This window comes from Caulobacter sp. BK020 (genome assembly GCF_004342605.1).
Taxonomy (GTDB): domain Bacteria; phylum Pseudomonadota; class Alphaproteobacteria; order Caulobacterales; family Caulobacteraceae; genus Caulobacter.
The window spans coordinates 1-56528 of sequence record NZ_SLZL01000019.1; the positions used below are offsets into that span (position 1 = coordinate 1).

The 56528-nt window shown below is 68.9% G+C and carries 47 protein-coding genes and 1 tRNA gene (1 of these 48 running past the window's edge); 15 read left to right on the forward strand and 33 right to left on the reverse strand.

Going from position 1 to position 56528, the window contains the following annotated elements; genetic code table 11:
- From EV278_RS19345 to rpsL, 4 genes are all read right to left on the reverse strand, one after another.
- On the reverse strand, positions 1-95 hold a 95-nt coding region (locus EV278_RS19345), incomplete at its 3' end, for a GTP-binding protein (protein WP_132095103.1).
- A 60-nt stretch (positions 96-155) separates the two neighbouring features.
- Positions 156-2234, reverse strand: a complete 2079-nt coding sequence (gene fusA / locus EV278_RS19350) for an elongation factor G (RefSeq protein WP_132095105.1) — start codon at positions 2232-2234, stop codon at positions 156-158.
- A gap of 114 nt (positions 2235-2348) precedes the next feature.
- Positions 2349-2822: a 30S ribosomal protein S7 gene (gene rpsG, locus EV278_RS19355; protein ID WP_047403744.1), complete on the reverse strand. Its 474-nt coding sequence runs from the start codon at positions 2820-2822 to the stop codon at positions 2349-2351.
- Between the two features lie 12 nt (positions 2823-2834).
- Positions 2835-3206 (reverse strand): 30S ribosomal protein S12, encoded by a 372-nt coding sequence (rpsL, locus tag EV278_RS19360; RefSeq protein WP_007661566.1) that lies wholly within the window; start codon positions 3204-3206, stop codon positions 2835-2837.
- Positions 3207-3619: 413 nt separating this feature from the next.
- On the opposite strand from rpsL, the gene EV278_RS19365 reads away from it, so the two are divergent.
- Positions 3620-4402 (forward strand): hypothetical protein, encoded by a 783-nt coding sequence (locus EV278_RS19365; RefSeq protein ID WP_132095107.1) that lies wholly within the window; start codon positions 3620-3622, stop codon positions 4400-4402.
- Here EV278_RS19365 and EV278_RS19370 read toward each other — a convergent pair.
- From EV278_RS19370 to EV278_RS19380, 3 genes are all read right to left on the reverse strand, one after another.
- Entirely contained in the window at positions 4329-6170 is a 1842-nt protein-coding gene (locus EV278_RS19370; RefSeq protein WP_132095109.1) for a methyl-accepting chemotaxis protein, read from the reverse strand. The genes EV278_RS19365 and EV278_RS19370 overlap by 74 nt on opposite strands.
- 126 nt (positions 6171-6296) lie before the next feature.
- On the reverse strand, positions 6297-7226 hold the full coding sequence (locus EV278_RS19375; protein ID WP_132095110.1) for a pyridoxamine 5'-phosphate oxidase family protein: 930 nt from the start codon (positions 7224-7226) through the stop codon (positions 6297-6299).
- Position 7227: 1 nt separating this feature from the next.
- Positions 7228-7842 carry a glutathione S-transferase gene (locus EV278_RS19380; protein WP_132095112.1) on the reverse strand — a complete coding sequence of 205 codons (615 nt, stop codon included), beginning with the start codon at positions 7840-7842 and terminating at the stop codon, positions 7228-7230.
- Between the two features lie 91 nt (positions 7843-7933).
- Between EV278_RS19380 and EV278_RS19385 the strand changes: the two genes are divergently transcribed.
- Positions 7934-8833: a LysR family transcriptional regulator gene (locus EV278_RS19385; protein ID WP_132095114.1), complete on the forward strand. Its 900-nt coding sequence runs from the start codon at positions 7934-7936 to the stop codon at positions 8831-8833.
- Between the two features lie 137 nt (positions 8834-8970).
- Here EV278_RS19385 and rpoC read toward each other — a convergent pair whose 3' ends face one another.
- The 6 genes from rpoC to rplJ form a co-directional block, all read right to left on the reverse strand.
- On the reverse strand, positions 8971-13155 hold the full coding sequence (gene rpoC, locus EV278_RS19390; protein ID WP_132095116.1) for a DNA-directed RNA polymerase subunit beta': 4185 nt from the start codon (positions 13153-13155) through the stop codon (positions 8971-8973).
- A gap of 99 nt (positions 13156-13254) precedes the next feature.
- Positions 13255-17337, reverse strand: coding sequence for a DNA-directed RNA polymerase subunit beta (gene rpoB, locus EV278_RS19395; RefSeq protein WP_132095118.1), 4083 nt, complete (start codon positions 17335-17337; stop codon positions 13255-13257).
- A gap of 360 nt (positions 17338-17697) precedes the next feature.
- Positions 17698-20070 carry a glycoside hydrolase family 31 protein gene (locus EV278_RS19400; RefSeq protein ID WP_207905532.1) on the reverse strand — a complete coding sequence of 791 codons (2373 nt, stop codon included), beginning with the start codon at positions 20068-20070 and terminating at the stop codon, positions 17698-17700.
- Between the two features lie 94 nt (positions 20071-20164).
- On the reverse strand, positions 20165-20323 hold the full coding sequence (locus tag EV278_RS24100) for a hypothetical protein (protein ID WP_165916711.1): 159 nt from the start codon (positions 20321-20323) through the stop codon (positions 20165-20167).
- A 297-nt stretch (positions 20324-20620) separates the two neighbouring features.
- Positions 20621-21004, reverse strand: coding sequence for a 50S ribosomal protein L7/L12 (gene rplL, locus EV278_RS19405; protein ID WP_132095120.1), 384 nt, complete (start codon positions 21002-21004; stop codon positions 20621-20623).
- A gap of 44 nt (positions 21005-21048) precedes the next feature.
- Entirely contained in the window at positions 21049-21567 is a 519-nt protein-coding gene (gene rplJ, locus EV278_RS19410; protein WP_019848607.1) for a 50S ribosomal protein L10, read from the reverse strand.
- A gap of 538 nt (positions 21568-22105) precedes the next feature.
- On the opposite strand from rplJ, the gene EV278_RS19415 reads away from it, so the two are divergent.
- Positions 22106-23473 carry an alpha/beta fold hydrolase gene (locus EV278_RS19415; RefSeq protein ID WP_132095122.1) on the forward strand — a complete coding sequence of 456 codons (1368 nt, stop codon included), beginning with the start codon at positions 22106-22108 and terminating at the stop codon, positions 23471-23473.
- 101 nt (positions 23474-23574) lie between these two features.
- Here the strand turns inward: EV278_RS19415 and EV278_RS19420 are convergent, their stop codons facing one another.
- The 6 genes from EV278_RS19420 to EV278_RS19445 all read right to left on the reverse strand — a co-directional run bounded on the left by EV278_RS19420 (position 23575) and on the right by EV278_RS19445 (position 27976).
- Positions 23575-24819, reverse strand: a complete 1245-nt coding sequence (locus EV278_RS19420) for a TIGR03862 family flavoprotein (protein WP_165916712.1) — start codon at positions 24817-24819, stop codon at positions 23575-23577.
- Positions 24816-25211, reverse strand: coding sequence for a type II toxin-antitoxin system VapC family toxin (locus EV278_RS19425; RefSeq protein WP_132095124.1), 396 nt, complete (start codon positions 25209-25211; stop codon positions 24816-24818). The genes EV278_RS19420 and EV278_RS19425 overlap by 4 nt, the downstream gene beginning before the upstream one ends.
- Positions 25211-25450, reverse strand: coding sequence for a type II toxin-antitoxin system VapB family antitoxin (locus tag EV278_RS19430; RefSeq protein WP_132095126.1), 240 nt, complete (start codon positions 25448-25450; stop codon positions 25211-25213). Before EV278_RS19430 ends, EV278_RS19425 begins: the two co-directional genes overlap by 1 nt.
- 120 nt (positions 25451-25570) lie before the next feature.
- A complete protein-coding gene (rplA, locus tag EV278_RS19435; protein ID WP_132095128.1) occupies positions 25571-26260 on the reverse strand; it encodes a 50S ribosomal protein L1 in 690 nt (229 codons plus the stop codon).
- 4 nt (positions 26261-26264) lie between these two features.
- A complete protein-coding gene (gene rplK / locus EV278_RS19440; protein ID WP_007661528.1) occupies positions 26265-26696 on the reverse strand; it encodes a 50S ribosomal protein L11 in 432 nt (143 codons plus the stop codon).
- Positions 26697-27007: 311 nt separating this feature from the next.
- Positions 27008-27976 (reverse strand): SDR family NAD(P)-dependent oxidoreductase, encoded by a 969-nt coding sequence (locus tag EV278_RS19445; RefSeq protein ID WP_132095130.1) that lies wholly within the window; start codon positions 27974-27976, stop codon positions 27008-27010.
- Between the two features lie 105 nt (positions 27977-28081).
- On the opposite strand from EV278_RS19445, the gene EV278_RS19450 reads away from it, so the two are divergent.
- Positions 28082-28660: a TetR/AcrR family transcriptional regulator gene (locus tag EV278_RS19450; RefSeq protein WP_132095132.1), complete on the forward strand. Its 579-nt coding sequence runs from the start codon at positions 28082-28084 to the stop codon at positions 28658-28660.
- 38 nt (positions 28661-28698) lie between these two features.
- Here EV278_RS19450 and EV278_RS19455 read toward each other — a convergent pair whose 3' ends face one another.
- Positions 28699-29454 carry a MauE/DoxX family redox-associated membrane protein gene (locus EV278_RS19455; protein WP_132095134.1) on the reverse strand — a complete coding sequence of 252 codons (756 nt, stop codon included), beginning with the start codon at positions 29452-29454 and terminating at the stop codon, positions 28699-28701.
- A gap of 84 nt (positions 29455-29538) precedes the next feature.
- Between EV278_RS19455 and EV278_RS19460 the strand changes: the two genes are divergently transcribed.
- Complete coding sequence (locus EV278_RS19460; protein ID WP_132095136.1) at positions 29539-29946, forward strand: MerR family DNA-binding protein; 408 nt, start codon at positions 29539-29541, stop codon at positions 29944-29946.
- Between the two features lie 64 nt (positions 29947-30010).
- Here the strand turns inward: EV278_RS19460 and nusG are convergent, their stop codons facing one another.
- The 4 genes from nusG to EV278_RS24510 all read right to left on the reverse strand — a co-directional run bounded on the left by nusG (position 30011) and on the right by EV278_RS24510 (position 31867).
- Complete coding sequence (gene nusG, locus EV278_RS19465; RefSeq protein ID WP_028038086.1) at positions 30011-30568, reverse strand: transcription termination/antitermination protein NusG; 558 nt, start codon at positions 30566-30568, stop codon at positions 30011-30013.
- A gap of 8 nt (positions 30569-30576) precedes the next feature.
- Positions 30577-30903, reverse strand: a complete 327-nt coding sequence (secE, locus tag EV278_RS19470) for a preprotein translocase subunit SecE (protein WP_057186324.1) — start codon at positions 30901-30903, stop codon at positions 30577-30579.
- A gap of 64 nt (positions 30904-30967) precedes the next feature.
- Positions 30968-31043, reverse strand: a tRNA-Trp gene (locus EV278_RS19475).
- A 587-nt stretch (positions 31044-31630) separates the two neighbouring features.
- Positions 31631-31867, reverse strand: a complete 237-nt coding sequence (locus tag EV278_RS24510) for a hypothetical protein (protein WP_243692273.1) — start codon at positions 31865-31867, stop codon at positions 31631-31633.
- 438 nt (positions 31868-32305) lie between these two features.
- Here EV278_RS24510 and EV278_RS19490 point away from each other — a divergent pair, with 438 nt between their 5' ends.
- From EV278_RS19490 to EV278_RS19505, 4 genes are all read left to right on the forward strand, one after another.
- On the forward strand, positions 32306-33136 hold the full coding sequence (locus EV278_RS19490) for a ferredoxin--NADP reductase (RefSeq protein ID WP_165916713.1): 831 nt from the start codon (positions 32306-32308) through the stop codon (positions 33134-33136).
- Positions 33137-33266: 130 nt separating this feature from the next.
- Complete coding sequence (glp, locus tag EV278_RS19495) at positions 33267-34508, forward strand: gephyrin-like molybdotransferase Glp (protein ID WP_132095142.1); 1242 nt, start codon at positions 33267-33269, stop codon at positions 34506-34508.
- 84 nt (positions 34509-34592) lie between these two features.
- On the forward strand, positions 34593-36545 hold the full coding sequence (locus tag EV278_RS19500; protein WP_243692274.1) for a nucleoside-diphosphate sugar epimerase/dehydratase: 1953 nt from the start codon (positions 34593-34595) through the stop codon (positions 36543-36545).
- Between the two features lie 132 nt (positions 36546-36677).
- Entirely contained in the window at positions 36678-38495 is a 1818-nt protein-coding gene (locus EV278_RS19505) for a response regulator (RefSeq protein ID WP_132095144.1), read from the forward strand.
- A gap of 26 nt (positions 38496-38521) precedes the next feature.
- Here EV278_RS19505 and EV278_RS19510 read toward each other — a convergent pair whose 3' ends face one another.
- Positions 38522-39016 (reverse strand): cupin domain-containing protein, encoded by a 495-nt coding sequence (locus EV278_RS19510; protein WP_132095261.1) that lies wholly within the window; start codon positions 39014-39016, stop codon positions 38522-38524.
- A 190-nt stretch (positions 39017-39206) separates the two neighbouring features.
- Between EV278_RS19510 and EV278_RS19515 the strand changes: the two genes are divergently transcribed.
- The 3 genes from EV278_RS19515 to EV278_RS19525 all read left to right on the forward strand — a co-directional run bounded on the left by EV278_RS19515 (position 39207) and on the right by EV278_RS19525 (position 42649).
- Positions 39207-40121, forward strand: coding sequence for an alpha/beta hydrolase (locus tag EV278_RS19515; RefSeq protein WP_132095146.1), 915 nt, complete (start codon positions 39207-39209; stop codon positions 40119-40121).
- Positions 40122-40144: 23 nt separating this feature from the next.
- A complete protein-coding gene (locus tag EV278_RS19520) occupies positions 40145-41242 on the forward strand; it encodes a Gfo/Idh/MocA family oxidoreductase (protein WP_132095148.1) in 1098 nt (365 codons plus the stop codon).
- A gap of 78 nt (positions 41243-41320) precedes the next feature.
- Positions 41321-42649: a Gfo/Idh/MocA family oxidoreductase gene (locus tag EV278_RS19525; protein ID WP_132095150.1), complete on the forward strand. Its 1329-nt coding sequence runs from the start codon at positions 41321-41323 to the stop codon at positions 42647-42649.
- Between the two features lie 182 nt (positions 42650-42831).
- On the opposite strand, the gene EV278_RS19530 is transcribed toward EV278_RS19525, so the two are convergent.
- The 3 genes from EV278_RS19530 to EV278_RS19540 all read right to left on the reverse strand — a co-directional run bounded on the left by EV278_RS19530 (position 42832) and on the right by EV278_RS19540 (position 48706).
- On the reverse strand, positions 42832-46185 hold the full coding sequence (locus EV278_RS19530) for an error-prone DNA polymerase (protein ID WP_132095152.1): 3354 nt from the start codon (positions 46183-46185) through the stop codon (positions 42832-42834).
- A gap of 129 nt (positions 46186-46314) precedes the next feature.
- On the reverse strand, positions 46315-47766 hold the full coding sequence (locus EV278_RS19535) for a DNA polymerase Y family protein (RefSeq protein ID WP_243692278.1): 1452 nt from the start codon (positions 47764-47766) through the stop codon (positions 46315-46317).
- Between the two features lie 58 nt (positions 47767-47824).
- Positions 47825-48706 (reverse strand): protein imuA, encoded by an 882-nt coding sequence (locus EV278_RS19540; protein ID WP_243692275.1) that lies wholly within the window; start codon positions 48704-48706, stop codon positions 47825-47827.
- 172 nt (positions 48707-48878) lie between these two features.
- Between EV278_RS19540 and EV278_RS19545 the strand changes: the two genes are divergently transcribed.
- On the forward strand, positions 48879-49472 hold the full coding sequence (locus EV278_RS19545; protein WP_132095154.1) for a DNA-3-methyladenine glycosylase: 594 nt from the start codon (positions 48879-48881) through the stop codon (positions 49470-49472).
- A 24-nt stretch (positions 49473-49496) separates the two neighbouring features.
- Here the strand turns inward: EV278_RS19545 and EV278_RS19550 are convergent, their stop codons facing one another.
- The 5 genes from EV278_RS19550 to EV278_RS19570 all read right to left on the reverse strand — a co-directional run bounded on the left by EV278_RS19550 (position 49497) and on the right by EV278_RS19570 (position 54029).
- Positions 49497-49868 (reverse strand): VanZ family protein, encoded by a 372-nt coding sequence (locus EV278_RS19550; protein ID WP_132095156.1) that lies wholly within the window; start codon positions 49866-49868, stop codon positions 49497-49499.
- Positions 49869-50152: 284 nt separating this feature from the next.
- The gene (serA, locus tag EV278_RS19555; protein WP_132095157.1) at positions 50153-51733 is read right to left on the reverse strand and encodes a phosphoglycerate dehydrogenase; all 1581 of its coding nucleotides are present in this window, start codon (positions 51731-51733) and stop codon (positions 50153-50155) included.
- Between the two features lie 156 nt (positions 51734-51889).
- Positions 51890-53062: a phosphoserine transaminase gene (locus tag EV278_RS19560; protein WP_132095159.1), complete on the reverse strand. Its 1173-nt coding sequence runs from the start codon at positions 53060-53062 to the stop codon at positions 51890-51892.
- A 150-nt stretch (positions 53063-53212) separates the two neighbouring features.
- A complete protein-coding gene (locus EV278_RS19565; RefSeq protein ID WP_132095160.1) occupies positions 53213-53632 on the reverse strand; it encodes a hypothetical protein in 420 nt (139 codons plus the stop codon).
- Between the two features lie 58 nt (positions 53633-53690).
- On the reverse strand, positions 53691-54029 hold the full coding sequence (locus tag EV278_RS19570) for a hypothetical protein (protein ID WP_132095162.1): 339 nt from the start codon (positions 54027-54029) through the stop codon (positions 53691-53693).
- Between the two features lie 171 nt (positions 54030-54200).
- Between EV278_RS19570 and EV278_RS19575 the strand changes: the two genes are divergently transcribed.
- Both EV278_RS19575 and EV278_RS19580 read left to right on the forward strand, forming a co-directional pair.
- The gene (locus tag EV278_RS19575) at positions 54201-56084 is read left to right on the forward strand and encodes an ATP-binding protein (RefSeq protein WP_132095164.1); all 1884 of its coding nucleotides are present in this window, start codon (positions 54201-54203) and stop codon (positions 56082-56084) included.
- Positions 56085-56250: 166 nt separating this feature from the next.
- Positions 56251-56528 carry the 5' portion of a hypothetical protein gene (locus tag EV278_RS19580; protein WP_132095166.1) on the forward strand. It continues 106 nt past the right edge of the window, so the window shows 278 of its 384 coding nt (coding positions 1-278); the start codon lies at positions 56251-56253; its stop codon lies beyond the right edge, outside the window.

Sequence of the window (56528 nt, forward strand, 5' to 3'; positions counted from 1 at the left end):
ATCGCCGCCGTCAACGTCGTCTTGCCGTGGTCAACGTGACCGATCGTGCCGATGTTGCAGTGCGGCTTAGTGCGTTCGAACTTTTCCTTGGCCATTTTTCTCTAGCTCCGGGACCCCAGAGGGGCCTCAAATTAATGGGAATTTCTGGGGTTAGCTTAGGCGTACTTCTTGATCACTTCGTCGGCGACGTGTTGCGGCACCGGCTCGTAGTGGTCGTACTGCATGGTGAACTGGGCGCGGCCCTGGGACATGCCGCGCAGGGTGTTCACGTAGCCGAACATGTTGGCCAGCGGCACGAAGGCGTTCACCACCGTGGCGTTGCCGCGCATGTCCTGGCCCTGGATCATGCCACGACGACCGTTTAGGTCGCCGATGACCGAACCCAGATACTCTTCCGGGGTCACGACCTCGACGGCCATGATCGGCTCGAGCAGCTTGGGGGCGCCCTTCTCGCGCAGTTCCTTGAAGGCGGCGCGGGCCGCGATTTCGAACGCCAGCACGCTGGAGTCGACGTCGTGGTACTTGCCGTCGGTCAGGGTCGCCTTGAAGTCGATCAGCGGGAAGCCGGCCAGCAGGCCGTTGTCCTTGACGGACTCCAGGCCCTTCTGGACGCCGGGGATGTATTCCTTCGGCACCGCGCCGCCGACGATGGCGCTTTCGAACACGAAGCCCGAACCCGGCTCACCCGGTTCGAAGGTGATCATGACGCGGGCGAACTGGCCCGTACCGCCGGTCTGCTTCTTGTGGGTGTAGTCGATCTCGGCGCGCTTGCCGAGGGACTCGCGATAGGCCACCTGCGGCGCGCCGATGTTGGCCTCGACCTTATAGGTGCGCTTGAGGATGTCGATCTTGATGTCCAGGTGCAGTTCGCCCATGCCCTTCAGGATCGTCTGGCCGCTTTCGAAGTCGGTCGAGACGGTGAAGGACGGATCCTCGGCGGCCAGCTTGGCCAGGGCCACGCCCAGCTTTTCCTGGTCGGCCTTGGACTTGGGCTCGACGGCGATCTCGATGACCGGGGCCGGGAACTCCATGCGCTCCAGGATCACCGGCGACTTCAGCGGATCGCACAGGGTGTCGCCGGTGCGGGTTTCCTTGAGGCCGGCCAGGGCGACGATGTCGCCGGCATAGGCTTCCTTGATGTCTTCGCGGTTGTTGGAGTGCATCAGCAGCATGCGGCCGACCCGCTCGCGCTTGTCGCGCGTCGAGTTCAGCAGGCTCATGCCGGTTTCCAGCTTGCCCGAATAGATGCGGCAGAAGGTCAGCGAACCGACGAAGGGGTCGTCCATGATCTTGAACGCCAGGACCGACAGGGGCTCGTCGTCCGAGGCCTTGCGCTCGACTTCGGCTTCGGTCTTGAAGTCGATGCCCTTGGTCGGCGGGATGTCGATCGGCGACGGCAGGTAGTCGACGACGGCGTCGAGCAGGGGCTGGACGCCCTTGTTCTTGAAGGCCGAGCCGCAGAGGATCGGATAGAAGGCGCCGGTCAGCACGGCCTTGCGGATGCACTTCTTGATGGTTTCCTCGGTCGGCTCTTCGCCGCCCAGATAGGCTTCCATCGCGTCGTCATCCAGCTCGACGGCGTTCTCGACCAGGTAGGCGCGCGCGGCGACGGCCTTGTCCATCAGGTCGGCGGGGATCTCTTCGTCGCGATAGGACGCGCCCAGGCCGTCGTTGTCCCAGATCACGGCCTTCATGCGGACCAGGTCGACCAGGCCGCTCAGCGAGGATTCCGAGCCGATCGGGAATTGGATCGGAACGGCCTTGGCGCCCAGGCGGTCGCGGATCGACTCGACCGACTTGTCGAAGTCGGCGCCGATCTTGTCCATCTTGTTGACGAACACGATCCGCGGAACCTTGTACTTGTCGGCCTGGCGCCAGACGGTTTCGGTCTGCGGCTCGACACCGGCGTTGCCGTCCAACACCGTCACGGCGCCGTCGAGGACGCGGAGCGAGCGCTCGACCTCGATCGTGAAGTCGACGTGTCCGGGGGTGTCGATGATGTTGAGGCGCTTTTCTTTCCAGAAAGCGGTCGTCGCGGCCGACGTGATGGTGATGCCGCGCTCTTGCTCCTGGTCCATCCAGTCCATGGTGGCGGCGCCGTCGTGGACTTCGCCGATCTTGTGCGACTTACCCGTGTAGTACAGGATCCGCTCGGTCGTCGTCGTCTTTCCGGCGTCGATGTGCGCCATGATGCCGAAGTTACGGTAGTCTTCGATTTTATGCTGGCGGGCCATGGATCTAGCTCTGCGTGACAGCCCGACCCCAAGCTGGGGCAGGGACATTTAAACGTGCGGCGCGGGCGGTTTATCTCAAACCGCCCGCGCCTGAAAGAGTGCTGGTAAGAAAGCTTACCAGCGGTAGTGCGAGAACGCCCGGTTGGCTTCGGCCATCTTGTGGGTGTCTTCGCGCTTCTTCACCGCGGTGCCGCGGTTGTTGGAGGCGTCGAGCAGCTCACCGGCCAGCTTTTCGGTCATGGTGTTTTCGCCACGCTTGCGGGCGGCGGTCACCAGCCAGCGGATGGCCAGGGCGCGACGACGGTCCGGACGGACTTCCACCGGCACCTGATAGGTGGCGCCGCCGACGCGGCGCGACCGGACTTCGATCGCCGGGGCGACGTTGTCCAGGGCGGAGTGGAAGGTCTCAAGCGGACCTTGGTCCTTGCGCTTGGATTCCAGGATGTCGAAAGCACCGTAGATGATGTTTTCGGCGACGGCTTTTTTGCCTTCATACATCACGTAGTTCATGAACTTCGTGACGATCAGATCTCCGAACTTGGGATCCGGCAGGACTTGGCGTTTCTCGGCGCGACGGCGGCGGGACATACTTCTTCTTCCTTACTTCGGACGCTTGGCGCCGTAGAGCGAACGACGCTGCTTACGATCCTTGACACCTTGGGTGTCGAGGACGCCGCGCAGGATGTGATAGCGGACGCCGGGCAAGTCCTTGACGCGGCCGCCGCGGATGAGCACCACCGAGTGCTCCTGCAGGTTGTGGCCTTCGCCCGGGATGTAGCAAACGGCTTCGATGCCGGTGGTCAGACGGACCTTGGCGACCTTACGCAGAGCCGAGTTCGGCTTCTTCGGGGTCGTCGTGTAGACGCGCGTGCAGACGCCGCGACGTTGGGGGCAGCCCTTCAGGGCGGGCACCTTGTTCCGGACCGGCTTAGGCTGGCGCGGTTTGCGGATGAGCTGGTTGACGGTAGGCATTAAGTCTCTGCTCTGATGGAAGCGTGTGCCTTTCGGCCGAGGCGCTTCAGGGTCCTTGTCGTTTTTATTCCGGCTTGTCTCGGCCTCGGATGAGGACCTGATAAACACGAAACTCGCCGGGACGCGGAGAGCGTTCCGGCGGGCTGGTCCGTCGGGTAAGGGACGGGCGCTCATCAGGACGGACAGGGTCCGCCTCGAAAAGAGCGCGGAAACTACTCGCGAACGCCTCCGACGTCAATGCCGAGTCAAATCGCGGGTTTGCGTCGGTTAATGACCTGCTAACGGCCCCGCTTTCTCGCCCCCCGAACCCTACTGGCGCAGGCGGTTGGTCATCCCATCTAACGTTCAGCCGCCATGGTTTCGCCACTCGCGGTGGCAAGCCTCGCCGCTCCCTGTTCCTGTCGAGCTTGTTCTTGCCCTCATCGACGGCGCGCAAAACCCGGTTGAGAAACGGCGCCGTCCTCTGCGGGTCGCTGGTGCTGCACGCCGTGATCCTGGCCGTCCTGGGCTGGCCCGTGGCGGCGCGCTTCCAGGATCGGTCGGACGACGAGGACGCCATCAGCGTCACCCTGGACCGCGAGCGCCTCCCCCGCCGGCCGACGCCGGAGATCGCGGCCAGCCCCGATCGCGCCGCGGCGGCCTCGCCGGTCCAGCCGCGCGCGCCGCGCCGGGTCGCGCCGTCCTGGATCCAGCCGCTGGGCGTCGCCCCCGTTCCTGGTCCGCCCGCGCCGGCCAACCGCGCCACGGGCCTGCATCCCGCGCCCCTGCCCGAAGGCCCGCGCGGCGATCTGCGCACCGCCCTGCGCGGCAGCAGCGCCGGCTGCGCCAACGCCGAGGCCGTCGGCCTCAACCGGCGTGAGCAGGAGCATTGCGACGAGGCGTTCGGGGCCAGGGCCCGCAACGCGCCGGTCTATGACGCGCCGATGGACGCGGCCAAGCGGCGGGGCTTCGACGCCCAGGCGATCCGGCAGCAGGCCGACCGCGCCTATCGCGACGCCCCCATGGGCGTGGGGGTGGATCACCGCAATCGTGACGATCCGGGCAAGGGCAAGGACATCCCCTGGGTGCTGGGCGCCGAGCAGGACGGGCTGGGCCGGTCGCTGTCGGCCGATCAGCGGGCCGTCAAGCGGCTGGACGATGCGCGGAAGGCCGACGAGCGTCGGAAGAAGGCCGAGCGCCAGAACGACCAGCGCTAGCCGCCCCCACCCTGAAATGGCTGATCAGGCCGGCCAGGCCCTCGACTTCGCGCACCAGGGTCAGGCTGTCGGCGGCCGAGCGGTTGACCATGGCGGCGTTCTTCTGGGTGGCCTGGTCCATGTGGCTGACGGCGGTGTTGACCTCCGACAGGCCCGAGGCCTGCTCGGCGGCCGAGGCGGCGATCTGGCCGATGACGCCGTCGATGGCGCCGACCTGGCCGGCGATCTTCTGCAGGGCCTCGCCGGTGCGGCCGACCAGCACGACGCCGGCCTCGACCTGGCGGGCCGAGTCGGCGATGTGGATCTTGATCTCCTTGGCGGCGTCGGCCGAGCGCTGGGCCAGGGCCCGGACTTCCTGGGCGACGACGGCGAAGCCGCGGCCGGCGTCGCCAGCGCGGGCGGCTTCCACGCCGGCGTTCAGGGCCAGCAGATTGGTCTGGAACGCAATCTCGTCGATCACCCCGATGATCTGGGCCACCTGGTGCGAGGAGGCCTCGATGCCGCCGATCGCCTGGATGGTCTCGTCGACGACGGCGCGCGAGCGGCCGGCCTCGGCCTGGGCCTGGCTGACGGCTTCGCGGGCCCCGCGGGCCCCGTCGGCGGCCACGCGGACGGCGTTGGTGATCTCGGTCAGGGCCGCGGCGGCTTCTTCCAGGCTGGCGGCCTGCTGCTCGCTGCGGGCCGACAGGTCGCCGGCCGCCCCGGCGATGCCGTTGGCCCCCGCCGTCAGGCCGCCCACGGCGGAAATCACCGCGCCCATCGCCTGCTCCAGGCGCTCGACGGCCTGGTTGAAGTCGGCGCGGAGGCGCTCGTAGTCGGGGGCGAAGGCCTCGGTCAGGCGGACGGTCAGGTCGCCGGCCGACAGCCGGTCCAGGCCGTGGGCCAGGCGCGACACGACCAGGGCCTGTTGCTCGGCCTGCTGGCTGTCGCGATCGGCCGACAGGCGGCGCTCAGCCTCGGCGGCCTGGCGATGCGCCTCGGCCTGGGCCTCGATGCGGCCCTTCTCGCGGGCCTCGTCGCGGAAGGCGTGGACCGCGTCGGCCATCAGGCCGATGTCGTCGCGCCGACCGGCGAACGGCAGGGCCACCGACAGGTCGCCGCCCATCACCCGCTTCATAGCGTCGCGCAGGTCGCGCAGCGGCGACAGCTGGCGGCGGACCACGATCACGGAAGCGGCGACGCCCAGTCCGGCCAGCACGGCGCCGGCCACGGCCAGCCAGATCAGCTGGCGATAGACGGGCTGGAAGTAGTCGGCCTTGGCCACGCCGACATAGAGGATGCCGATCACCTGGCCGGAGGCGTCCTTGATCGGGTCGTAGGCGGCGAAATAGGGCTTGCCCAGCACCTTGGCCTCGCCGCGATAGGACTCGCCCCGGCCCAGCACCGCGTCATAGACGGGCCCCTTGGCCAGGGTGGTGCCCGGGCCGCGGCTGCCGTCCGGCTTCTGGACGTTGGTGGCGACGCGGGTGTCGCCGAGGAAGATGGTCATGGTGCCGCCGACTAGGTCCTTGACGTGGTCGACCGTGGCGATGTCGCCGTTCAGCACCTTGCCACCCACCGTCAGCTTGTCGCCGTCGCGCGCGAAGACCGCGCCGTGGCCGCCGACCGCGTCCCAAGCCACGCGCATGCTGGCCTCCTGCTGGGCGACCGCCTGCGACTTGGCGAAGTCCAGCGAGTTCTTGCCGACCATGGCCAGCAGGGCCAGCAACAGGGTCATGAAGGCCGCGACAACGGTCAGGGTGACCTTGGTGGAGATGTCCGAACGCATGGGGCGCCAATGTCTGGGAGAAACCTGATGCCTGTTTGCACCGCAACGTCTCAAGCAAGGCTTAACCTTGCGAGCGATTGATCCCCCAGGCGAAACCGCGACCTTGCGCCGCACCCGGTAACCGGCTCAGGCCGCAGCCGCCGACGCGTTCCACGCCGCCGTGGCCAGCGTCACCGGCGAATAGTCGCCGAACGTCCAGCGCAACGGCAGGGCGGCGGGGCGGCGCCAGGCGCGCTCGACCGTGAGCCGCCACTGGCGCTGGACGCCTTCGGGCCAGCCGCCGGCCGGCGCCTCCCAGTCGATCTCGGCCCTGCCCTGCAGGTGCAGCAGGTCGCCGGTGGCGAAATCGACGAACAGCAGGGCCGCGCGCGGGTCGAGCACCAGGTTGCCCAGGGTGTTGAAGAACCGGTTGCCCCGGAAATCCGGCACGGTCAGCACCTCGCCGTCGACCTTCACGAACCCCGGCAGGCCGCCGCGATGCGAGATGTCGACGCCGCCATTGGCGTTGTCGCCCCCAGCATGGCTGGCCACGAACATCGTGTCGGCGCGGGCGATCTGGGCCGCGGCCTGCGGCGTCGGGAAGGCGATCGCCTCAGCCGGCCGGGTCGCGGCCGGCCCGGCCTGCACCGCGCGGGTCTGGATGTATTGCGGACAGTTGCCGAAGCTCTGCAGCACCTGCAGCGTCAGGCCGCCCTCGCCCGCCGCCGTGATCCGGCCGTTGGCGCGGTTGCGGCGGCGGGTGGCGAAGTCCAGGCCCAGGGCGCCGAACGGCCGACCCGCGGCGAACAGCTCGGCGCCGGGTTCCCCCGCCCGCGGCAAGGCCGCGATGGTCAGGGTGGTGGGGTTCGGACTCTGGACGAAGCCCGGCTGGCCGGTCAGCACCGTGGCCACGGGCCAGCCGTCGTCGCCAACGGTGGCGATGAACAGGTAGGGCAGCAGGGCGAAGAAGTCGCGGTGCTGGTCGGGCATGAACGGCCGGATGCCCCCCGCCCAGGGCGTCCCGACGCCCGCCAGGGCCTGGGCGACCAGTTCGCCGGCATGGAAAGGGCCCTCCATCTCAGGCCGCCGCGAAGTCGGGCATGGGCTTGAACCACGGCTGGGCCTCGACCCGCGCCAGCCAGGCGCGCACGGCCGGATAGGGCTCAAGGTCGACGCCGCCGTCCGGGGCGTGGGCGACGTAGGAATAGCAGGCCAGGTCGGCGATCGTGACGTGGTCGGCGGCCAGGAATGCGCGGTCCGCCAGGTGGCCGTCCATGAAGGCCAGGACACGGGCGGCGATGCGGGCGGCGCGGACGGGATCGTCGGGGAAGTCGAACAGGGCGATCATCCGGGCGATGGCCGGCCCGTGCATCACCTCGCCGGCGGCGATCGACAGCCAGCGCTGGACGCGGGCGGCGGCGACGGGCTCCTGCGGCAGCCACCCGCTGTCGGCCGCATAACGGCGGGCCAGATAGACCAGGATGGCGTTGCTGTCGGCCAGGACCAGGTCGCCATCCCGCAGCACCGGGATCTGGCCCAGCGGGTTGAGGGCCAGGAAGGCGGGCGAGGCGCGGACGTCCTTGGGCGCGAGGACGAAGCGGTAGGCCAGGCCCAGGGCGTTCATCATCAGGCCGACCCGGTGGGTGTGGCCCGACAGCGGCGTGCCGTGCAGGACGATGGCGGTGTCGGACATGACGCTCTCCCTTGGTGCGGGACGCATATTCGCCATTGCCTTAGGCGAAATGAATTGGGCAAATTCGCAAGACATAATTGCGAATGACGGAATGGACAGGCTCGACGAACTGGCCCTGCTGGTGGCGGTGATGGACAGCGGGTCGCTGGCCGCCGCCGGGCGCAGGCTACGGCGCTCGCCCGCCGCCATGACCCGGACCCTGGCGGCGCTGGAGGAGCGGATCGGCGCGCGGCTGATCGAGCGCACCACCCGCCGCCTGGCCCCGACCGAGGCCGGGCGCGACCTGGCCGAGCGGGCCCGGCGGCTGCTGGCCGACTACGACGCCGCCCTCCAGTCCCCCGCCGCCGACGCGGTGCGCGGCACGCTGCGGATCACCGGCCCGACCGTGTTCGGCGGCCGCCACCTGACCCCGATCGTGGCCGACTTCCTGGCCGAGCACCCGGGCGTTCAGGCTGATCTGACCCTGCACGACCGTAACCTGGACCTGATCGAGGGCGAGCTGCACGTGGCGTTGCGGATCGGGCCGCTGGCCGATTCCAGCCTGGTGGTCCGCAAGCTGGGCCAGGTGCGGCGCCTGGTGGTGGCCGCGCCCGACTACCTGGCGCGGCGTGGGACGCCGCTGGAGCCCGCCGATCTGGCCGACCACGAGACGATTCTGACCACCGTGGTCTCGGCCTCGCCGGAGTGGCGGTTCGAACACCGGGGCAAGGCGCGGGCCGTGCGGCTGCAGCCCCGGCTGCGGGTCAACAATGTCGAGGCGGCCCTGGCGGCGATGATCGCGGGGCGCGGCGTGGGTCGCGCCCTGTCCTACCAGGTGGCGCAGGATCTGGCGGCCGGGCGGCTGGTGCGCCTGCTCCCCGACTTCGAGCCCCCGCCCCTGCCCGTGCAGCTGGTCACGGTGGGCGGCCGGTTCATGCCGCCGCTGGCGCGGGCGTTCCTGGACTTCGCGGGACCGCGACTGGAGCGGCTGGCGGTGTTGGGAGAGGACTGAGCACGACGGAGGGGACACACACTCGCTGAACGCACCAGAAAGGCCGGCAAAGGCTCCGTCGCGAGTGTGCGTCCCAGGTCAAAACAAAACGGCCCGGGATCGCTCCCGGGCCGTTCCGTTTCGGTCTCGAAGGAAGCTTACGCCTCTTCGGCGATGACCGCGGGCAGCGGCTCCATCGACTCTTCGCGCTGCTGGGCCAGCTGCTCGTCGCGCTTGGCGGCGATGCGTTGCAGGCTGCGCAGGTAGGAACCCGTGCCGGCGGGGATCAGGCGACCCACGATGACGTTTTCCTTCAGGCCTTCCAGGGTGTCGGTCTTGCCGTGCACCGAGGCTTCGGTCAGGACGCGGGTCGTTTCCTGGAACGACGCGGCCGAGATGAAGCTCTTGGTCTGCAGCGAGGCCTTGGTGATGCCGAGCAGCACCGGCTGGGTGGTGGCCGGACGGCCGCCGCGGGCGATGGCCTTGTCCTGTTCGTGGAAGAACTCCGGCTTGTCCAGATGGTCGCCCTTGATCAGGCCCGTGTCGCCCGGCTCGACGATCTCGACCTTCTGCAGCATCTGACGAACGATCGTCTCGATGTGCTTGTCGTTGATCGGCACGCCTTGCAGTCGATAGACTTCCTGGATCTCATCGACCAGGAAGTTGGCCAGGGCCTCGACGCCCAGGATGCGCAGGATGTCGTGCGGATCCGGGTTGCCGTCGATGATGTACTCGCCGCGCGTGATGTAGTCGCCATCATGCACCGCGATGTGCTTGCCCTTCGGGATCAGGAACTCGACCGCTTCGGGCTGGTTGCCGTCGGCGTCGATGTCCGGCGTGATCTTGATCCGGCGCTTGTTCTTGTAATCCTTGCCGAATTCGACACGGCCATCCATTTCCGCGATGACCGCGCAGTCCTTCGGACGGCGGGCTTCGAACAGTTCGGCGACGCGCGGCAGACCCCCGGTGATGTCGCGGGTCTTGGCGCCTTCGGTCGGGATCCGCGCGATGACCTCGCCCGGCTTGACCTCGTCGCCGTCGGCCACCGACAGAATGGCGCCCACCGACAGGAGGTAGCGAGCCTCGCCGCCGTTGGAGAGGCGCTTGTACGAGCCGTCTTCCGACAGCACGCCCATGGCCGGACGCAGGTCCGAGGCGCGGGCCGAGGTCCGCCAGTCGGCGATCACGCGCTGCGCGATGCCGGTGGCTTCGTCGGTCTCCTCGCGGACGGAGAAGCCATCCACCAGGTCCTCGGCGCGGATCTTGCCGCCCACCTCGGTGATGATCGGGGTGGTGTAGGGGTCCCAGTCGGCCAGGCGCTGGCCGCGCTTGACCTTGTCGCCGTCCTTGACCTTCAGGCGCGCCCCGTACGGCGGCTTGTAGTTCTCGCGTTCCTTGCCGTCGACCAGCACGCTCACCGAGGTGTTGCGGCTCATCACGACCAGGGCGCCGTCCGCCGCCTCGACGGTGGCGCCGGTGACCCGGACCACGCCGTCGTTGCTGGCTTCGAAGAACGACTGCTCGGCCACCTGGGCGGTGCCGCCGATGTGGAAGGTCCGCATCGTCAGCTGGGTGCCGGGCTCGCCGATCGACTGGGCGGCGATGACGCCGACCGCTTCACCGATGTTCACCGGCGTGCCGCGGGCCAGATCGCGGCCGTAGCAGGCGCCGCAGACGCCGATCTTGGCCTCGCAGGTCAGGACCGAGCGCACCTTCACCGACTGCACCGCAGCCGCTTCGATGGCGTCGGCCATGTTCTCGGTCAGATAGGTGTCGGCCGGGATGATGATCTCGCCGGTCGCCGGATCCTTGATGTCCTCGGCCGAGAAACGGCCCAGGACGCGCGTGCCCAGCGAGACCAGCACGTCGCCGCCTTCGACCACGGCCCGCAGGGTGATGCCCTTGGTGGTGCCGCAGTCTTCCTCGACGATGATGCAGTCCTGCGCGACGTCGACCAGACGACGGGTCAGGTAGCCGGAGTTGGCGGTCTTCAGCGCGGTGTCCGCCAGGCCCTTGCGGGCGCCGTGGGTCGAGTTGAAGTACTCCTGAACGGTCAGGCCTTCCTTGAAGTTCGAGACGATCGGGGTCTCGATGATCTCGCCGGAGGGCTTGGCCATCAGGCCGCGCATGCCGCCCAGCTGCTTCATCTGAGCCTGCGAACCGCGGGCGCCGGAGTGGGCCATCATGTAGATGGCGTTGATTTCCTTCTCGCGGCCGTTCTCGTCCTTATGCTTCATCTGAAGCTCGGCCATCATCTCGTCGGCGACGCGGTCGGTGGCCTTGGCCCAGGCGTCGACGACCTTGTTGTACTTCTCGCCCTTGGTGATCAGGCCGTCGGCGTACTGTTGCTCGTACTCCTCGGCCAGGGTGCGGGTCTCGGCGACGATCGCCTCCTTCCGCTTCGGGATGATGATGTCGTCCTTGCCGAAGGAGATGCCGGCCTTGGCCGCTTCCTTGAAGCCCAGGCCCATGATCTGGTCGGCGAAGATCACCGTCGCCTTCTGGCCGCAGTGGCGATAGACGACGTCGATCAGGTTGCCGATTTCCTTCTTGGTCAGCGCCTTCTCGATCAGTCGGTGACCGATCGCGGTGTGCTGCGGCAGAAGGGCGGCGATCTTCATCCGGCCCGGGGTGGTGTCGATCACCCGGCGACGGATGACGCCGTCGGCGTCCATTTCCGTGAAGCGCGACTTGATCTTGGCGTGCAGGCTGACGACGCCGGCGTCCATGGCGGCTTCGATCTCGCCCAGGTCGGCGAAGATCTTGCCTTCACCCGGCTCGCCGTCGCGGGCCACCGACAGGTAGTACAGGCCCAGGACGATGTCCTGCGACGGCACGATGATCGGGCGACCGTTGGCGGGCGACAGGATGTTGTTGGTCGACATCATCAGGACGCGCGCTTCCAGCTGGGCCTCGAGGCTCAGCGGGACGTGCACGGCCATCTGGTCGCCGTCGAAGTCGGCGTTGAATGCGGCGCAGACCAGCGGGTGCAGCTGGATGGCCTTGCCCTCGATCAGCTTCGGCTCGAACGCCTGGATGCCCAGACGGTGCAGCGTCGGGGCGCGGTTCAGCATCACCGGGTGCTCGCGGATCACCTCTTCGAGGATGTCCCACACCTGGGGCTGCTCGCGCTCGACCATGCGCTTGGACTGCTTGACGGTGCCCGACAGGCCCTTGGCGTCCAGCCGCGCATAGATGAACGGCTTGAACAGCTCCAGCGCCATCTTCTTGGGCAGGCCGCACTCGTGCAGCTTCAGGTCGGGACCCACGACGATGACCGAACGGCCCGAATAGTCGACGCGCTTGCCCAGCAGGTTCTGGCGGAAGCGGCCTTGCTTGCCCTTCAGCATGTCGGCCAGCGACTTCAGCGGCCGCTTGTTGGCGCCCGTGATCACGCGGCCGCGGCGGCCGTTGTCGAACAGGGCGTCGACCGACTCCTGCAGCATCCGCTTTTCGTTGCGGATGATGATGTCGGGGGCGCGCAGCTCGATCAGGCGCTTCAAGCGATTGTTACGGTTGATGACCCGGCGATACAGGTCGTTCAGGTCCGAGGTCGCGAAGCGGCCGCCGTCCAGCGGCACCAGCGGGCGCAGTTCCGGCGGGATCACCGGCACGACGGTCAGCACCATCCACTCCGGACGGTTGCCCGACTCCTGGAAGGCTTCCAGGATCTTCAGGCGCTTGGAGAACTTCTTCTGCTTCATGTCCGACGGGTTGCCCGCCAGCTCTTCGCGCAGCTTCTCGGCTTCCTTCTCCAGGTCGATCGCCTTGAGCAGGTTCTGGACGGCCTCGGCGCCGATCTCGGCGGTGAAGCTGTCGTCGCCGTATTCGTCCTGGGCGCGCATGAAGTCGTCCTCGCTGAGCAGCTGGTGCTGCTTCAGCGGGGTCAGGCCCGGCTCGGTGACGATGTAGTACTCGAAGTACAGGACCCGCTCGATGTCCTTCAGCGGCATGTCCAGCATCATGGCGATGCGCGAGGGCAGCGACTTCAGGAACCAGATGTGGGCGACCGGCGAGGCCAGTTCGATATGGCCCATGCGCTCGCGACGGACGCGGGCCAGGGTGACTTCGACCCCGCACTTCTCGCAGATGATGCCCTTGTACTTCATGCGCTTGTACTTGCCGCACAGGCATTCGTAGTCCTTGGTCGGGCCAAAGATACGGGCGCAGAACAGGCCGTCACGCTCGGGCTTGAACGTGCGGTAGTTGATGGTCTCGGGCTTCTTGATCTCGCCGAACGACCACGAGCGGATCTTTTCCGGCGAGGCCAGCGAGATGCGGATCTGGTCGAAGGTCGGAGCGGCCTGGACCGGATTGAAGATGTTCAGGACTTCCTGGTTCATCTTGGTTCCTTCTGCGGGGCTTACCCGCGAAAATTCAAAGTGGAGCGTGGCTGAGCGAAGGCCCCTCCCCCGCCGTCAGGCGGGAGAGGGAGATCCGGATCAGCTGTTCTCCAGCTCGACGTTCAGGCCGAGCGAGCGCATTTCCTTGACCAGCACGTTGAAGCTTTCGGGGATGCCGGCTTCGAACGTGTCGTCGCCGCGGACGATCGACTCGTAGACCTTGGTCCGGCCGGCCACGTCGTCGGACTTCACCGTCAGCATTTCCTGCAGGGTGTAGGCCGCGCCGTAGGCTTCCAGAGCCCACACTTCCATTTCCCCGAAGCGCTGACCGCCGAACTGGGCCTTGCCGCCCAGCGGCTGCTGGGTGACCAGCGAGTACGGACCGATCGAACGGGCGTGGATCTTGTCGTCGACCAGGTGGTGCAGCTTCAGCATGTAGATGTAGCCGACCGTGACCGGGCGCTTGAACTGGTCGCCGGTCTGGCCGTCGAACAGGATTGACTGGCCCGACGGGTTCACGCCAGCCATTTCGAGGTGGTCCTCGATATCGCTGATGCGGGCGCCGTCGAACACCGGGGTGGCGATCGGAACGCCCTTGCCGAGGTTGCGGGCCAGTTCGACCAGCTCTTCCTCGGACTCCGGCAGTTCCTCGTCCGGGCCGTAGATCTCGCCCAGGCGCTGGACCAGGGCTTCCTTCTGGCCGCCGTGCTGCCAGTCTTCCAGCAGGTTGGTGATCTGCTTGCCGAGGTTGGCGCAGGCCCAGCCCAGGTGGGTTTCGAAGATCTGGCCGACGTTCATGCGCGAAGGCACGCCCAGCGGGTTCAGAACCACGTCCACGTGCGTCCCGTCGGCGAGGAACGGCATGTCCTCGATCGGCAGGATGCGCGAGATGACGCCCTTGTTGCCGTGACGGCCGGCCATCTTGTCGCCCGGCTGAAGCTTGCGCTTCACGGCCACGAAGACCTTGACCATCTTCATCACGCCCGGGGGCAGTTCGTCGCCGCGCTGCAGCTTGTCGACCTTGTCCTCGAAGCGGCGGTCCAGGCGCTTGCGGTTCTCGTCGAACAGGCGGCGCAGGGCCTCCAGTTCGCCCATCGCCTTCTCGTCCTCAAGGGCGATCTGCCACCACAGACCCGGCTGGACTTCAGCCAGGCCCTCGGCGGTGATCGGACCGCGCGACAGGCCCTTGGGACCCGACAGGGCGACGTTGCCGATCAGCAGCTCGCGCAGGCGGCCCGAGATGTTGCGGTTCAGGATCGCGAACTCGTCGTCGCGGTCCTTGCCCAGGCGGTCGATCTCGGCGCGCTCGATGGCCAGGGCGCGTTCGTCCTTGTCGACGCCGTGACGGTTGAACACGCGCACATCGACGATCGTGCCGGCGACGCCCGGGGGCAGGCGCAGGCTGGTGTCGCGGACGTCCGAGGCCTTTTCGCCGAAGATGGCGCGCAGCAGCTTTTCTTCCGGCGTCATCGGGCTTTCGCCCTTCGGCGTGACCTTGCCGACCAGGATGTCGCCCGGCTGGACCTCGGCGCCGATCGCCACGATGCCCGCTTCGTCGAGGTTGCGCAGGGCTTCCTCGCCGACGTTGGGGATGTCGCGGGTGATCTCTTCCGGACCCAGCTTGGTGTCGCGGGCCATGACTTCGAATTCCTCGATGTGGATCGAGGTGAAGACGTCGTCGCGGACGATGCGCTCGGAGATCAGGATCGAGTCTTCGAAGTTGTAGCCGTTCCAGGGCATGAACGCGACCAGCGCGTTGCGGCCCAGGGCCAGTTCGCCCAGCTCGGTCGACGGGCCGTCGGCGATGATGTCGCCGGCGCTGATCTTGTCGCCCACCTTCACCAGCGGGCGCTGGTTGATGCAGGTCGACTGGTTCGAGCGCTGGAACTTGCTCAGACGGTAGATGTCGACGCCCGAACGGGCGCTGTCGGTCTCTTCCGTGGCGCGGACGACGATACGGGTGCCGTCGATCTGCTCCACGACGCCGGTGCGCTTGGCGATGACCACGGCGCCCGAGTCACGGGCGACCACGGCTTCCATGCCGGTGCCGACCAGCGGAGCGTCGGACTGCACCAGCGGCACGGCCTGACGCTGCATGTTCGAGCCCATCAGGGCGCGGTTGGCGTCGTCGTTTTCCAGGAACGGGATCAGGGCCGCGGCCACCGAAACCACCTGGCGCGGCGACACGTCCATCAGGTCGACCTGTTCCTTCTGGAGCAGGGTCGGCTCGCCGTTGATCCGGCCGGGGACCAGGTCGTCATGGATCTCGCCGCCTTCGACCTTGATGTTCGACTGGGCGATGACGTGCTTGGATTCCTCCATGGCCGACATGTAGACGACCTCGTCGAGCGGCTTGCCGTCGGCGACGCGACGGTAGGGGCTCTCGATGAAGCCGTACTTGTTGACCCGCGCGTGGGTGGCCAGCGAGTTGATCAGGCCGATGTTCGGGCCTTCCGGCGTTTCGATCGGGCAGATCCGGCCGTAGTGGGTGGGGTGAACGTCGCGGACTTCGAAGCCGGCGCGCTCGCGGGTCAGACCGCCCGGGCCAAGGGCCGACAGGCGGCGCTTGTGGGTGATCTCCGACAGCGGGTTGGTCTGGTCCATGAACTGCGACAGCTGCGAGCTGCCGAAGAATTCGCGCACCGAGGCCGCGGCCGGCTTGGCGTTGATCAGGTCGTGCGGCATCACGGTGTCGATGTCGACCGACGACATGCGTTCTTTGATGGCGCGTTCCATGCGCAGCAGGCCGACACGGTACTGGTTTTCCAGCAGTTCGCCGACCGACCGCACCCGGCGGTTGCCGAGGTTGTCGATGTCGTCGATTTCGCCGCGACCGTCGCGCAGGCCGACCAGCAGCTTGAGCACCGCCAGCACGTCTTCCTTGCGCAGCACGCGCATCTCGTCCGAAGCGTCCAGCTCCAGGCGCATGTTCATCTTCACGCGGCCCACGGCCGACAGGTCGTAGCGCTCGGCGTCGAAGAACAGCGACTTGAACATCGCCTCGGCGGCTTCGACGGTCGGCGGCTCGCCCGGACGCATCACGCGGTAGATGTCGAACAGCGCGTCCTCGCGGACGGCGTTCTTGTCCACGCGCAAGGTGTTGCGCATGTAGGCGCCGACCGTGACGTGGTCGATGTCCAGCACGTCGATGGTGCTGAAGCCTTGGTCGGCCAGGGCCTGGATCGAGGTGACGTCCAGCTCGTCGCCGGCCTCGGCGTAGATCTCGCCGTTCTCGAAGTTGACCGCGTCGCGGGCCAAGTAGCGGCCGGTCAGGGCCTCCGGCGCCAGCAGCAGGGTCTTCAGGCCGTTGTCGGCCAGCTTCTTGGCCTGGCGGGCGGTGATCTTGGTCCCGGCCGGCGCCACTTCCTCGCCGGTGTCGGCGTCGATCAGGGCGAATTCCGGCTTCACGCCGCGCCAGCGCTCGGGCTTGTACGGGGTGGCCCAGCCTTCGGCGCCGGCCGCGGTGCGCTTCTCGAACGGCACGACGTCGTAGAAGGTGGTCAGGATCTCTTCGCCGTCCATGCCCAGGGCATAGAGGAAGGTGGTGGCCGGCAGCTTGCGGCGGCGGTCGATGCGGACATAGACCACGTCCTTGGCGTCGAACTCGAAGTCCAGCCACGAGCCGCGGTAGGGGATCACGCGCGCGGCGAACAGCAGCTTGCCCGAGGCGTGGGTCTTGCCCTTGTCGTGGTCGAAGAACACGCCGGGCGAACGGTGCATCTGCGAGACGATGACCCGCTCGGTGCCGTTGACGATGAAGGTGCCCTTATCGGTCATGAGCGGGATGTCGCCCATGTAGACGTCCTGCTCCTTGATGTCCTTGACGGACCGGGCGCCGGTTTCCTCTTCCGTTTCGAACACGATCAGGCGCAGCTTGACCTTCAGCGGCGCCGCGAAGGTCATGTCGCGCTGGATGCACTCTTCAACGTCGTACTTGGGCTCTTCGAATTCGTACGAGACGTATTCGAGCACCGCGCGCTCGTTGAAGTCCTTGATCGGGAACACCGACTTGAACACCGCCTCGATGCCTTCGTCGCGGCGCTGTCCCGGACGGACCTCGCGCTGAAGGAACTGCTCGTAGGAGGAGCGCTGAACCTCGATGAGGTTCGGCATCTGCACAGCTTCGGGGATGCGGCCGAAAGACTTCCGGATCCGCTTCTTGCCGGTGAAGGATTGCGCCATGTTTTTTCCCTGGGCGCGGACGGACTCCGCGCGTGAATTCGAATGACCTAGCGTCCACCCTCGCCGCTCTCCCTCAGGGAGAACTGCGGACGCTGGAATTCCCCTGTCAGGACAACCGGGACCGGAAGCCTGACGGGCGCCCCTTCGCGCTGGTCGGAGGGCGGCTGACCGCGCCTCGGGGCGTAACATGTGGACACGCGCGTGCGCGTTCCACCGAATGTCTTCGTGAACGGGCGGATATAGGACAACCCGCCGGGGTTGGAAAGGGGGTTTATCCACAAAAGAATGCGGACGCCGGAGGAACCGCCGCGCTCAAATAATATCCACTCATCCCGACGCAAGTCGGGATGAGTGGAGCCGTTAGCGAACCACCTGCACCGCCGCCAGCGCCTGGGCGCTCAGACCTTTGTCGCCCATGGCCGTCAGCTTGCCGGCCTTGTCGTCCCAGTGCAGCTTGACCGTCTTGCCGACACCCTTCTCGTAGGCGTTGGTCACGCCGTCGTCGTCATACAGGGTGAAGTCGGCGTCGCGGCCCGGATAGACCTTGACCGCGCTGATGGCCTGGGGCTGCGAGGTGTTCTGGATCGGCGCGCCCATGGGGATGATCGAGCCGGCGCGGACGAACAGCGGGATGGTGTCGATCGGCGCGTGGACGCTGATCGTCTGGCCGCCAGTGAACTTCTTGCCGGTCCAGTAGTCATACCAGTCGGCGCCGGCCGGCAGGTAGACGTCGCGGTCCTCGACGCCCTGGTCGGTGATCGGAGCCACCAGGAACGCCGGGCCGAACATGTACTGGTCGCCCAGGTTGACGACCTTCGGATCGTTCGGGAAGTCCATGAACAGGCCGCGCATGAACGGCGCGCCGGTTTCGTAGGTCGAATGGCCCATCGAATACAGGTATGGCATCAGGGCGTAGCGCAGCTTCAGGTACTTGGCGACCACGGCCTCGGCGCCCTTGCCGTACGACCACACCTCGGTGTCCTTGCGCATGCCGTGCACGCGCAGGGTCGGGGTGAAGGTCCCGTACTGGAACCAGCGGGCGAACAGTTCCGGATAGTCGTTGTTCTGGCCCACCACGTCACGGGCGTCCGATGGATCCAGCAGCGGCGGCTTGGTCGCCGTGGTGGTCTGGGGCAGCCATTGCCAGCCGCCGATGTCGTTGCCCCAATAGGCGAAGCCCGAGGCGGTGAAGTTCAGGCCCGTGGGCACCTGGCGCTTGAGGGCTTCCCAGGTCGGCTGGATGTCGGACGACCAGAACAACGCGCCGTTGCGCTGGGCGCCGATATAGGCGGCGCGGGCCAGGATCAGGTTGCGCTTGTCGGGACGGTCGCGGCGCGAGCCCTCGGCCACGCCCTGGGTGTGGACCAGCGGGAAGACGTTGCGGTAGCGGTCGCCCGAGCCGATGCTCCAGAAATAGCCTTCCGGCACCAGGTCCGGCTCGGTCTCGTCCAGCCAGAACCAGTCGAAGCCCTTGGAGGCGATGTTGTCGCGGATCTTGCCCCAGAACCATTCGCGGGCCTGGGGATTGGTGCTGTCGATCAGCCCGCCGGTGCGGTCGCTGCGGAACGGCAAGCCATCGACGACCTTGCCGTCCTTGTCCTTCAGCAGCCAGCCCTTGTCGGCCAGATAGTTGAAGTAGCGGCCTTCCTTCTCGAAGCGCGGCCAGACGCTGATGATGCTGTGCACGCCGTTGTCGTGCAGCTCCTTGTTCATCGCGGCGGGATCGGGGAACGCGGCTGGGTCGATGTCCAGCTGGCCCATGCGGGTCCAGTAGAACCAGTCCAGCACCATCACGTCCAGCGGATAGCCGCGGTCGCGATAGCCCTTGGCCACGTTCAGGATCTGGGCCTGGGTCTCGTAGCGGGCCTTGGACTGGATGTAGCCGAACGCGGCCTTGGGCGGCAGCGGGGTCACGCCGGTCAGCTTGCGGTAGCCGGCGTAGATCTCGTCATAGCTGCCGGTGATCACGAAGAACGACACCCGCTCGCCGACCTTGGACTGCCACAGGGTGCGGCCGTTGACGGCCGGATAGACCTTGGTTTCCGACGGATTGTCCCAGAGAACGCCATAGCCCTTGCTGGAAACCAGGAACGGCACGCAGACGGTCTCGCCATGCGGGGCGTCGTAGTCGTGCTTGCAGGTGATCGACCGGCCGCGCAGGTCGAGGATGCCTTCCTGGTTCTGGCCCAGGCCGTAGAAGTGCTCGTCCGCGCTGGTCGAGAAGCTGGCGCCGGCCTGGTAGGTCCGCTCGCCGTTGACCACGTGCGGCGACATTTCCCAGCCGTTCATAGCCACCAGGTCCGAGCCGTCGGCCTTGCGAATCTTGACCGAGACCGGCGGCAGGGACGGCGCGAAATAGCGGTCCATCTGCGACGGCGCGCCCGGCCAGGGCTGGGCGACGACTTCCAGCGACAGGGCGCCGGACGTGAAGATGTCGGCCCCGGCCTTCTGGTCGTGACGCCAGCCCTTGACATCGCTGTCGGCCAAAAAGCCGTAGCCGGGCGCCGCGGCGACCAGATCCTTGTCCTGGCTGATCGTCACCCGCACGATGTTGGGGGCGTAGGTCTCGACCGAGACGTAGGAGCCGTTGCGGTCCACCACCGCCATCGGCGCGGCCTGGGCGGCGGCCACCGGCATGGCCAGGTTGCCCGCGACGCCGACGGCCAGCGTCAGGGCCAGGCCCGAGACCAGTCCCGCCGACCAGCGGCGCGCGCCCTTGTTTAGCCGATCCATCGCTTCTTCCCCGGAAATGTTACCGCTATCTCTTGGGCGCATGGCTAGAGGTGCGGCCGGGCAGCGTCAACAGGATTGATACCAACAATGACGCTCAACCGCGCCGGACGGCCTTGCCGACTAGCGAAAGCGCCAGGCCGATCAGGCAGACGAAGAAGGCGATCTTGGCCAGGCCGCCGGCCACGTCGACGACGAAACCCAGCACGCCGAACACGATCATCAGCACCAGCAGGATGGCGGCCAGCTTCAGCATGGGCTGATAACGCCCACCCCGCGGCAAGGGTTGCCGCTTTATATCAGATGCTGAGGTCCACGAAGTTGGGCACGGCCAGGCCGTTCTTGGCCTGGGCCTTGGCGCCGTCCATGGCGTCCTTGATCCTGGCCTTCACGGCGGCGTCGATCCAGCAACGACCGCGCCAGAACGCCGCAGGCGGTCGGGCAAAAGAAAACGGCCCCGGAGGTTTCCCTCCGGGGCCGTCAACTTGCGTCAGAGGCTGACGCCGGCAGTCCCTCACGCCCCCTCCTCAGAAGGCTTGGGCGTGGGCGTGAATTACTTCACTTGGACGGTGGCGCCGGCTTCGGTCAGCTTCTTGGCGATTTCTTCGGCGACTTGCTTCGAGACGTTTTCGACGACGTTCTGCGGAGCGCCTTCGACCAGGTCCTTGGCTTCCTTCAGGCCCAGGTCCGGACGGACGCCGCGGACTTCCTTGATCACGTTGATCTTCTTGTCGCCGCCGTTCGTCAGGACGACGGTGAATTCGGTTTGCTCTTCGGCGGCTTCGGCCGGAGCAGCGGCGGCGCCGCCGACAGCGGCGACGGCGACCGGCGCGGCGGCCGAGACGCCCCACTTTTCTTCGAGCAGCTTGGACAGCTCAGCGGCTTCCAGGACCGACAGGGTGGACAGTTCTTCAACCAGCTTTTCGAGCTTGGACATGGGTAAGTTCCTTAGAGGATGAGGGATTTATGCGGAGATGACCGTTACGCGGCGTCTTTGGTCGCATAGGCGTTGAAGACGCGCGCCAGTTGGCCAGCCGGGGCCTGCAGGACGCCCGCGACCTTGGTCGCCGGAGCCTGGATGAGGCCGATGAGCTTGCCACGGATCTGGTCGAGCGACGGCAGCGTGGCCAGGGCCCGCACCGCGTTTTCGTCCAGAACGTTCGTCTGGCCCAGGATGCCGCCGACCAGCTTCAGCTTGTCGTTTTCCTTGGCGTACTGGGTGACGATCTTGGCGGCCGAAACAGGGTCCTTGCCATAGGCGATGGCGACCGGGCCGGTGAACAGGGCGTCGCCCTTTTCGCCGATCGAGCCGTCCAGAGCCTTCTGGACCAGGGTGTTCTTCACCACCTGGAACGTGCCCTCTTCCTTGCGGAGGCGGGCGCGCAGTTCAGTCATTTCCGCAACGGTCATGCCCGAATAGTGGGTCACGACGACAGCGCCGGCGCCGGCGAAGACGCTTTTCAGCGACTCGATCGACTCCTGCTTTTGAGCGCGGTCCATTGCGGTCTCCTACTCAATTACAGCGGCCGGACCATTCCGGCAGCCAAATGCGCGTCCCACGCGGGATCGCTCCCGCACGCGAGTTGCATCAGCCTGTTCCAAGGAAAGTCAGCCGCGCGTCCCATCCCGGAAGGAGGAATTGCGTGGTCTTGTCCATCCCTGTCTCCCGACGGCGAGGAAGGGCTCTTCCTCGATTATGGCGTTGGTGACCCCACGCCCCGCAGTTCTCAAACAGGATCGCCGCCGGGCGAGCCCAGCGGAGAAGGGGCGGCGTATAGACGGTTTGGGGACGGATTTCAACCGGGGCTCCAAATTGAATCCCTCACCTCTCAGCCGTCATTCCGGGTCTTGTGCCCGGAACCCCTCCGCCCGCCGCAAGTGCGGGAGGGGCGGTTCGCTGGCGAACCGCTTGCGTCTCACGTGTCAGCTGAACCAGGGGTTCCGGGCACAAGGCCCGGAATGACGGCTGAAATGAGGGCGCGGGCTAGCGTCCCTCCGGGGTTTCCGCATAACAGAAGTCGCAAAAAGGGGACCCGTCATGACACGCCTGTTCGCCGCCGGCCTAGCCGCTCTGATGCTGGCTGGCTTCGCCACGCCCGTCGACGCCGAGCCGCGCTTCGCCCCGATCCCGCAGGCCGTGGTCGCCGACCCGGCCCGCGATCCGGCCCACCCGGCGGACATGGCTGTCTTCACGGTCCCGACCGGCGGGGTGCGGGTCAACGCCATGATGTACCTGGCCTCGGGCGACCGGCCGCATCCTACGATGCTGATGCTGCATGGCTTTCCCGGCAATGAGACCAACATCGACCTGATGCAGGCCGTGCGCCGGGCCGGCTGGAACGTGATGCGGATCAACTATCGCGGCTCGTGGGGCAGCCCCGGCAAGTTCTCGTTCGCCGGCAGCCGGGCCGACGGCGAGGCCGCCCTGGCCTTCCTGCGCGACCCGGCCAATGTCGCCAAATACCGCATCGACCCGAGCCGGATCGTGGTGGCCGGCCACAGCATGGGCGGCTTCATGGCCGCCGACGCGGTCGCCGCCGATCCCAAGGCGGCCGGCGCGATCCTGATCGACGCCTGGGACATCGGCAAGCAGAAGGCCGACCTCGTCGATCCGACCAAGCGCAAGGCGGCTCTGGAGGGCCTGCGCGAAAACACCCCGCCCCTGGCCGGAACCAGCGCCGAGCTGCTGGCCAGGGAGATCGAGACCACCTCCGCCAAGCTGGACCTGGAGGCGCTCAGCGCCCGGATCGCCGACCGGCCGCTGCTGCTGATCGGCGCCGAGCACGCCGGCGCGCCGACCACCCGCAAGCTGGCCGCCGCCGCCCGCCAGGCCCAGAACTCGCCCAAGGGGACGCTGACCGAAGCCTACATGGACACCGACCACAGCTTCTCCGACAGCCGCATCGCGCTGGAGGCCGAGGTCATTCGCTGGCTCGGCCAGTTCGATCCGGCCTCGGCCAAGGTGGGTACGCCGGGAATCCCGCTGAAGGCGGCCTATGACGAGACCAACCCGTTCGCCCGGATCATCCGCGGCGAGCTGCCCATCTTCAAGGTCTATGAGGACGACCAGGTGCTGGCCTTCATGGACTACGCCCCGGCCGAGCCGGGCCACGTGCTGGTGATCTCCAAGACCTCCAAGGCCCGCAACCTGCTGGAGATCTCGCCCCAGGACCTGTCGCGGCTAATGGCGGTAGCGGCCCGGGTCGGCCAGGCCCAGGTCGACGGCCTGGGCGTCGCGGGCTTCACCATCGTCCAGAACAACGGCGTCGGCCAGAGCGTGCCGCACCTGCACATCCACGTCATCCCGCGCGTGGCCGGCAAGCCGCTGATGTTCGTCGAGAACGCCAAGGGCGATCCGAAGGAAATCGAGGCGACGGCAGCAAAGATCAGAGGGGCGATGAAGTGAGCCCATCCTCTTCATCCGCTCATCCCGGCGAAAGCCGGGACCCAAACTGATTTTCAGAAAAGAGCCGCGCCGCTCGAAGAGTTGCGATCGAGCTTGCTGGCTCAGCTTGGGTCCCGGCTTTCGCCGGGATGAGCGGAGAGAACGGTCAAGGCTTGGCGCGCCGCCGCCACGCCGGTCGCGAAGCAGGCCTGCAGCAGGTAGCCGCCGGTCGGGGCCTCCCAGTCCAGCATCTCGCCGGCCACGAACACGCCGGGCGCGGCCTTCAGCTCCAGGCCGTCCAGCGCCTCGAACGACAGGCCGCCGGCGCAGGAGATGGCCCGCTCCAGGCCTTGCGTCCCGGTCAGCACGATCGGCGCGGCCTTGATCGCCGCCGCCAGGGCGTCGGGCGCGACCGGCAGGGCCAGGCCGTGCGCCTCGCGCAGCAGACCGATCTCGACCGGCGACAGGTGGGCGGCCTTGCGCAGCCAGCTCGACAGCGATTGGCCGCCGCGTGGCCTGGACAGGCGCGCCGTCAGCGGGGCCAGGGGGATGTCGGGCCGCAGGTCGATCTCCAGCGTCGCCGAGCCCCTGGCCTCGACCGCGTCGCGCAGGGCCGCCGACAGCGCATAGACCGCCCCGCCCTCCAGGCCATAGCCGGCCGCCAGGGCGTCGCCGCGCGAGGTCCGCCCTTCGAAGCTCAGGGCCACGTTCTTCAAGGGGGAGCCGGAGAACCGCTCGCGGAACACCTCGGTCCAGCCCACGGTGAAGCCCACATTGGCCGGCCGGAACGGCGTCACCGCCGCGCCGCGCGCCCCCAGCCAGGGCGCCCACGCGCCGTCCGAGCCCAGTCTCGACCAACTGGCCCCGCCCAGGGCCAGGATCGTGGCGCGCGGCCGCACGCGGCGCGGTCCGTCGGGCGTGTCGAAGGTCAGGTCGCCGGCCGGGTTCCAGCCGGTCCAGGCCGAACGGAGGTTCAGGGCCACGCCCTGCCCTTCCAGCCGCGCGATCCAGGCCCGCAGCAGGGGTGAAGCCTTCAGCGCCGTGGGGAACACCCGGCCGCTGCTGCCGACGAAGATGGCCTGGCCCAGCCCCCCGGCCCAGGCCACGAGGTCGGCCGGCGTGAAGGCCTCCAGCATCGGCCGCAGGACCGGCGCGGCGTCGCCGTAGCGGGCCACGAACCGCTCGAAGTCCTCGGAATGGGTCAGGTTCAGTCCGCCGCGCCCGGCCATCAGGAACTTGCGGCCCAGGGTCGGCATGCGCTCGAACACCGCCACCGACAGCCCGGCCGCGCTCAGTACCTCCGCCGCGATCAACCCGGCCGGCCCGCCGCCGACCACGGCGACGTCTGGAGTGACGACGAGGGTCACGCGGGCTCGATGTCGGTCAGCGCGAAGTCGTCGCCCTTGTAGAGCAAGGGCACGCCATGGGTCTTGGCGCAGGCGTAGGCGAAGCAGTCGCCCATGTTCAGCTTGGCGGGGTGAACGCCCTTGCCGAAGCGAGCATGGGCGTCGAGGGCGATCGCGCCCTCCATGGCGCCGATCTCGACCAGCCGCGCGCCAAAGCCGGCCTGAAGATTGCTCAAGCGCGTGTTCGCTTCCGCCACGGTGTGCTCCGTCTCTCGCACGATGACCCGGACGGTCTCCCAATTGGCGACAGCCGAGGTCAGCACGACCTCGGCGTCGATCAGGGCCTCTCTGAACTTGGCGCGTTCGGGCTCGTTGAGGGCGATGGCCGACCAGGCCGAGGCGTCAACGAACATCAGTCGCCGTTGATCATGTCGATGAATGCGCGGTCGGCCTTCAGGCCCGTTCGCGGGGCCGCGTCGAATTCAGCGAGAACGGCGTCGATCTTGGCCAGTTTCTCGGCCCGCGCCTTAGCGTCCGCCTCGCTCGCGCGGCGAACGGCCAGCTTGATGGCGTCGGTGATGCCGACGCGGTTGTTCTCCGCGTATTGGCGCACCATGGCGTCGGCTTCCGGGTCGCGAACGTGGAAGGGCATCTGAACCTCCGTCTAGACGGAAGATAGCATTGGCTAGACGAGCCAACAACTCGCGCCCGAAACGCAAAGCGGGCGCTGGATCGCTCCAGCGCCCGCTCGCTTGGTTCAGGTGTCGAAGGCTCAGGCGTTGACCGAGGCGACGTCGACCTTGAAGCCCGGGCCCATCGTCGAGGACAGGCCGATGCGCTTCACATAGACGCCCTTGGCGCCCGACGGCTTGGCGCGGTTCAGCGCTTCGACCAGGGCCTTGACGTTGACCAGCAGGGCTTCGTCGCTGAACGAGACCTTGCCGATGCCGGCGTGGACGATGCCCGCCTTCTCGACGCGGAACTCGACGGCGCCGCCCTTGGCGTCCTTCACGGCCTGCGCGACGTTCGGGGTCACGGTGCCGACCTTCGGGTTCGGCATCAGGCCGCGCGGGCCCAGCACCTTACCGAGGCGACCGACCAGGGCCATCATGTCCGGGGTCGCGATGACGCGATCGAAGTCCATGAAGCCGCCGGCGATCTTTTCGTACAGGTCTTCGGCGCCGACGTGCTCGGCGCCAGCGGCGGTCGCTTCGGCCGCCTTGGCGTCCTTGGCGAACACGGCGACGCGGACGTCGCGGCCGGTGCCCGACGGCAGGTTCACCACGCCGCGGACCTGCTGGTCGGCGTGACGCGGGTCGACGCCGAGGTTGACCGAGATCTCGACGGATTCGTCGAACTTGGCCTTGGCGTTGGCCTTGACCAGGGCGATGGCGTCGGCGACGGCGTGGGCGGCGTCACGATCGCCGGTCCAGGCCTGGATGCGCTTGGGTTGCTTGGCCATGGTCTTAGGCCTCCACGATCTTCAGGCCCATGGCCTTGGCGGAGCCTTCGATGATCTTGGCCGCGGCCTCGAGATCGTTGGCGTTCAGGTCCTTCATCTTCTTTTCGGCGATCTCGCGCAGCTGGGTGCGGGTCACTTCGCCGACGGTCTCGCGACCGGTCAGCTTGGCGCCGGACTTCAGGCCGGTGATCTGCTTCAGATAGTGCGTCGCCGGAGGGGTCTTGGTGACGAAGGTGAACGACTTGTCCTGATAGACCGTGATGACGGTCGGCAGGGGGGTGCCCTTTTCGACGTTCTCGGTGCGCGCGTTGAACTCCTTGCAGAAGCCCATGATGTTGACGCCGCGCTGACCCAGAGCCGGGCCGATGGGCGGTGAAGGCGTGGCGGAGCCGGCCTTCACCTGGAGCTTGATATAGCCCAGGATCTTCTTAGCCATTGTATCCTCTCGTGAGGGCCGGAGCCCTCGCTGGTGAGCCGTGGTGCGGGCTTGGCGTCCCTCCCACGGATTTGATCTCGCCGCCCGCGTGATGCGTAACGACAAGCGCGCCCCGGGACGGGGTCCTGGGGCGAAGGCGCGGCATGTAGCAGGTGGGGGGCGGAGAGTCCAGCGGAGGCGGGCGGGACGAACGGATGGCGAAAACCTCGTCCTTCGACAAGCTCAGGATGAGGTTTTCGATTGCCGAGCCCTGCGCAGTGATCCTCGTCCTGAGCTTGTCGAAGGACGAGGATCACGCACGAGATAGACCCCTAGAACGTCTCGCCGACCATCCGCTCGCTCAGCGCCCACAACGCCCGGGCGCGCGCCGGATCGAGGGCGTAGGAGCGCACGCCGGCTCGAATCTGCGATGCGTCCTCGACCAGCTCGGCCACGTGGCAGTCCTCGCAATAACGCCCGGCGACCTCTTCGACCGGCGCCTTGACCCCGGCCCAGACGCTGGTGGCCGCGCCTTGCGGAATGGTCTTCCACTCGATGGGCGGCTGGCCGGCGGCGGCGGCCTGGGCGTTCAGCTGGTCGATCCATTGCTGGATGAAGGCCGGATCCAGGTGACGGGCCAGTTCGGTCTGGATGCCGCCGGGATGGACGGCCGTGGCCCGCACGCCACGATCCTTGTGGCGGCGGTCGAACTCGACCGCGAACAGGATGTTGGCGGTCTTGGAGCGGCCATAGGCCTCGAACGGCACGTATTCGGTGGTCTCGAAGTTCGGGTCCTCGAGGTTCACGTCCGAGAAACGATGGCCGGACGAGGCCAGCGACACCACGCGCGAGCCGGCCTTCAACAGACTGGCGATGCGGTTGATCAGCACGAAATGGCCCAGGTGGTTGGTGCCGAACTGGGTCTCGAAACCGTCGGCGGTCTTGCCGAACGGCGGGGCCATCACCCCCGCGTTGGCGATGACGAGGTCGAAGGCCTGGCCCTCGGCGACCAGGGCGTCGGCGCAGGCGCGCACGCTCGCGAGGTTCGCCAGGTCCAGTTCGACCAGCGTCAGGGAGCCGCCGCTGGCGGCGGCCGCGTCACGGACGACGGCCGTCGCGCCCTGCGCCTTGGCCAGGTCCCGGGCCGCGCCGACCACGTCGGCGCCGTGGGCGGCCAGGACGCGGGCGGTCTCGACGCCCAGGCCGGCCGAGACGCCGGTGACCAGGACGCGCTTGCCCGACAGGTCGACGCCGGCCAGGACGTCGTCGGTGGTGGATTTGGCGCCAAATGGCTCGCTCATGACTCTCGGTTCCCTTGCAGGGTTGTTGTTCGAGCCTGCCGAAGAGGTTAAGTGGAGGAAGGCTCCGGATACATATTCGGAGGCAACCTCCGCTTTTCAAGGCCGATGCCCGAAGATTCCGAATCCAAGCCGCGCAAGCCCCGCGCCGACAGCCTGCGAAACCGCGACCTGCTGCTGACGGCGGCCAAGGCGGCCTTCACCGGCCTGGGCGCCGAAGTCCCGCTGGAAAAGGTCGCGCGGCGGGCCGGCGTCGGCATCGGCACCCTCTACCGCCACTTTCCGACGCGGGAGGCCCTGATCGCCGCGGTCTATGCGCGCGAGATCGGGCAGCTGGCCGCCTCGGCCGACGCCCTGCTGGCCGAGCGCGCCGCCGGCGAGGCGCTGGACGCCTGGCTGAACCTGCTGATCGACTACATGGCCACCAAGCGCGTGGTGGCCCCCGCCTTGCGCGCCGATCCCGGTGAAGGCTCGAAACTCTACGCCAGCTCGGGCGCGACCATCCTGCCGACCCTGGAGCGCCTGACCGAGGCCGCCCGCGCCGCGGGCGACATCCGCTCCGACATCGGTTTCGAGGACATTCTCCGGATGATGAGCGGCCTCAGCCTCGGCTACGAACAGCCCGGCTGGGACGCCGGCGCACGGCGGCTGCTGAGCGTGATGATGGCGGGCCTGCGGGCGAAATAGCGCTTCCAGCCCGCCGGCGTACGCGGCCGTGAAGGCCGCTACATCGCCAGCATCCAGATGGCCATCGCCACCATCATCAGGTTCTCGGTCAGCGACACGAAACCCAGCGGCACGTTGCTGTCGCCGCCGACGCAGGCGCATTTCAGCTCGCGCTTGTCGATATAGACGGCCTTGAACACCGACACCGCCCCGACGGTCCCGATGAACAGCGCCACCGGCGCCGACAGCCAGATCAGGGCTCCGGCGACCATCAGCACCCCGGCCCCGACCTCGGCGAACGGATAGATGCGGCCGTAGGGCGGCCAGCGCTGGGCCAGCAGGTCGTAGCCCAGGAACATGGTCGAGAAGGTCTCGACGTCGCGCAGCTTCAGGACGCCCAGCACGCACATGGAGAAGGCGATGAACCACTGGACGGCGTGGACGGTCAGGGCCTGGCCGCTCATGGCGTAGCTGGCGGCCAGGGCCATCAGGGCGGTGACCGCGAACACCGCGATCACCGGGGTGTAGGTCAGGGCCTTGGGGTCGCGCACCTTCAGGCCGAAGTGGCGGCGCAGGTCGTCGTAGCCGCCGATCCGGCGACCGTCGATGAAGGCCTGGGGCGTGGTCGCCACCCCGTGGGCGGCCTTGAAGACGTCGATCTCCTCGCGCGTGGTCAGCAGGTGGTCCTCGACGGCGTAGCCCCGGCGACGCAGCAGGTCCTTGGCGCGCAGGCCCCAGGGGCAGGTGTGCTGGTCGGTGACCATCCGGTGCAGGACGGCGGTGCGGGGCGACGGCGGGGCGGCGGGGACGCTCATGGCGGGATCTCCGGCTTGTTCGAGAACGGGACCCCGCCCATATGGGTTCCGTACCCTGGTACGGAGTCAAGGGGCGGCGAGGCGATGAAGACGATGACGATCGCGGGCCTGGCCCGGGCCGGCGGGGTGGGCGTGGAGACGGTGCGCTACTACCAGCGGCGCGGCATGCTGGAGCAGCCGCCCCGGCCGGACGGCGGCGGCTCGGGCGGCGGGGTGCGGCGCTATGGCGAGGCAGACGTGCGGCGCCTGCGCTTCATCCGCGCGGCCCAGGCGGCCGGCTTCACCCTGGAGCAGATCGCCGAGCTGCTGGCCCTGGACGCCGGCGACGACCACGCCCGGGCGCGCGGCCTGGCCCTGGAGCGCATCGCCGCCCTGGACGCCAAGATCGCCGAGCTCCAGACGGCCCGCGACGCGCTCCGCCGCCTGGCTCGCGCCTGCGGCGAGACCACCGCCGGCCCCTGCCCGATCCTGTCGGCGTTCGAGGGGGCCTGAACAGCAAAAACCCCGCGCCGTTTCCGACGCGGGGTTTTCGAAAGCTTCGGCGGTGAGGCCGCCCCTAGGCGATCTTCTCGACCTGGCTGTATTCCAGTTCCACCGGGGTGGCGCGGCCGAAGATCGAGACGGTGACGCGCAGGCGGGCCCGCTCCTCGTCGACCTGCTCGACCGAGCCGTTGAAGCTGGCGAACGGGCCGTCGGTGACGCGGACATTCTCGCCGACCTCGAACAGCACCACGGTCTTGGGACGCTCGACGCCCTCCTCGATCGTGCCGATGATGCGCTGGACTTCCTTTTCGGAAACCGGCTGCGGCTTGGAGGCGCTGCCCAGGAAGCCCGTGACCTTCGGGGTGTTCTTGATCAGGTGATAGGCTTCGTCCGAGAGGTTCATCTTCACCAGCACGTAGCCGGGGAAGAACTTGCGCTCGGCGTTGACCTTGCGGCCGCGACGGATCTCGACGACGTCCTCGGTCGGCACCAGGATTTCGGAGAAGCTGTCTTCCAGGCCGTGGCTCTTGGCCTGTTCGCGGATGCTCTCGGCCACCTTCTTCTCGAAGTTCGAGTAGGCGTGGACGATGTACCACTTGTGGTTCGGATTGGACGCGGTGTCGGTGCTCATGAGGTTTCTTATCCCGCGGCGATCTTGAGGAGCAGGTTGGCGCCCAGCCCCAGGATCCAGTCGGCGAAGGTGAAGAACAGCGAGGCCAGCACCACCATGATGAAGACCATCACCGAGGTGATCCAGGTCTCCTTGCGGGTGGTCCAGGTGATCTTGCGGGCCTCGGCGCGGACTTCCTGCGCGAAGCGGACCGGGTTGATCGGCTTCTTCGGCGCGGCCGGAGCCTTGGCGGCGGCGGTGGCGGCGCCCCCTTGAGCGGAAGGCGAGAGCGCCGCGGCCGTCTTGGCGGCGCGGTTCTTGATCGCAGACGGGCTCGAACCCGGTTTCCTGGCCATGACTTAAGAGGCTCGCGACTTTCGATAGGTCAGCCCGAAAGCCGGGGTGACCGATGACATATAGTGGCAGGAGTGGAGGGACTCGAACCCACGACCCTCGGTTTTGGAGACCGATGCTCTACCAGCTGAGCTACACTCCTGCGGAACCGCGATCCCCTTAGCGGAGATTCCGGCTTTCCGGCAATGAACATCGCGCCGGTAGGCTCTTTGAAGCCCGCCGGCGCGTTGGTCTCATCGCCAGAGCCGCGTCGTGTAGCAGGGTCGTTCGAGCCCGGCAAGCGGCCGGCGCACGTTCCGGCGCATTCAGGCTCTCGGGTTCCGGCGCGGGCTTGGGCGCTCGCGGCCCAGCCGCCGGCAAGGATCAGCCGTCGGCGCGGCGCGTTAGGGCTCCACGCCCTTCAGAGGACGCCCTTCAAAGGTCCAGGCGGCCAAGCCCGAGGAGACGCCCATGCCGACAGTCACCACCCCGCCACCCCGCCCGGGCCAGGATCGCCCGTCCAACCGCGAGGTCGAGAACGAGAATCAGCGTCCCGATGGAGGCGGCAAGTCGCCGCGCCCCGCGACCGAGCCCCGGGGCGCCGAGACCAGCTCGGACTCGCCAAAAACCCGAACCGACCCAGGCTCCGGCGAAGCCTAAGACAAGCCGCGCCCGGCCTGCCCTAGGGTCTGCCCTCGCCTCGCTGCGGAAAACCGGTTCTCCAGCTTTCCGCGCGATGGGCGAGCCTGGTCAGCCGGCCTTTTCCGCCGCCGGCGCGGCGGCCGGGGTCAGGGCGGCGCATTGGATGTTCAGGTACGACCACTTCACATCCGCGAGCTTGCGACCGCATTCGGTGTTCTCACCCAGGTCGCGCCCTTGAAGGGAGATGGCCACGCCCTTGGTGGGGTCCGGGGCCGGACTGGCGCCGCTGACGTCGTAGTAGCCGCCGCCGGGGCCGCGAACTACCAGGCAGGACGTCGATTCCACCGGCCGCACGCAGCCGGAGGCGGTGACCGCCTTGCCTTCAAGAGAGACCGTTTGAGCCTTTTGACCGGTGTTGCCGGTTTCCTGCCCGCAGGCAGCTACGCTTAACGCTAACAGACTGGCCGCCGCGGCGGCCTTTACGAACCTTACCCGCATACGTTCCTCCGTATCATTGGCCTCCGCGCCGCTTTCTGGCGGGGAAGCAAGAGGAACAGTGCGCCCCGTTTTGAGAGGCGGCAATCACAATTTTGACACCGTTCAAAAAACAGGCGCCCGCGGTTTTGACGCTTTTGGGGAAGATTTTCTCAACGCCCTTTCAGACCACCAAAGTTGACATCCGCCCGGGTCTGCTCACATGAGACGCAGTCGCTTCTGGGCCGTTGCGGCGCCACCTCTAGAATTCCGCGGTCCGCCGCGCGTCCAGGACTTGAAACCCACATCATGACGGCCATCGAAACCACCGCTCCCGCCCCCGTGAAGGAAGCCGCCTGGCACACCGAGACCGTGCTGTGGGTCAAGCACTGGACGGACCGCCTGTTCAGCTTCGCCATCACCCGTCCGGCCAGCTTCCGCTTCCGCTCGGGCGAGTTCGTGATGATCGGCCTGCCGCCGCGCGAGGACCTGGGCGAGAAGAAGCCGATCCTGCGCGCCTATTCGATCGGCTCGCCGCACTTCGCCGAGGAGCTGGAGTTCTTCTCGATCAAGGTCCCGGACGGCCCGCTGACCTCGCGCCTGCAGCAGATCAAGCAAGGCGACCAGGTGCTGCTGGGCAAGAAGCCGACCGGCACCCTGGTGCTGGACGCGGTGCGACCCGGCAAGCGCCTGTTCCTGTTCGGCACCGGCACGGGCCTGGCCCCCTGGCTGTCGGTGGCCCGCGACCCGGACGCCTACAGCCGCTTCGAGCAGGTGATCGTCGCCCACGGCGTGCGCGAGGTGAAGGAGCTGGCCTATCGCGACCTGTTCACCGCCGAGATCCACGACGACCCGCTGGTGGGCGACGAAGCCAAGGCCCAGCTGGTCTACTACCCCACCGTCACCCGTGAGCCGTTCGAGCGCCAGGGCCGGTTCACCGACCTGATCGAGAGCGGCAAGCTGTTCGCCGACCTCGGCCTGGAGCAGACGAGATTCGATCCCGAGCACGACCGCGCCATGCTGTGCGGCTCGATGGCGATGATCAAGGACACCGCCGCCCTGCTGGAGGCCCACGGCCTGACCGAAGGCTCCAACGCCGAGCCCGGCGACTTCGTGATCGAGCGGGCGTTCGTGGGGTAACCCCTCAACCGCTCATTCCGGCGAAAGCCGGAATCCAAACTGATTTGGCGATTGCGGGCTCCGAGCGAAATTCCAGACTCGGCTTGGGTCCCGGCTTTCGCCGGGATGAGCGGATTTTGAAGGACGCATCGTGACTCAAGCCGCCTCCGCCCAATTGAAGAACCTGACCGTCGACGAGGCGCGGGGCCGGATGCTGGCCGGCGCCGCGCGGCTGGGCGTCGAAGCGGTCTCTCTGGCCAAGGCCCTGGGCCGGGTGCTGGCCGCCCCGGTGGTCGCCGACCGCGACCAGCCGCCGTTCGCCGCCTCGGCCATGGACGGCTGGGCGATCCGCCGCGCCGACCTGATCCCCGGGGCGCGCTTCCGGATCGTCGGCGAAAGCGCCGCGGGCCAGGCCTACGGCCGCCCCGTCGAAGCCGGCCAGGCGGTGCGGATCTTCACCGGCGCCCCCGTGCCGCCGGGCGCCGACCTGGTGGTGATCCAGGAGAACGCCGCGCGCGACGGCGACACCGTGGCCTTCACGATCGACCGCGACCCGCCGCCCGGCAACATCCGCCCGGCCGGCGGCGACTTCCGCGCCGGCGACGTGCTGCTGACCGAAGGGACGCGGCTGGACGCCTGGCGTCTCGCCCTGGCCGCCGCCGCGGGCTGGCCCAGCCTGGACGTCGCCGTCCGTCCGCGCGTCGCCATCCTGGCCACCGGCGACGAGCTGGTCCCGCCCGGCTACGTGCCCGCCCCCGACCAGATCTTCGAGTCCGGCTCGTTCGCCCTGGCCGCGTTGGTCGAGGCCGGGGGCGGCCAGGCGACGCGGCTGAAGGCCCAGGCCGACGACCGGGACGCGATCGCCCAAGCCGTCGCCGAGGCCCAGTTCGACCTGCTGGTCACGGTCGGCGGCGCCTCGGTCGGCGACCACGACCTGGTCAAGCCGGCCCTGGACACCCTGGGCCTGGCCCTGCGCGTCCAGACGATCGCCGTGCGTCCCGGCAAGCCGACCTGGTTCGGCGTGCTGGAGGCCGACGGCGTGGGCGGTCGCCCCGTCCTGGGCCTGCCGGGCAACCCGGCCTCGGCCCTGGTCTGCGCCGAGCTGTTCCTGCGGCCGCTGCTGGCGGCCCTGACCGGCGCCGACCCGGCTCTGGCGATCGAGGCCGGCGTCCTGGCCGCCCCCCTGCCCGCCAACGGCCCGCGCGAGCACTGGATGCGCGCGGCCCGCGCTGTCGACGCCGACGGCCGCGTCAGGGTCACGCCCTTCCCCGACCAGGATTCCTCGCTGATCGGGGTGTTCTCCCGCGCCGACTGCCTGGTCCTGCGGCCGGCGGGCGCAGCGGCGGCCCCGGCCGGCGAGGTGGTCCACGTGCTGCCGCTGGCCCGGGGCTGATCGCCTCAATTGGCGACGCCGCACGCTGGGCGTGCTAAGTCCCCCGCGAGGCGGTTCGCGGCGACCGCGGCGGGAGTTGCGTTGATGGGTCGTATCGGCAAGATCGCGGCGCACATGGTGCTGGCCTTGGCGGCCATGCTGCTGGCCCAGGCCCTGGCTTCCGGAGCCCTGCCGTTCACCGCCTCCGGCCTGACCCTCGCCGCCCTGTTCGCGGTCTCCGCCCTGGCGGTCGAGATCCTGTTCCAGGTCGAGCGCTCGCCCTGGCGGTTCTTCGCGGCCAGCGACGGCCTGCGCCTGGCGCGCTCGGCCCTGCTGTCGGTCCTGACCTTCGCCCTGGTCGCCCGCCTGGCCGAGGTGCGCCAGCCGGGCGGCCTGCGCACCCTGGCCGTCGCCTTCCTGCTGCAGACCGCCCTGCTGGCCGGACTGCGGATCGTGCGCCGCGCCGTGCACGAAAGGGCGCTGGTCGACGCCTTGACCCGCCTGCGCCCCGCCCCCGCCTCGCCCGCCCTGCCGCGCCTGCTGATCGTCGGCTCGGCCAACGAGGCCGAGGCCTTCCTGCGCGCGCCCGCCGCCCTGGGCGAGCGCTACGCCCCGGTCGGCGTCCTGACCCCGCAGGCGCGGGAGACCGGCGACGAGCTGGGCGGGGTCTGCATCCTGGGCGCCATCGACGACTTCGACGCCGTCATGGCCCAGCTGCGCGACGGCGGCCTGCAGCCCTCGGCCGTGCTGTTCCTGACCGACGGCCCGCTCAGCGCCTTCGGGGCCGAGCGCCTGGGCCGCCTGAAGACCGAGGGCGTGCGCCTGCTGCGCCGCCAGGGCCTGGTCGACATGGCCGCCCCAGGCGCCGGAGGGGGTTCGGCCCTGCGCGAGATCAGTCTCGAGGAGCTGCTCAGCCGCGCGCCGGTGAGGCTGGACCCTGAACCCGTCCGCGCCCTGGTGGCCGGCAAGCGGGTGCTGGTCACCGGGGCCGGCGGCAGCATCGGCTCCGAGCTGGCCCGCCAGATCGCCGCCAGCAGCCCCGCCCGGCTGATCCTGCTGGACGCCGCCGAGGCCAATCTGTTCCATATCGACCGCGAGCTGGGCGAGGCCTGGCCCCGGCTGCCGCGCCGCGACGTGCTGTGCGATGTCCGCGACGCCGCCCGCCTCGACCAGGTGTTCGCCGCCGAGAAGCCCGAGCTGGTGTTCCACGCCGCCGCCCTCAAGCACGTGACCCTGGTCGAGAACCATCCCTGCGAGGGGGTGCGCACCAACGTGCTGGGCAGCCGCAACGTCGCGGCGGCCGCCAAGGCCTGCGGCGCGGCCCACCTGGCGCTGATCTCCACCGACAAGGCCGTGGCCCCGGCCAGCGTGATGGGGGCCACCAAGCGCGTGGCCGAGGCCGTGGTCCGCCAGTTCGCCAAGGGTTCCGATGCGAGCGGTTCCGGCACGCGCGTCAGCGTGGTGCGGTTCGGCAACGTGCTGGGCTCGGCCGGATCGGTGGTGCCGATCTTCCAGCACCAGATCGCTCGCGGCGGCCCGGTGACCCTGACCGACGCCGAGGTCGAGCGCTACTTCATGACCATTCCCGAGGCCGTGCAGCTGGTGCTGCGGGCCGTGGCCCTGTCGGCCGGCGACTTGGAGCCCCCCAACGGGGTCTTGACCCTCGAAATGGGCGAGCCGGTCAAGATCATCGACCTGGCCCGGCGGATGATCGAGCTGCAAGGCCTGGTCCCCGGGCGCGACATCGAGATCAAGATCACCGGCCTGCGCCCCGGCGAGAAGCTGACCGAAGCCCTGGTCGACGTCAACGAGACCGCCCGTCCCAAGGCCGCGGGGATCACCGAGGCCGCGCCGGTCGTCCCTCTGCCGCCCATCTCGGCCGCGGCCCTGGCCGCCCTGGAAGCCGCCGCCCTGGCCGGCGACGAGGCCGTCGTTCGAGAGCGGCTGTTCGCCCTGGTCGAGGGACTGCGGACCGTGTCGCCGACCCCGACGACCTCCGGAAAGGCGCCGACCGCCGAGATCCACGGCAAGCTGGCCCCAGCCCGCACTCAGGCCTAAATAGAATCCACCCGCGATCGCCTATAAGGCGAGCGGGCAAGCCAGAATCAGCGTCCCATGCTTTGTCTCGCCGCGCTTGCGTGGCGAGCCGTCCCAGCCTTGGGACAACAGTAAGCGTCGGCGGGAACCTGGATGTTCGAACAGACGGTGGACGTCACCCGCCTGGAGGGGTTCGTCCGATATACGCGCGGGATCGTCCGCGCCCGCCTGGTCCTGGTCGCGCTGTTCGTCGGCTTGCTGGCGATCTATTCGCCGATGCGGATGACCGTGTTCGGCCTGGTCGAGCTTTGCATCTACGCCGCCCTGTACCTCGCCACCGAGGTCGCCCAGCGCCATCCCGACCCGATCGCGGCCTTCCGGCGGCTGCGCTGGCAGTCGATCGTGCTGGTCTTCCTGCTGTCGATCAACGCCTGCGCCCTGGCCGTGAAGATCCGGCTGATCGGCCAACCGATCATGCGGGTGGAGGCCGCGCTGCTGGCCATCTGCGTGCTGCTGTTCGCCGCCCTGCGCGTGCACACCGGCAAGATCAGCTACCTCACCGCCGTGGCCCCGCCGGTGACGACCCTGCTGTGGATCGGGTTCGACCGCCACACGCCGCTGGCGGCCAACCACTATGGCGCGGCCATGCTGCTGTTCGTGGTCGCCGTCCTGACCGCTACCTGGCGCCAGCAGACCACCGACCGCGCCCTGGCCCAGGCCCTGCGCGACCTGGCCCGCAAGAACGCCGACCTGACCGAGGCGGTGGCCGAGGCCAAGGCCGCCAGCCGCGCCAAGTCGGACCTGCTGGCCGTCGCCAGCCACGAGATCCGCACCCCGCTCAACGCCGTGCTCGGCTTCGCCCACGCCCTGCGCCGCGACACCTTCCTGACCCCGATCCAGGCCGACCTGGCCCAGGGCGTGCTGGAGGGCGGCGCCCAGCTGACCCGCCTGCTCGACACCGTGCTGGACCTGACCAAGGTCCAGGCCGGCCAGGCGGCCCTGAACCCGACGGCGGTCGACCTGCGCCGTCTGGTCCGCACCGTGGTCCGGGTGTGGAGCGCCCATGCCCAGGCGGTGGGGGTGCTGCTGAGCTTCGAGGACGCCGATCCCGGCCTGGCCTATGGCGTGCTGGCCGACGAGGCCAAGCTGGAGCAGACCCTGGTCAACCTGGTGTCCAACGGCCTGAAGGCCTCGCCGTCGGGCGGCGCGGTGACGGTGCGCCTGGCCGGCATGGTCAAGGACCAGACCCTGACCGCCCTGGTCGAGGTCCGCGACAGCGGCGCCCTGGTGCCGCCGGAAGACCGGCCGCGGATGTTCGACGCCTTCGACCAGACCGAGCGCGGCAGGAGCCTGGGCGGCAGCGGGCTAGGCCTGTCGATCTGCGCCGCCAACCTGGCCCTGATGGGCGGCGAGATCGGCGTGGAGGACCTCCCCAACGACGAGGTCCCGTCCGGCAAGGCCGCGCGGCGCGGCGCGGTGTTCTGGTTCGCCTTCGAGGCGCCGGTCCTGACGGCGCCGGCGGCGGACGCCGCGACGGAGGCGCCGGTCGCCGCCCCGATCCGGGTGCTGGCGGCCGAGGACAACCCCGCCAACCGCCGGGTGCTGGCCGCCCTGCTGGCCGCCTCGCCGGTCGAGCTGGTGTTCGCCGAGAACGGCGCCCTGGCCGTCGACGCCTGGCGGGCCGAGGCCTTCGACCTGGTGCTGATGGACGTCAACATGCCAGTCATGGACGGCGTGGCGGCGGTGGCGCGGATCCGCCAGTTGGAGACCTCGGCCGCCGAGCCCCGCCCCCGCACGCCGATCTGGATGCTGACCGCCAACGTCTTCGACGACGACGTCGCCCGCTACCGGGCCGACGGCGCCGACGGCGTGCTGCGCAAGCCGATCGATACCGTGGCCCTGTTCAGCGTGCTGGCGCAGGCGGCGGAGAGGAAGGCGGGAACGGCGGACGAAGAGCGGACGACGGCCTAGGACGGATCAGTGATCCGCAGTGACGGTCATCTTGCGCTGGGCAATTTGAGTCCCAGCAGGACCAGTCGGTCGCCGGAGACGCCGAACCAGTGAGGGATCCCGGCGGGAATCAGGATGACGTCGCCTGGGCCGAGCGTCCGTGTCACGCCGCCCTCGATCTGGCTTCCCTCGATCAGATTGGGGTTGCTGACCTTCGCATCGGCCATGGTCCCGCCCGAGACGAGCGTGCCGGCGCCTTCCAGCACGATGGCGTATTCCGCTTCGGCGGGGTGAACAGCCGGGCGGCCCGGCTTCTTCCATATCTCGATGGCCGCCGCCGTGGCGCCGTCGCGAACCAAGGGTCGCCACATGAACCCTTGATCAGCTTTCATCGCGGCGAGCATCTCGCGTATCTGGGCTTGGACATCCGCGCTGCTCGCGAAGCCCGACGGATCGGCGGATTTCACCTGCGCCGAGGCGGCGACGCCTGAGGAAACGGCCAGCAGCAGCGACGTTGCGCAGATCGTAAGGGCCTTGGCCATTGTCTTCACGGTAGCTCTCCCCTGGTCGCCCATGTCGCGCCGTCGCATGGCGGATTCTTCGTTCACCCTACGCCCATTCGCGCCGAGCTCGGTTCATGCCGGCGTTAGACCATGGTCGTAATAGCAACGCGCGCCAAAATGTGGTGGCTGGTCCCACCGACGACCGCAGGCGCCGTTCGGGAGGTTCCCCATGATGGTCCGGGTCATCGCTCTCTGCCTCGCGACGCTCTTGACCGGCGCGCCTCCAATGGCCTTGGCGCAGACCCCGGCCGCGAACACCGGCGGCCCCGATACGACGCCGCTCTGGCCGCGCGGCGCGCCCGGCGCCGGGCAGAGGTCGCGCGAGGCCGAGGTCGTCGAGAACACCTATGTGCGCAACGTCCACAACCCGTCCCTGACGGTGTTTCCCGCCGCCCCGCGCCACGCCAATGGCGCGGCGGTCATCGTCGTGCCGGGCGGCGGCCACCGCATGCTGGTCTTCGTCAACGAGGGCGTCGGGCCGGCCAAGGCCCTCAACCGCTACGGCGTCACCGCCTTCGTCCTGAAGTATCGTCTGGCGCGCGAGGCGGGATCGACCTACGCCATCGGCCGCGACGCCGCCGCCGACCTGCGCCGGGCGATCCGCTGGGTGCGCGCCAACGCCGCCCGATACGGCGTGGACCCGCACCGCATCGGGGTGATGGGATTTTCGGCCGGCGGCGAACTGGTCTCCCTGGTCGCCGACAACCCCGCGCCGCCGCAGCCCCCCTCGGCCGATCCGCTCGACGCGGTCAGCGCCCGTCCTGACTTTCAGGTGCTGGTCTATCCCGGCCCGCTGGGCGTCCCCGCCCAAGCCGTGGCCGGGGCGCCGCCGGCGTTCATCGCCGCGGGCTCGCTGGATCCGTGCTGCGCCGCGCCGGCCCTGACCCTGTACGACCAACTTCGCAAGGCCGGGGTGTCGGCGGAGCTGCACATGTTCGCCGACATGGACCACGGCTTCAACATCGCCGCCCACTCCGAGAGCCTTTCGATCCTGCACTGGCCCGACCGCCTGGCCGATTGGCTGAGCGACGGCGGCTGGCTGCACGAGCGGGCCTCGACGGACGCCGCGCCCTTCCACCCCTAAACGCCGCCACCGGGATTACGACCATGAACATTGGACGCCGCGACCTCCTCCTCGCCGCCGCCTCGCTCGCCGTCGCCTCGGCCGGGGGACGGGCCTGGGCCGCCGGCGATCGCAAGGTGGGCTACGCCATCGTCGGCCTGGGCTATTACGGCCTCAACGTCATCCTGCCGCAGTTCGTCAACTGCGCGCACAGCCGGGTCGCCGCCGTGGTCAGCGGAGATCCGGCCAAGGCCCGCGCGACCGCCGCGCGCTACGGCGTGCCCGAGCGCTCGGTCTATTCCTACGAGACCTTCGACAGGATCCGCGACAATCCCGATGTCGACGTCGTCTATGTGATCCTGCCCAATTCCATGCACGCCGAATACACGATCCGCGCCGCCAGGGCCGGCAAGCACGTGGTGTGCGAGAAGCCGATGGCGACCTCTGTCGCCGAATGCGAGGCGATGATCGCCGCCTGCAAGACGGCCGGACGCAAGCTGATGATCGGCTATCGCTGCCATTTCGAGCCCACCAACCTGGAGGCCATGCGCCTGGCCCGGGCGGGCGCCGCGGGTCGTATCCGCTACGTGCGCTCCGAGCATGGTTTCGTACAGGGCGATCCGACCCGGTGGCGGCTGAAGAAGGCCCTGGCGGGAGGCGGGTCGCTGATGGACATGGGAATCTACAGCCTGCAGGCCGCCCGCTACATGACCGGGGAGGAGCCGGTCGCCGTCACCGCCCGCGAATCCACCGATCGCACCGATCCCCGGTTCGCCGAGGTGGAGGACATGATCGAATGGCTGCTCCAGTTTCCCTCCGGGGCGATCGCCAGCTGCCTGTCGACCTACAGCGCCAACCAGAACCATGTCCTGCTGATGGGCGACAAGGGCCGGATCGAGCTGGAACCCGCGACCCGGTACGATGGCAATCGCCTCTGGACCGGCAAGGACGGCCGCTCGCAGGAGATCACGCCGCCGGCCGGACCGGCGAAGACCCAGTTCGCCGGCCAGCTGGACCACATGGCCGACTGCATAGCGGCTGCTCGCTCCCCGATCGTCTCCGGAGAGGAAGGTCTGCGCGACATGCGGATCATCGAGGCGATCTACCGCTCGGCCCGCGAGGGAAGCACCGTGAAGTTGTAGGCGGCGGGGCGCTTGCCGGCCTTGCGAGGGGCGGTTTTCGCGTTACCAGTATCGGAACACCACCCAGGGGAGACCAGGATGACCGCCAGCTTTGATCGTCGCACGCTCCTCGTGGGCGGCCTGGTCGCTTCGGCCGCCACGGTGACGCCCCTCGGCGAGGCCTTCGCCCGGCGCCGCCGCGGCGTGTCCGCCAACGACAAGGTCCAGGTGGGCGTGATTGGCTGCAAGGGCATGGGCTGGTCGAACCTCACCGCGATGGTCAAGGGGGCGGACGTCGCCCCTGTCGCCCTCTGCGACGTGGACGCCAGGGTTCTCGCCGACCGGGGCGGCGAGCTGCAGAAGGCCTCCGGCCGCGCACCGCGGCTTTATGACGACTATCGCCGCATGCTGGACGACAAGTCGGTGGACGCGGTGATCATCGCCACGCCCGACCACTGGCATGCGCTCCAGCTGATCGACGCCATGTCGGCGGGCAAGGACGCCTACTGCGAGAAGCCGCTCGGCAACTCCATCGCCGAGTGCCGCGCGATGGTCGCCGCCAAGGCGCGCCACAACCGCGTCGTCCAGGTCGGGCAGTGGCAGCGCAGCAATCAGCACTGGGCGGACGCGATCGCCCATGTGCAGTCCGGCGGCGTCGGCCGGGTGCGGAAGGTCAAGGCCTGGGCCTATATGGGCTGGATGAAGCGTGTCGCGCCCCAGCCGGATCAGGCGCCGCCCGCGGGCGTCGACTACGACCGCTGGCTTGGCCCGGCGCCGCAGCGCGCCTTCAATCCCAACCGCTTCCACTTCAGCTGGCGCTGGTACTGGGACTATGCGGGCGGCCTGATGACCGACTGGGGCGTCCACCTGATGGACATCGCCCTGCTGGGCATGAAGGCCCAGGCCCCGCGTTCCGTCAGTTCGCTGGGCGGCGCGTACGGCTACCCGGACTCGGCCATGGAGACGCCGGACACCCAGACCGCCATCTTCGACTTCGGCGACTATTCGGTGGAATGGGAGCATGCGGTCGGCATCAGTCGCGGCCCCTACGGCGGCCGTGACCACGGCGTGGCCTTCGTGGGCGAGACGGGCACGCTGGTGGTGGACCGCGGCCAGTGGTGGGTCTCGCCGGAGATAAGGGATGGCCAGCCCCTGACCCGGGAAATTCCCGTCACCAAGGCCTCGGACAACGGGCTTGATCGGCACACGGCGGACTTCATCGCCTGTGTGAAGGATCGCGCCCGCACGCCGGCTTGTCCCATCGAATCGGCGGCCAGCACCGCCACCGTCTGCCAGATGGGCAACGTCGCCTGGCGCACGGGCCGCAAGGTCCACTGGGACGCCATGGCCGGCCAGTTCAAGGGCGACGCCGAAGCCAACGCCCTGATCACGCCCCGCTACCGCGCACCTTACCGCCTGTTAGCGTAAGCGGCCTACGGACGCCAGGAGGCGCCGCCCCTGCACGTCGACGCACACGTTCGGCGAAGCGATCCTCACCCCTCGTCCGGCTGAAACATGCCGGCTGGGCGACCGCAGGCCATAAGCCGTCGCCACGGCCGGCGAAGATCACCTGTCCGGCCGAGGCCGAGGGCGCCCCACGACCGGCTTCCTCAGTGGAAATCCCGGCTCCGCTGCAGCCGTCCAGACGTTCGCATGCGCACCGTGGGGGCCGGGGCTTCGGGATCCTGCTTCATGCGCGCCAGCTGGGCCGACAGGTCGGTGAAGCCCTCGGCCACCACGTGGATGACGCCGTCGGCGGCCTGGACCTTGCCGTGGACGACCAGGAACGAGGCGCTCATCACCGTGCGGCGGTGGGCATCGAAACAGTCCTTCCAGACCACTGCATTGGCCACGCCCGTCTCGTCCTCCAGGGTCAGGAACACCACGCCCTTGGCGGTGCCCGGCCGCTGGCGGATCAGCACCAGCCCGCCCACCGAGACCTTGCGGCCGTCGCGCACGCCCTTCAGCCGCTCGGCGGGGGTGACGTTCAGCCGGTCCAGCTGGGGCCGGAAGAACCGCAGCGGATGGGCCTTCAGCGACAGGCTGGTGGTGCGGTAGTCCTCGGCCACCTGCTGGGGCAAGGCCATGGCCGGCAGGGCGACGGCGTCCTCGAACAGCGGCAGGCCGGCCAGCAGCGGCGCCTGGCTGTCGACCCGGGCCTCGCCCTTCAGCCCCTTGACCGCCCACAGGGCGTCGCGGCGGGAGAGGCCCGCCCCGGCAAAGGCGTCGGCCTCGGCCAGCAGCTCCAGCCCGCGCTGCGAGACCCCGGCGCGGACGAAGTCGGCGGGCGTCCGGGCCCCGGTCTTTCGCGCCTCGACGATGAGCTTGGCGTCGTCTTCCTTCAGGCCCTTGACCTGTCGCAGGCCCAGGCGGACGGCCTTCCAGAACGGGCGGGTGTCGGGATTGAAGAGCTTGTCGGCTCGTACATCTCCCTTCCCCCTTGATGGGGGAAGGGTCGGGGATGGGGGTGATAGCGGTTCCGGGCGGAGCGCGGCCGTGGAGCGTCCCACCGCCGCAGTCACCCCCACCCCCAGCCCCTCCCCCATCGAGGGGGAGGGGAACTCCAGCGTGCAGTCCCAGTCGCTCGCCAGGATATCCGGGGGCCGCACCTCGACCCCGTGCTCGCGGGCGTCGCGCACCAGCTGGGCCGGCTGGTAGAAGCCCATCGGCTGGGAATTAATCAGGGCCGCGCAGAACACGTCCGGCCAGGCCCATTTGATCCAGGCCGAGACATAGACCAGCTTGGCGAAGCTGGCCGCGTGGCTTTCCGGAAAGCCGTAGTGGCCAAAGCCCTCGATCTGCTTGAAGCAGCGCTCGGCGAAGTCGCGCTGATAGCCGCGCCGGACCATGCCTTCGACGAACTTGTCGCGATACTCGGCGGGCGTGCCCAGGTTGCGGAAGGTGGCCATGGCCTTGCGCAGGCCATCGGCCTCGTCGGGCGTGAACTTGGCGGCCTCGATGGCTAGGCTCATGGCCTGCTCCTGGAACAGCGGCACGCCGAAGGTGTTGCCCAGGATCTCCTGCAACTCGTTCTCCGGGCCGTGCTCGGGCGCGGGATGCGGCCAGTCGACGGGCTCGACGCCGTTCTTCCGCTTCAGATAGGGATGGACCATGTCGCCCTGGATCGGCCCGGGCCGGACGATCGCCACCTCGATCACCAGGTCGTAGAACTTCCTCGGCTTCAGCCGGGGCAGCATCGACATCTGGGCCCGGCTCTCGACCTGGAAGACCCCGACGCTGTCGGCCTTGCACAGCATGTCGTAGACGCCCTCGACCTCCTTGGGCACGTCGGCCAGGTCCTGCAGCCAGTCCAGGCCGTGGTCGACGCGCAGCATCGTCATGGCCCGCTGGATGGCGGTCAGCATGCCCAGGGCCAGCACGTCGACCTTCATCAGCTTCAGGCTGTCGATGTCGTCCTTGTCCCACTCGATGAAGGTGCGGTCCTTCATCGCCGCGTTGCCGATCGGCACGGTCTCGTCCAGCCGCCGCTTGGTCAGGACGAAGCCGCCCACGTGCTGCGACAGGTGGCGCGGGAACTGCAGCAGCTGGGTGGCCAGGGCGATGGCCCGGGCGATCTGCGGGTTCCTCGGGTCCAGGCCCGTCTGGCGGATGTGCTCGTCGGGCAGGCCGTCGCCCCAGCTGCCCCAGACGGTGTTGGCCAGGATCGCGGTGATGTCCTCGGTCAGGCCCAGGGCCTTGCCGACGTCGCGGATGGCGCTGCGCGGGCGGTAGTGGATCACCGTGCCGCAGATGGCGGCGTACTCCCGGCCATAGCGCTCATAGACATATTGCATCACCTCCTCGCGCCGCTCGTGCTCGAAGTCGACGTCGATGTCGGGCGGCTCGCCGCGGTTTTCCGAGATGAAGCGGGTGAACAGCAGCCGGTGCTCCATGGGGTCGATCGCCGTCACCCCCAGGCAGTAGCAGACCGAGGAATTGGCGGCCGAGCCCCGCCCCTGGCACAGGATCCCCATCGCCCGCGCCTTCTGGACGATGTCGTGCACGGTGATGAAGTAGTTGGGGTAGTCCATCTTGGCGATCAGGCCCAGCTCCGTGCGGAGGTTGTCCTGGACCTTGGGCGGGACGCCGCCGGGATAGCGCCAGGCCGCCCCCTTCCAGGCCAGGTCCGTCAGGTGCTGCATCGCCGTTATGCCGGGCGGCACGGGCTCGTCCGGGTACTGCTCCTTCAGGTGCGAGAGGTCGAAGCCGATGCGCTCGACGATCTCGACCGTGCGCTCCACCGCCCCCGGCCAGCGCTCGAACAGCCGGGCCATCTCGGCGGGCGTCTTGAGGTGGCGCTCGGCGTTGGCCTCCAGGCGAAAGCCGGCCTCGGTGATCGTGCAGCCCTCGCGGATGCAGGTCAGCACGTCCTGCAGCGGTCGCCGCTCAGGGCCGTGATAGAGCACGTCGTTGGTGGCGACCATCGGGGCGCGGGCCTCGCGCGCCAGTTCGTCCAGCCGCGTCAGGCGCCTGAGGTCCTGGGCGGCGTAGGCCCGGCTGGCGGCCAGCCAGACCCGGCCGCGCAGCGCGCCGGCCATGCGAGCCAGGTCGGCCTCGAAGGCCTCGTCCAGCCGGGCCGGCGGCACGACCAGGGCCAGCTGGCCGTCGGCGTGCTCCAGGAAGTCCTTCCAGGACAGGTGGCACTCGCCCTTCTCCGCCCGGCGCTGGCCCACGGTCAGCAGGCGGGTCAGACGGGCGAAGGCCTCGCGGTCGGACGGGTAGACCAGCAGGCTGGGCGTGCCGTCCATGAAGTCCAGCCGGCAGCCGGTCAGGGCGCGGATGTCCAGGTCCTTGGCCGCCGTCCAGGCCCGCACCACCCCGGCCAGGCTGTTGCGGTCGACGACGCCCACGGCGCTCAGGCCCAGGGCCTGGCCGGTCAGCATCAGCTCCTGGGCGTGGGAGGCCCCGCGCAGGAACGAGAAGTTGGTGGTGGCCTGGAGTTCGGCGTAGGCGGGGGTTTTCATGGGCGCACACTTGCCCCCTCCGGGCCTTCGGCCCTCCTCCCCCATAGGGGGAAGAGCCCTTCGGGCGAGGCTTCGCCCCCTATGGGGGCGGACAGGCGGCGAAGCCGCCAGGTGGGGGCAAGTGCGCCGCTACCCGAACAGGCCATGCAACCACCACTTCGGGACCGTCTCCCCGTCGCCGTACAGCCCGGCCCGGAAGATCCAGAAGCGCTCGCCCGTCTCGTCCTCCACCCGGTAATAGTCGCGCACCTTGCCCGGCCCGGCCTCGTCGAAGGCCTTGCGCCACCATTCCTGGCCGATCCGTTCGGGTCCCTCGGCCAGGCGCACCCGACGCGACTTGCCGCGCCAGCGGAACTGGACCGGCGGGTCGTCGGGCAGCTTGGCCGTCACCTCGATCGCCTCGGGACGACGCAGCAGGCGGGCGGGCCGGGGGCGGTCCGGATCCCAGGCGTCTTCGGACGGCGGGTCCAGCGGCGCGCGACGGACCACCGCGCGTTCCGGCACGTGGCTCTGATGCGGATCGGCCCGCCACACCCGGTCCTGGCCCAGGCGGTTGACCAGCCGGTCGACCAGCGGCGCCAGGCCCTCCCCCAGGCCGACGCCTCCTTTCAGGTCGATATCGTCGGCGTCCAGACCGCGTTGCGCGCTCGACAGCGGCTCGACCTCGGCGGCCCACAGGGTGACGACCTCGATCCCGAAGCCCGGATCCACCGTGTCCAGCTTCGGCTTCAGCAGCTTGGCGATCCGGGCGGCGTCGCGGCCGGGGCGCGACAGGCCGGCCCGCACCGGCTGGTCCTTGCCGTCCAGTCGGTGAAAGACCAGCTCGAACCGCCGCGCGCCCCGCCCCTCGGCCTCCAGCCGGGCGCACAGCAGGGCGCAGATGTCGCCAGTGACCCGCTCCAGGTCGGACAGGGCGCTGATCGGCTCGAAGAAGGCCAGGCGGTCGAACCATGGGGTGGCGGGGCGACGGAACACCAGGGCCTCGCGGGCCGCGCCCAGGGCCTGGTCCAGGCGCAGCACCGTCGAGAGCCCGAACCGCCGGGCCAGCTGGGCGCGCGGCAGGGCCAGCAGCTGGCCGACCTGGAACAGGCCCAGGCGCGGCAGCTGGGCCTGGGCCGCCTCGTCCAGCCGCAGAGCCGCCACCGGCAGCGGGGCCAGCAGCGGGGCCTGGCCGCCGGTCGGGGCGATCGTGCGATCCTTGGCGTAGCGGGCCAGGGCCCAGGCCGCGCCGGGGGTGTCGGCGATCGCCCCCCGGGCCGGCGCGCCCCAGCGCTCCAGCCGCGCCAGCAGGTCGTCCAGCATGGCCGCCTCGCCGCCCCACAGGTGCGAGACGCCCTCGACGTCGAGGAACAGGCCGTCCAGCCCGTCGATGGCCACGGCCGGCGAGAAGCGCACGCACCAGTCGCAGAGGATCTCCAGCGCCGCGCGGTCGCCGTCGGGGTCGTAATCGGCGGTCAGCAGGTCCGGGACCAGGGCCGCGGCGTCGGCCGCCTTCTGGCCGACATGCAGGCCCAGGGCCGCGGCCGCGTCGTCGACGGCGGCCAGCCGGCGGGTCCCGCCCTCGGCGGCGACCAGGGCCAGCGGCGGGGGCGGTCCCCCTCCGGCCCCTTCGGGGCCACCTCCCCCAGAGGGGGAGGATCTAGGCGGCGTTGGCTGCTCCCCCTCTGGGGGAGCTGTCGGCGAAGCCGACTGAGGGGGCTGCTCCCCCTCTGGGGGAGCTGTCGGCGAAGCCGACTGAGGGGGCCGGGGCTGCTTCCGCCGCCACGTCGTGATCGGCCAATTTCGACACCAGACGGAAAGGATGCGGGCCATCGGCGGCCTCCGCTTGTTCGAGGATCCAGGCGCCGGGACGCCCGCCCCGGCAACGTTCCAGTTCGACCCGCCAGCGCGGCGGGCCCAAATCTGGCAGGCCCAGGCCCGGCAGGCCGGGCGGCGGCTGGCTGGGAGCAGCGGCGATGCGCCAGCGGGTCTGGGCGGCCGCGCCGGAGACCTCCCGGATCTTGCCCGCCGCCCCGCCATAAGGCCGTCTTCGCAGCAGCACCCCGGTCGCGCCGCGCCGCTCGCAGGCCAGCTGCAGGCGGCGGCCGGCCTTGAGGTCCGGACTTTCCGCCTCGCCGATCGCGGCGGCGACCCCGACCGTGGCCAGGGCGTCCTCCAGCACCGACAGCACCTCGGCCTCGTCCCGGGCCCTGACCTGGATCAGGCGGCCGGTGGGAAAGCCCAGCCCAGCCAGGCCCGGCGCATGCAGGTCGGCGCGCCGCATCACCCAGACCACCGCGCCCCGGGCGGCCAGCGGCCGCAGCATCAGGGCCGAGAACGCGGCCGGCGCCGCGCTGGTCTCCTCCTCCAGTCCAGCCCCGCCCACCTCGTGCCAGCCGCCGCGCGGCAGGCCGCCGGCCGGGAAGCAGCCGTCGATGCGCGGATCGCCGAACGGCAGGACGGAAGGCGGAGTCCGAGTCCCCGCCTCCAGGGCGGCGATCTGGGCTCTCAAAGCCGAAAGGGCGGGCTTCGCCCCGGCCATCTCCACACACTCCCAAGGAACACATGTTCCACTTTTGTTCTGATCTTCCCGGCTTGGAGAGTCAAGTCGGGCCCGTCATGGTGCGTCAAACGGCCGTGAGCCCGGCCCCTGCCTCCGGAACCCCCATGCCCTTTCGGCGCGCCCCGTTCGCCCGTCGCGGCGAGATCGCCCGATGACCTCGCCGCTGGCGCGCGCCGAGCTGCCGGTCGACACGGTCGCCCTCGCCCGCTTTCTGATCGGCAAGGTGGTGGTGCGGGAAACACCCGAAGGCGTGGTCAGCGGCGCCATCGTCGAGACCGAGGCCTATGTGGTCGGCGACGCCGCCGGCCATGCGTTCCGGGGCGCGACGCCGCGGACGCGCTCGCTGTTCCTCGAGCCCGGACACGCCTACGTCTATCTCAACTACGGAACCTCGTGGATGCTGAACGTCTCGAGCGAGGCGGCCGGAACCGGGGCCGGCGTCCTGATCCGCGCGCTGCAACCGCTGGAAGGGATCGCCGTCATGCAGCGCAATCGCGGGACCGGCCGGCTGCGCGACCTGGCGCGAGGCCCAGGCAGGCTGGCCCAGGCGCTGGGGATCCAGGCCTGGGCCGACGGGCTGGACCTGTGCCGCAAAGGCCCGCTCTGGCTCGCCCATGGCGACCGGGAGGCCGGCGAGATCGGACAAAGCCTCCGGATCGGGATTTCGAAGGAAGCCGACCGCGTCCTGCGCTTCTACCGTCGAGACAGCCCCTTCGTCAGCGGCCCAAGGGCGCTGAACACCTGACCGCTCGTCCCTGGACGCCCCCCCCTAGAACCGCGCGGTCTTGCGCCACCACTGGCTGACCAGCATCGGTCCCAACGCGGCGCTGATCCCGCAGGCGTCGGCCAGCAGGTCGAACCACGAGGCGTCGCGATGGACGATCGGCAGGGCCTGGAGCACCTCGATCGCCCCGCCGAAGGCCAGCAGCACCAGGCCGACCCGATGCAGCCGGCTCTGCGGCAGGGCCAGGCTGGCCAGGATGCTCAGCACATAGAAGACCAGGAAGTGCTTGGCCTTGTCCCAGGGGATCAGGCCCAGGCTGTCGTTGTCCGGCAGCAGGGCCTTGGCCAGGGCGAAGGCCGACGCGGCCAGGAAGACGATGAAGACCAGGCGGTTGATCTTGCGGGCGCGAAGGGACATCGGGGCTCCTGGCTGGTGTCCAGCACCTAGCCGGTCCGGTGAGGCTTGAAAATGGCCAGGCGCGGACTTCGCCATATCCCCTCGCCAGGTGCACGGCTTCTGCACCCCGATCCCTCTCCCCTTGCGGGAGAGGGTGGCGGTCCGGAGGACCGTCGGGTGAGGGGTCGCACGAACGCAAACGCCGCGCCCAGCGGTCAGGCTGGACGCGGCGTCTACTTCTGAGAGACCCCTCATCCGTCGGCTGCGCCGACACCTTCTCCCGCAAGGGGAGAAGGAAGACGTCATCAGAACGTCAGGGCGCGGGCTTCCTTGACGTGCGGCAGGGCCTGGATCTTGGCCAGCAGGGCCTCGTCCGGGGCCTGGTCGACGCCGACCAGGGCGATGGCGTCCTCGTCGGCCGAGACGCGACCCAGGTTGAAGGTGGCGATGTTGACGCCCGCCTCGCCCAGCAGCATGCCCAGGGCGCCGATGAAGCCAGGCTTGTCCAGGTTGTTGATGTACAGCATGGCCGGCGAGAAGCCGGCGTCCAGCTCCATGCCCTTGACCTCGACGATGCGCGGCGCGCCGGCGATCACCGTGCCGGCGAAGGCGCGCTTGCCCTTCTCGGTGGTGATGGTAATGCGCATCAGGCTGTCATAAGTGGGGCTGACCTCCTGGCGGCTTTCGGAGACAGTGATCCCGCGCTCCTTGGCCACGGCCGGGGCGGAGACCATGTTGATCTCGGCCAGCATCGGCTTGAGGATCCCGGCCAGGGCGGCCGAGGTCATCGGCTTGACGTTGAGGTTGGCGACCTCGCCCTCGAAGGCGATGTCGATGGCCTTGACCCCGAAGTCGACCATCTGGCCGGCCAGGGCGCCGATCTTCTCGGCCAAGGCCACGAACGGCTTCAGCTTGGGGGCTTCTTCCGCGGTGATCGAGGGGCTGTTCAGCGCGTTGGTGACGGCGCCGGTCAGCAGGTAGTCGCTGACCTGCTCGGCGACCTGCAGGGCCACGTTCTCCTGGGCTTCGGTGGTGCTGGCGCCCAGGTGCGGGGTGGCCACCACCTTGTCCGAGCCGAACAGCGGGTTTTCCTTGGCCGGCTCGGTGACGAACACGTCGAAGGCCGCGCCGCCCACGTGGCCTTCGTCCAGCAGCTTGCGCAGGGCGACCTCGTCGACCAGGCCGCCGCGGGCGCAGTTGACGATCAGCACGCCCTTCTTGGTCTTGGCCAGGTTCTCGGCCGACAGGATGTTGCGGGTCTTGTCGGTCAGCGGGGTGTGGAGGGTGATGACGTCGGCGCGGGCCAGCAGGTCTTCCAGCTCGACCTTCTCGACGCCCATCTCGATGGCGCGCTCGGGGCTCAGGAAGGGGTCGTAGGCCACGACCTTCATCTTCAGGCCCAGGGCGCGGTCGGCGACGATGCCGCCGATGTTGCCGGCCCCGATCAGGCCCAGGGTCTTGGCGTAGAGCTCCACGCCCATGAAGCGGTTCTTCTCCCACTTGCCGGCCTGGGTCGAGGCGTCGGCGGCGGGCAACTGGCGGGCCAGGGCGAACATCATCGCGATGGCGTGCTCGGCCGTGGTGATCGAGTTGCCGAACGGAGTGTTCATCACCACGATGCCCTTGGCCGTGGCGGCCGGGATGTCGACATTGTCGACGCCGATGCCGGCCCGGGCGATGACCTGCAGCTTGTGGGCGGCGGCGATCACGTCCTTGTCGAGCTTGGCGCCCGAGCGGATGGCGATGCCGTCATAGTCGCCGATCACGGCGATCAGTTCGTCCTTCGACAGGCCGGTCTTGATGTCGAAGGCGACGCCGCGGTTCTTGAAGATGTCGACGGCGGCGGGGGAAAGCTTGTCGGCGATGAGGACGCGGGGAGCGGTCATGTGTGCGATTCCTTGCGGAGAATTTCGTGCGTGGGAAAGCCCCCTCAGTCGCTCCGCGACAGCTCCCCCAGAGGGGGAGCATCTAGCTCGGCGATCCTCCCCCTCTGGGGGAGGTGGCGGCGAAGCCGACGGAGGGGGCTCTAGGGCGCTAAGCTGTTAAGCGGCGGCCAGTTCGGCCGAGACGGTGGCGAAGGCCCAGTCGAGCCAGGGCGTCAGGGCCTCAAGGTCAGAGGCCTCCACCGTGGCGCCGCACCAGATGCGCAGGCCGGCCGGGGCGTCGCGATAACCGCCGATGTCGAGGGCCGCGCCCTCCTTCTCCAGCAGGCTGGCCAGCTTCTTGGCGAAGTCGGCCTGGGCGTCTTCCGGCAGGGCGGCGATCGTGGGATCGACCACCTTCAGGCACACCGAGGTGTTGGAGCGGATGTCCGGCGTCGCCGCCAGGAACTCGACCCACGGGGTCCTGGCCACCCAGTCGGCCAGCACCGCCAGGTTCTGGTCGGCGCGGGCCTGCATGGCCTGCAGGCCGCCGATGGACGAGGCCCACTTCAGGGCGTCCAGCGCGTCTTCCACGCAGAGCATCGACGGCGTGTTGATGGTCGCGCCCTCGAAGATGTCGGCGGCGATCTTGCCGGCCTTGGTCATGCGGAACAGCTTCGGCATCGGCCAGGCCGGGGTGTAGCTTTCCAGGCGGGCCACGGCGCGCGGCGACAGGATCAGGATCCCGTGCGCGCCCTCGCCGCCCAGGGCCTTCTGCCAGGAGAAGGTGACGACATCCAGCTTGGTCCAGTCCAGGTCCTGGGCGAAGGCGGCGCTGGTGGCGTCGCAGATGACGACGCCTTCACGGTCGGCCGAGATGAAGTCGGCGTTCGGGACGCGGACGCCGGAGGTGGTGCCGTTCCAGGTGAAGACCAGGTCCTTGGCCGGATCGACCTTGGACGTGTCGGGCAGCTGGCCGTACGGGGCGCTGAGCACCTCGACGTCGGGCAGCTTCAGTTGCTTGGTGACGTCGGTGACCCAGTCCTTGCCGAAGGACTCGAAGGCCAGCAGCTGGACCGGGCGGGCGCCCAGCATCGACCACATCGCCATCTCGACGGCGCCGGTGTCCGAACCGGCGACGATGCCGATCAGGAAGTCGGCGGGGACCTCCAGGACTTCGCGCGTCTGGTCGATGGCGGCCTTCAGGCGGCCCTTGCCCAGCTTGGAGCGGTGCGACCGGCCCAGGACGGCGTTTCTGAGATTTTCGGGGGTCCAGCCGGGGCGCTTGGCGCAGGGGCCGGAAGAGAACTCGGGGCGAGCCGGGCGGATCGCCGGCTTGGCGAGGGTCGTCATATCGATGTCTCCCATCCTTACAGATGGACTGCATCCCGTTGGGGGGATGTGGCCCGCCGGCGACAAACTCTTTTTCGACGGCGAAGGCAAGGAGAGATTTTGCGGCCCGGCGGACAAATCGTCCGCGCCCGGCAATTATTTTGCGGCGACCTATCGTTCGACGCGCCGGCGTCCCGAAACGAAGATGCCAAACAGGATGCAGATCAGGACACCGGCGGAGTTCAGGTTGTTCACGACGCCATAGGTGAGGTCGTGAGGCCGTTCGCCGACGATGTAGTAGGCGTGCAGGCTGAACTGAATCGCCTGCAACAACATCGCGCCCCCCAGCCACGGACTGGTGTAGCGCAAGGCGAGCATCAGGAAACTGAGGCCGTACAGGCCTTCCAGCAGCAGCAAGGCCACGGCCTCGATCCGCGCCGGCAGAAAGATCTGGATCAGCAGGGAGGCGATCGAACCGCCCAGGACGATCGCGGCCCCCCATTTTTCGGCCGGACCGCCTCTTACCCACGCCAAACCGCACACCACCAAGGTGGCGGTCCATCCCAGAAGAGGCGCGAGCGAAACATGCATCCCTAGAGTCTCTACCTGATCGGAAGAGACTCTAGGGATTAAACTATTGCAATATTGCTCAGCTAGCTTCCGACAGGCGCGCGTCGGCGACTTGCGCCGCTTCGCCCGTCTTCAGGTCCCAGCCGACCATCTTGGTGCGGACGCCGATGCGCAGGCGAACCTCGTCCATGTCGGCATGGGCGTCGATCATCGAGGACCGGGCTTCCGACAGGGCGGCCATCGCGGCGGCGACCTTGGCGGTGGCGACCGAACCGACGACGGCCGACAGCTTCAGATCCTTACGGGTCTGAACCAGTTCCGCCATCATTTCCGAAACTTGCACCATGGCCGCGTCGATAGCGGCTTCCGTCGCGTGCAGCTTGCTGGCCGCGCGCTTAACAACGAATACCTTTTCCACACCCCATCTCCTTAACGAAAAACTAATAATGCAGGTAAACGAAAAGTTAAAATGAATGCAATTGAAAATGAGTGTTAACGCTGTTTTGTCGCACCCTGCCCTGTGACAGGAAGGGAAGCGTTAGGAAGATCGTGCGAAGATGGGAGCTCTAGGATTCTCCTGGGACGGGAAATGATCGAGGACAGCCGCAGCCCCGGAGCCGCGACTCACGCGCCCTTGCAAGCGCGGATCGCGGCCGTTGCGCTGACCACGACGGTGGCCGCGCTGCTGGCCGCCTGCGCCTGCTTCATGCTCCAGCAGTGGAGCGTCGCCCGTCAGGAATCCCAGGCCAATCACGCGATCCTGGCCCAGATGGTGGCGGCAGGCGCCGCCGCCCCGATGGCCGACCACAATACGGTCGGCGCCTATCGCGCCCTCGAGGCGGTGGCCAAGGCGCCCGACGTCGCGTCCGTCCGGCTGACCGACATGCAGGGCCAGGTGGTCGCCCAGGTGGGGGTCGCCGAGCCCGCCGAGGTCGACACCGTGGTCCGCCCGATCAAGCTGGGTTCACGGCAAGTCGGCGCCCTGTCCCTGTCGGCCCGCCGCCCCAGCCTGACCGACATCATGGCCCGCGACCTGGCCCTGACCGGCACCCTGTTCTTCGGCTCGGCCGGCCTGGCGATCCTGCTGGCCAACGGCCTGGCCCGGCGCATGACCAAGCCGATGGAGCGCCTGTCCAACGCCATGCGCGAGGTCGCCGCCGACGGTCGCTTCAAGCCGGTGGAGCAGGCGGCCGACGACGACGTCTTCCACAGCCTGACCTCCAGCTTCAACCATCTGGTCGCGAGACTGGAGATCAACGACCACGACCTGCGCGGGGCGATGGCGGAACTGGTCAAGGCGCGTGACGACGCCAACGCCGCCAATGTCCTGAAATCGCACTTCCTGGCCAATATGAGCCATGAGATCCGCACGCCGCTGAACGGGGTGCTGGCCATGACCGAGGTGATGGCCATGGGCGAGCTCAGCGCCGCCCAGCGCGAGCGCCTGTCGGTGATCCGCGAATCGGGAAGCCTGCTGCTGTCGGTGCTCAACGACGTGCTGGACCTGTCCAAGATCGAGGCCGGCCGTCTGGACCTGGTCGAGCGCGACTTCGACCTGGCCAGCCTGGCCCTGTCGATTCGCGAAGCCTACGCCACCCAGGCGCGGGCCAAGAACCTGGACTTCGGCGTGTTCGTCGCGCCTGAAGCCCTGGGCTCGTGGCGCGGCGACGTCGATCGCCTGCGCCAGATCCTGGGCAACCTGGTCTCCAACGCCCTGAAGTTCACGCTGGAAGGCAGCGTCTCGGTGCGGTTCGCCTCGTCGGACGACGGCGCGGGCCTGCGTATCGACGTGGTCGACACCGGCATCGGCATCGACGCCGAAACCCTGCCGCGCCTGTTCGACAAGTTCGTCCAGGCCGACAGCTCGACCACCCGCCGGTTCGGCGGCTCGGGCCTGGGCCTGTCGATCTGCAACGAGCTGGCCACCCTGATGGGCGGCGGCGTGCACGTGCAGAGCCGCGAGGGCCAGGGCTCGACCTTCACCGTCGTGGTGGCCATGCCGCGCGGCGAGGCCGCCGCTCCCGCGTCGATGGAAGCCGCCCCGCCGCCGATCGAGTCCGAGCGCCGCCTGCGGGTGCTGGCCGCCGACGACAATCCGACCAACCAGAAGGTCATCGCCGCCGTCCTGGCCCCGCTGGGCGCCGAGGTCGAGCTGGTGGCCGACGGCGCCGCCTGCGTCGAGGCCTGGAAGCGCGGCGCCTACGACATCGTGCTGATGGACATCCACATGCCGGTAATGGACGGCGTCGAGGCGGCCCGCACCATCCGCGCGCTGGAGGTCAGCGAAGGCCGCAAGCGCATCCCGATCGTCGCCGTCACCGCCAACGCCCTGGTCCACCAGGTCGAGGGCTACCTGGCCGCGGGCATGGACGGTCACGTGGCCAAGCCAATCGAGGTGACCAAGCTCTACGACGCCATCGAGACCGCCGTGGCCGCGGCCCGGCGCGAAGGCGCCAAGGTCGCGGCGGCCTGAATAAAAGCCGCTCATCCCGCCGTTCGCCGGGATGAGCGGATTTTTGAGCGGTTCACCTACCTGAACGCCACATAACGCGCGGCTCAGGGCCGCTTCAGCCTCGATGTGGTCTCTTGGGGTCAACGTCGTCCCGCCGGACGCCGCAACCTTCAAGAGGAACCGTACGATGAAAAAGATTCTGCTTTCGATCGCCGCGGTCTCGGCCGTCGCCGCCGCCGTCCCCGCCGTCGCCTCGGCCCAGGCCTATGGCTATGACCGCGGCCCCGATCGCGGTTATGACCGCGGCTACGACCAGGACTATGGCCGCGACCGCCTCGCCCGTCTCGACGAGCGCATCGACCGCGGCGTCCGCAGCGGCGGTCTGACCCGCAACGAGGCCTGGCGCCTGAAGGGCGAGCTGCGCGAAACCGCCCGCCTGGAAGCCCGCTATCGCCGCGGGGGCCT

What these genes read in the sequence shown, in the direction of transcription:
- rplL (WP_132095120.1), bottom strand. Translation starts at nt 21,004, where the DNA reads ATGTCCAAGCTCGAAAAGCTGGTTGAAGAACTGTCCACCCTGTCGGTC.
- EV278_RS19430 (WP_132095126.1), bottom strand. Translation starts at nt 25,450, where the DNA reads ATGCCCTTCCACGTTCGCGACCCGGAAGCCGACGCCATGGTGCGCCAA.
- serA (WP_132095157.1), bottom strand. Translation starts at nt 51,733, where the DNA reads ATGACCGCTCCCCGCGTCCTCATCGCCGACAAGCTTTCCCCCGCCGCC.
- rpoB (WP_132095118.1), bottom strand. Translation starts at nt 17,337, where the DNA reads ATGGCGCAATCCTTCACCGGCAAGAAGCGGATCCGGAAGTCTTTCGGC.
- rpsL (WP_007661566.1), bottom strand. Translation starts at nt 3,206, where the DNA reads ATGCCTACCGTCAACCAGCTCATCCGCAAACCGCGCCAGCCTAAGCCG.
- EV278_RS19490 (WP_165916713.1), top strand. Translation starts at nt 32,306, where the DNA reads ATGACGGCCATCGAAACCACCGCTCCCGCCCCCGTGAAGGAAGCCGCC.
- EV278_RS19370 (WP_132095109.1), bottom strand. Translation starts at nt 6,170, where the DNA reads ATGCGTTCGGACATCTCCACCAAGGTCACCCTGACCGTTGTCGCGGCC.
- nusG (WP_028038086.1), bottom strand. Translation starts at nt 30,568, where the DNA reads ATGAGCACCGACACCGCGTCCAATCCGAACCACAAGTGGTACATCGTC.
- EV278_RS19540 (WP_243692275.1), bottom strand. Translation starts at nt 48,706, where the DNA reads ATGGCCGGGGCGAAGCCCGCCCTTTCGGCTTTGAGAGCCCAGATCGCC.
- EV278_RS19450 (WP_132095132.1), top strand. Translation starts at nt 28,082, where the DNA reads ATGCCCGAAGATTCCGAATCCAAGCCGCGCAAGCCCCGCGCCGACAGC.
- secE (WP_057186324.1), bottom strand. Translation starts at nt 30,903, where the DNA reads ATGGCCAGGAAACCGGGTTCGAGCCCGTCTGCGATCAAGAACCGCGCC.
- EV278_RS19515 (WP_132095146.1), top strand. Translation starts at nt 39,207, where the DNA reads ATGATGGTCCGGGTCATCGCTCTCTGCCTCGCGACGCTCTTGACCGGC.
- rplK (WP_007661528.1), bottom strand. Translation starts at nt 26,696, where the DNA reads ATGGCTAAGAAGATCCTGGGCTATATCAAGCTCCAGGTGAAGGCCGGC.
- EV278_RS19530 (WP_132095152.1), bottom strand. Translation starts at nt 46,185, where the DNA reads ATGAAAACCCCCGCCTACGCCGAACTCCAGGCCACCACCAACTTCTCG.
- EV278_RS19520 (WP_132095148.1), top strand. Translation starts at nt 40,145, where the DNA reads ATGAACATTGGACGCCGCGACCTCCTCCTCGCCGCCGCCTCGCTCGCC.
- EV278_RS19565 (WP_132095160.1), bottom strand. Translation starts at nt 53,632, where the DNA reads ATGCATGTTTCGCTCGCGCCTCTTCTGGGATGGACCGCCACCTTGGTG.
- EV278_RS19505 (WP_132095144.1), top strand. Translation starts at nt 36,678, where the DNA reads ATGTTCGAACAGACGGTGGACGTCACCCGCCTGGAGGGGTTCGTCCGA.
- rpoC (WP_132095116.1), bottom strand. Translation starts at nt 13,155, where the DNA reads ATGAACCAGGAAGTCCTGAACATCTTCAATCCGGTCCAGGCCGCTCCG.
- EV278_RS19380 (WP_132095112.1), bottom strand. Translation starts at nt 7,842, where the DNA reads ATGTCCGACACCGCCATCGTCCTGCACGGCACGCCGCTGTCGGGCCAC.
- EV278_RS19510 (WP_132095261.1), bottom strand. Translation starts at nt 39,016, where the DNA reads ATGGCCAAGGCCCTTACGATCTGCGCAACGTCGCTGCTGCTGGCCGTT.
- EV278_RS19525 (WP_132095150.1), top strand. Translation starts at nt 41,321, where the DNA reads ATGACCGCCAGCTTTGATCGTCGCACGCTCCTCGTGGGCGGCCTGGTC.
- rplJ (WP_019848607.1), bottom strand. Translation starts at nt 21,567, where the DNA reads ATGGACCGCGCTCAAAAGCAGGAGTCGATCGAGTCGCTGAAAAGCGTC.
- EV278_RS24100 (WP_165916711.1), bottom strand. Translation starts at nt 20,323, where the DNA reads ATGCTGAAGCTGGCCGCCATCCTGCTGGTGCTGATGATCGTGTTCGGC.
- fusA (WP_132095105.1), bottom strand. Translation starts at nt 2,234, where the DNA reads ATGGCCCGCCAGCATAAAATCGAAGACTACCGTAACTTCGGCATCATG.
- EV278_RS19415 (WP_132095122.1), top strand. Translation starts at nt 22,106, where the DNA reads ATGACACGCCTGTTCGCCGCCGGCCTAGCCGCTCTGATGCTGGCTGGC.
- rplA (WP_132095128.1), bottom strand. Translation starts at nt 26,260, where the DNA reads ATGGCCAAGCAACCCAAGCGCATCCAGGCCTGGACCGGCGATCGTGAC.
- EV278_RS19455 (WP_132095134.1), bottom strand. Translation starts at nt 29,454, where the DNA reads ATGAGCGTCCCCGCCGCCCCGCCGTCGCCCCGCACCGCCGTCCTGCAC.
- EV278_RS19545 (WP_132095154.1), top strand. Translation starts at nt 48,879, where the DNA reads ATGACCTCGCCGCTGGCGCGCGCCGAGCTGCCGGTCGACACGGTCGCC.
- EV278_RS19425 (WP_132095124.1), bottom strand. Translation starts at nt 25,211, where the DNA reads ATGTTCGTTGACGCCTCGGCCTGGTCGGCCATCGCCCTCAACGAGCCC.
- EV278_RS19560 (WP_132095159.1), bottom strand. Translation starts at nt 53,062, where the DNA reads ATGACGACCCTCGCCAAGCCGGCGATCCGCCCGGCTCGCCCCGAGTTC.
- EV278_RS19500 (WP_243692274.1), top strand. Translation starts at nt 34,593, where the DNA reads ATGGGTCGTATCGGCAAGATCGCGGCGCACATGGTGCTGGCCTTGGCG.
- EV278_RS19375 (WP_132095110.1), bottom strand. Translation starts at nt 7,226, where the DNA reads ATGGAGGGCCCTTTCCATGCCGGCGAACTGGTCGCCCAGGCCCTGGCG.
- EV278_RS19550 (WP_132095156.1), bottom strand. Translation starts at nt 49,868, where the DNA reads ATGTCCCTTCGCGCCCGCAAGATCAACCGCCTGGTCTTCATCGTCTTC.
- EV278_RS19400 (WP_207905532.1), bottom strand. Translation starts at nt 20,070, where the DNA reads ATGGATCGGCTAAACAAGGGCGCGCGCCGCTGGTCGGCGGGACTGGTC.
- EV278_RS19575 (WP_132095164.1), top strand. Translation starts at nt 54,201, where the DNA reads ATGATCGAGGACAGCCGCAGCCCCGGAGCCGCGACTCACGCGCCCTTG.
- EV278_RS19445 (WP_132095130.1), bottom strand. Translation starts at nt 27,976, where the DNA reads ATGAGCGAGCCATTTGGCGCCAAATCCACCACCGACGACGTCCTGGCC.
- rpsG (WP_047403744.1), bottom strand. Translation starts at nt 2,822, where the DNA reads ATGTCCCGCCGCCGTCGCGCCGAGAAACGCCAAGTCCTGCCGGATCCC.
- EV278_RS19460 (WP_132095136.1), top strand. Translation starts at nt 29,539, where the DNA reads ATGAAGACGATGACGATCGCGGGCCTGGCCCGGGCCGGCGGGGTGGGC.
- EV278_RS19385 (WP_132095114.1), top strand. Translation starts at nt 7,934, where the DNA reads ATGGACAGGCTCGACGAACTGGCCCTGCTGGTGGCGGTGATGGACAGC.